General features: G+C 41.1%; 38 protein-coding genes and 1 pseudogene. 27 read left to right on the top strand and 12 right to left on the bottom strand.

What is annotated here, in order from left to right; all coding sequences use genetic code 11:
- Positions 1-41: 41 nt before the first annotated feature.
- The 9 genes from D0T87_RS18645 to D0T87_RS18600 all read left to right on the top strand — a co-directional run bounded on the left by D0T87_RS18645 (position 42) and on the right by D0T87_RS18600 (position 8,928).
- Positions 42-809: a thiazole synthase gene (locus D0T87_RS18645; protein WP_163176855.1), complete on the top strand. Its 768-nt coding sequence runs from the start codon at positions 42-44 to the stop codon at positions 807-809.
- Between the two features lie 34 nt (positions 810-843).
- Positions 844-2,631, top strand: coding sequence for a phosphomethylpyrimidine synthase ThiC (gene thiC / locus D0T87_RS18640; protein WP_163176853.1), 1,788 nt, complete (start codon positions 844-846; stop codon positions 2,629-2,631).
- Entirely contained in the window at positions 2,631-3,746 is a 1,116-nt protein-coding gene (thiH, locus tag D0T87_RS18635; RefSeq protein WP_163176851.1) for a 2-iminoacetate synthase ThiH, read from the top strand. Before thiC ends, thiH begins: the two co-directional genes overlap by 1 nt.
- Before the next feature lie 295 nt (positions 3,747-4,041).
- A complete protein-coding gene (locus tag D0T87_RS18630) occupies positions 4,042-4,749 on the top strand; it encodes a HesA/MoeB/ThiF family protein (protein ID WP_163176849.1) in 708 nt (235 codons plus the stop codon).
- A gap of 151 nt (positions 4,750-4,900) precedes the next feature.
- Positions 4,901-6,004 (top strand): metallophosphoesterase, encoded by a 1,104-nt coding sequence (locus D0T87_RS18625; protein WP_163176847.1) that lies wholly within the window; start codon positions 4,901-4,903, stop codon positions 6,002-6,004.
- Positions 6,005-6,090: 86 nt separating this feature from the next.
- Positions 6,091-6,735, top strand: coding sequence for a methylated-DNA--[protein]-cysteine S-methyltransferase (locus D0T87_RS18620; RefSeq protein WP_163176845.1), 645 nt, complete (start codon positions 6,091-6,093; stop codon positions 6,733-6,735).
- The gene (locus D0T87_RS18615; protein WP_163176843.1) at positions 6,719-7,363 is read left to right on the top strand and encodes a methylated-DNA--[protein]-cysteine S-methyltransferase; all 645 of its coding nucleotides are present in this window, start codon (positions 6,719-6,721) and stop codon (positions 7,361-7,363) included. Before D0T87_RS18620 ends, D0T87_RS18615 begins: the two co-directional genes overlap by 17 nt.
- Positions 7,360-8,199, top strand: coding sequence for a methylated-DNA--[protein]-cysteine S-methyltransferase (locus D0T87_RS18610; RefSeq protein ID WP_163176841.1), 840 nt, complete (start codon positions 7,360-7,362; stop codon positions 8,197-8,199). The genes D0T87_RS18615 and D0T87_RS18610 overlap by 4 nt, the downstream gene beginning before the upstream one ends.
- Before the next feature lie 129 nt (positions 8,200-8,328).
- On the top strand, positions 8,329-8,928 hold the full coding sequence (locus D0T87_RS18600) for a type 1 glutamine amidotransferase family protein (RefSeq protein ID WP_163176838.1): 600 nt from the start codon (positions 8,329-8,331) through the stop codon (positions 8,926-8,928).
- A gap of 135 nt (positions 8,929-9,063) precedes the next feature.
- Here the strand turns inward: D0T87_RS18600 and D0T87_RS18595 are convergent, their stop codons facing one another.
- The 9 genes from D0T87_RS18595 to D0T87_RS18555 form a co-directional block, all read right to left on the bottom strand.
- A complete protein-coding gene (locus D0T87_RS18595) occupies positions 9,064-12,021 on the bottom strand; it encodes a sugar-binding domain-containing protein (RefSeq protein ID WP_163176837.1) in 2,958 nt (985 codons plus the stop codon).
- Positions 12,022-12,058: 37 nt separating this feature from the next.
- A complete protein-coding gene (locus D0T87_RS18590) occupies positions 12,059-13,705 on the bottom strand; it encodes a RagB/SusD family nutrient uptake outer membrane protein (protein WP_163176835.1) in 1,647 nt (548 codons plus the stop codon).
- Between the two features lie 22 nt (positions 13,706-13,727).
- Positions 13,728-16,988, bottom strand: a complete 3,261-nt coding sequence (locus D0T87_RS18585) for a TonB-dependent receptor (RefSeq protein ID WP_163176831.1) — start codon at positions 16,986-16,988, stop codon at positions 13,728-13,730.
- Between the two features lie 159 nt (positions 16,989-17,147).
- The gene (locus D0T87_RS18580) at positions 17,148-18,137 is read right to left on the bottom strand and encodes a FecR family protein (RefSeq protein WP_163176829.1); all 990 of its coding nucleotides are present in this window, start codon (positions 18,135-18,137) and stop codon (positions 17,148-17,150) included.
- Between the two features lie 30 nt (positions 18,138-18,167).
- On the bottom strand, positions 18,168-18,749 hold the full coding sequence (locus D0T87_RS18575; protein ID WP_163176828.1) for an RNA polymerase sigma-70 factor: 582 nt from the start codon (positions 18,747-18,749) through the stop codon (positions 18,168-18,170).
- Positions 18,750-18,879: 130 nt separating this feature from the next.
- Positions 18,880-19,857, bottom strand: a complete 978-nt coding sequence (locus D0T87_RS18570) for an alpha/beta hydrolase (protein ID WP_370526922.1) — start codon at positions 19,855-19,857, stop codon at positions 18,880-18,882.
- 125 nt (positions 19,858-19,982) lie between these two features.
- Complete coding sequence (locus tag D0T87_RS18565) at positions 19,983-20,477, bottom strand: cyclophilin-like fold protein (RefSeq protein WP_163176824.1); 495 nt, start codon at positions 20,475-20,477, stop codon at positions 19,983-19,985.
- A gap of 11 nt (positions 20,478-20,488) precedes the next feature.
- Positions 20,489-21,049 carry a sugar O-acetyltransferase gene (locus D0T87_RS24905; protein WP_163176822.1) on the bottom strand — a complete coding sequence of 187 codons (561 nt, stop codon included), beginning with the start codon at positions 21,047-21,049 and terminating at the stop codon, positions 20,489-20,491.
- A gap of 77 nt (positions 21,050-21,126) precedes the next feature.
- A complete protein-coding gene (locus tag D0T87_RS18555) occupies positions 21,127-21,999 on the bottom strand; it encodes an AraC family transcriptional regulator (protein WP_163176820.1) in 873 nt (290 codons plus the stop codon).
- 1,294 nt (positions 22,000-23,293) lie between these two features.
- Between D0T87_RS18555 and D0T87_RS18550 the strand changes: the two genes are divergently transcribed.
- From D0T87_RS18550 to D0T87_RS18515, 8 genes are all read left to right on the top strand, one after another.
- Positions 23,294-24,970 (top strand): DUF6377 domain-containing protein, encoded by a 1,677-nt coding sequence (locus D0T87_RS18550; RefSeq protein WP_163176818.1) that lies wholly within the window; start codon positions 23,294-23,296, stop codon positions 24,968-24,970.
- 210 nt (positions 24,971-25,180) lie between these two features.
- Positions 25,181-28,186: a TonB-dependent receptor gene (locus D0T87_RS18545; RefSeq protein ID WP_163176815.1), complete on the top strand. Its 3,006-nt coding sequence runs from the start codon at positions 25,181-25,183 to the stop codon at positions 28,184-28,186.
- 20 nt (positions 28,187-28,206) lie between these two features.
- Positions 28,207-29,694, top strand: a complete 1,488-nt coding sequence (locus D0T87_RS18540; RefSeq protein ID WP_163176813.1) for a RagB/SusD family nutrient uptake outer membrane protein — start codon at positions 28,207-28,209, stop codon at positions 29,692-29,694.
- 252 nt (positions 29,695-29,946) lie between these two features.
- Entirely contained in the window at positions 29,947-31,389 is a 1,443-nt protein-coding gene (locus D0T87_RS18535; protein ID WP_163176811.1) for a SusF/SusE family outer membrane protein, read from the top strand.
- Positions 31,390-31,391: 2 nt separating this feature from the next.
- Positions 31,392-33,149 (top strand): glycoside hydrolase family 66 protein, encoded by a 1,758-nt coding sequence (locus tag D0T87_RS18530; protein WP_203558732.1) that lies wholly within the window; start codon positions 31,392-31,394, stop codon positions 33,147-33,149.
- Between the two features lie 18 nt (positions 33,150-33,167).
- A complete protein-coding gene (locus tag D0T87_RS18525) occupies positions 33,168-35,597 on the top strand; it encodes a glycoside hydrolase family 31 protein (RefSeq protein ID WP_163176809.1) in 2,430 nt (809 codons plus the stop codon).
- Between the two features lie 13 nt (positions 35,598-35,610).
- On the top strand, positions 35,611-37,755 hold the full coding sequence (locus D0T87_RS18520) for a glycoside hydrolase family 97 protein (RefSeq protein WP_163176807.1): 2,145 nt from the start codon (positions 35,611-35,613) through the stop codon (positions 37,753-37,755).
- Positions 37,756-37,854: 99 nt separating this feature from the next.
- On the top strand, positions 37,855-39,900 hold the full coding sequence (locus D0T87_RS18515; protein ID WP_163176805.1) for a glycoside hydrolase family 65 protein: 2,046 nt from the start codon (positions 37,855-37,857) through the stop codon (positions 39,898-39,900).
- Positions 39,901-40,132: 232 nt separating this feature from the next.
- Here the strand turns inward: D0T87_RS18515 and D0T87_RS18510 are convergent, their stop codons facing one another.
- Positions 40,133-41,356: a site-specific integrase gene (locus tag D0T87_RS18510; protein WP_163176803.1), complete on the bottom strand. Its 1,224-nt coding sequence runs from the start codon at positions 41,354-41,356 to the stop codon at positions 40,133-40,135.
- A 770-nt stretch (positions 41,357-42,126) separates the two neighbouring features.
- On the bottom strand, positions 42,127-43,050 hold the full coding sequence (locus tag D0T87_RS18505; RefSeq protein ID WP_163176801.1) for an AraC family transcriptional regulator: 924 nt from the start codon (positions 43,048-43,050) through the stop codon (positions 42,127-42,129).
- 192 nt (positions 43,051-43,242) lie between these two features.
- Between D0T87_RS18505 and D0T87_RS18500 the strand changes: the two genes are divergently transcribed.
- From D0T87_RS18500 to D0T87_RS18455, 10 genes are all read left to right on the top strand, one after another.
- The gene (locus D0T87_RS18500) at positions 43,243-43,833 is read left to right on the top strand and encodes a TetR/AcrR family transcriptional regulator (protein ID WP_163176799.1); all 591 of its coding nucleotides are present in this window, start codon (positions 43,243-43,245) and stop codon (positions 43,831-43,833) included.
- A 13-nt stretch (positions 43,834-43,846) separates the two neighbouring features.
- Positions 43,847-45,196, top strand: coding sequence for a TolC family protein (locus D0T87_RS18495; protein WP_163176797.1), 1,350 nt, complete (start codon positions 43,847-43,849; stop codon positions 45,194-45,196).
- A 22-nt stretch (positions 45,197-45,218) separates the two neighbouring features.
- The gene (locus D0T87_RS18490; RefSeq protein WP_163176794.1) at positions 45,219-46,277 is read left to right on the top strand and encodes an efflux RND transporter periplasmic adaptor subunit; all 1,059 of its coding nucleotides are present in this window, start codon (positions 45,219-45,221) and stop codon (positions 46,275-46,277) included.
- A gap of 25 nt (positions 46,278-46,302) precedes the next feature.
- A complete protein-coding gene (locus tag D0T87_RS18485; RefSeq protein ID WP_163176792.1) occupies positions 46,303-49,425 on the top strand; it encodes an efflux RND transporter permease subunit in 3,123 nt (1,040 codons plus the stop codon).
- A 139-nt stretch (positions 49,426-49,564) separates the two neighbouring features.
- Positions 49,565-50,392, top strand: a complete 828-nt coding sequence (locus D0T87_RS18480) for a nitroreductase family protein (RefSeq protein WP_163176790.1) — start codon at positions 49,565-49,567, stop codon at positions 50,390-50,392.
- Positions 50,382-51,266 (top strand): phospholipase A, encoded by an 885-nt coding sequence (locus D0T87_RS18475; RefSeq protein ID WP_163176788.1) that lies wholly within the window; start codon positions 50,382-50,384, stop codon positions 51,264-51,266. Before D0T87_RS18480 ends, D0T87_RS18475 begins: the two co-directional genes overlap by 11 nt.
- 29 nt (positions 51,267-51,295) lie before the next feature.
- A complete protein-coding gene (locus D0T87_RS18470) occupies positions 51,296-52,144 on the top strand; it encodes an RteC domain-containing protein (RefSeq protein WP_163176786.1) in 849 nt (282 codons plus the stop codon).
- 178 nt (positions 52,145-52,322) lie between these two features.
- On the top strand, positions 52,323-52,643 hold the full coding sequence (locus D0T87_RS18465) for a helix-turn-helix domain-containing protein (protein WP_163176784.1): 321 nt from the start codon (positions 52,323-52,325) through the stop codon (positions 52,641-52,643).
- Positions 52,633-54,675, top strand: a complete 2,043-nt coding sequence (locus D0T87_RS18460) for a bifunctional DNA primase/helicase (protein WP_163176782.1) — start codon at positions 52,633-52,635, stop codon at positions 54,673-54,675. Before D0T87_RS18465 ends, D0T87_RS18460 begins: the two co-directional genes overlap by 11 nt.
- 12 nt (positions 54,676-54,687) lie before the next feature.
- On the top strand, positions 54,688-55,035 hold the full coding sequence (locus D0T87_RS18455; RefSeq protein WP_163176780.1) for a helix-turn-helix domain-containing protein: 348 nt from the start codon (positions 54,688-54,690) through the stop codon (positions 55,033-55,035).
- Positions 55,036-55,129: 94 nt separating this feature from the next.
- On the opposite strand, the pseudogene D0T87_RS18450 reads toward D0T87_RS18455, so the two are convergent.
- Positions 55,130-57,577: pseudogene (locus D0T87_RS18450) on the bottom strand (helicase-related protein); the annotation flags it as partial.
- Between the last annotated feature and the right edge of the window lie 94 nt (positions 57,578-57,671).

Here is a 57,671-nt window from a genome sequence, read left to right as displayed (position 1 = left end):
GGCAGGGGGTGGATGGTGAAATAACGTAAAACCATAAAAATATGAAGAAACTAATCATCGCCGGAAAAGAATTCGATTCCCGGCTCTTTCTTGGAACAGGAAAATTCAGTTCCAACGCTGTAATGAGCGAAGCAATCATTACCTCCCAAACGCAAATGGTCACCGTCGCCATGAAACGTTTGGACATGGATAACAAAAACGACGACATGCTGGTACATATCAAAAAGCCCGGCATACAGTTATTACCCAACACATCGGGAGTGCGCAACGCCAAAGAAGCCGTATTTGCCGCACAACTGGCACGCGAGGCCTTTGAAACCAACTGGTTGAAACTCGAAATACACCCCGACCCCCGCTACTTGTTACCCGATCCGATAGAAACCCTGAAAGCAACCGAAGAACTGGCAAAACTGGGATTCGTAGTCTTACCCTACATCCAGGCCGACCCTGTACTGTGCAAACTTTTGGAATCGGCAGGGGCAGCAACCGTCATGCCACTCGGAGCACCCATCGGTACCAACCGTGGACTATTAACCCGCGACCTACTGGAAATCATCATCGAACAAAGCAACATCCCCGTTGTAGTAGACGCCGGAATCGGAGCACCATCGCACGCAGCCGAAGCCCTCGAAATGGGAGCCGATGCCGTACTGGTGAACACAGCGATAGCAGTTGCAGGCGACCCTGTAGCTATGGCACGCGCCTTCTGTCTGGCAGTAGAAAGCGGCCGCATGGCCTATGAAGCCCGTTTGGCTGGTAAAGCAATTGTAGCCGAAGCCAGTAGCCCGTTAACTTCGTTTCTGCGGTGAGAAAATGAGTGGTGAATAAAAACAATATAGAACAATGAAAAAGATTCAAAACATACATTATCCATCCTCTTCCAAGATCTACCTCAAAGGAAAGATGCATGATATTAAAGTTGGAATGCGTTCAGTAACCCAGCTAGATACCATCAAAATTACGAATGGAGTAAAACTGGTAGAACAAAACCCGGCAGTGACCCTTTATGACACCAGTGGCCCATATTCCGACTCCAATATAGAAATAGATATCACCAAAGGCTTGCCGCGGATTCGTGAAGAATGGGTAGCCGCTCGTGGCGACACGGAAAAGCTCCACGCTTTTACCTCTACCTACAGCAATGAACGCCTATTCAACACCTCATTGGATGAAATCCGCTTCTCATTAATCAATTTCCCGCGCCGGGCAAAAGCCGGACAGGTGGTTTCCCAAATGTACTATGCCCGCCAAGGCATCATCACCCCCGAAATGGAATACGTAGCTATCCGCGAGAACTTACAGAATGAAGAACTGGGCATCCAAACCCACATTACCCCAGAGTTTGTGCGCGAAGAAGTGGCAAGCGGACGGGCCATCATTCCTGCAAATATCAATCATCCGGAAGCAGAGCCAATGATCATCGGGACAAACTTTCTGGTGAAGATCAATACCAATATCGGTAATTCTGCTCTACTATCCGGCATTGACGAAGAAGTGGAGAAAGCACTTTGGAGTTGTAAATGGGGAGGAGATACGTTGATGGACCTCTCTACAGGCGATCATATCCATGAAACCCGTGAATGGATTATCCGCAATACCCCCGTCCCGGTAGGAACAGTTCCCCTATACCAAACACTAGAGAAAGTAAACGGAAAGATCGTCGATCTGAACTGGGAAATCTACCGCGACACTCTGATTGAACAATGCGAGCAGGGAGTAGATTATTTTACTATCCATGCCGGACTGTTACGTGCACATCTGCCATTAGTGAAAAACCGTGTAACCGGAATCGTATCCCGTGGAGGCTCTATCATAGCCAACTGGATGACCCAGCACAACGAAGAAAACCTGTTCTACACCCATTTTGAGGAAATATGCAAGATACTGAAACAATATGATGTAGCTGTTTCTTTGGGCGATGGATTACGCCCCGGGTCCATAGCCGATGCCAATGACGCGGCGCAATTTGCAGAGTTGTCTGTATTGGGCGAATTGACGGAAATCGCATGGAAACATCATGTACAAGTCCTCATAGAAGGCCCCGGACATGTGCCCATGCATAAAATCAAACCCAACATGGATGAACAGCTAAAACACTGTCACGGAGCGCCGTTCTATACTTTAGGCCCCTTAACCACAGACATTGCCCCCGGATATGACCATATAACCTCTGCCATCGGTGCCGCACAAATTGCCCGTTACGGAACAGCAATGATCTGTTATGTTACTCCTAAAGAACACCTTGCCCTACCGGAAAGAGAAGATGTACGCGTGGGAGTAGTAACCTACAAAATAGCTGCTCATGCTGCCGACCTTGCCAAAGGACATCCGGGCGCGCAGGTCAGAGACAATGCATTGAGCAAAGCACGCTTTGACTTCCGTTGGAAAGATCAGTTTAACCTATCACTCGACCCGGAAAGAGCACTCGAATATTATAAAGCCGGACGACTTGACGATGACAGTGGGCATTGTACCATGTGCGGACCTCACTTCTGTGCCATGAAACTAACTAAAGAAATGCCAAGCGAGGCGCTTGACCCAAGTTGCCATGCGGGTGCCGAGGCGGCACGCCCAGGTTGCCATGCGGGTGGATCAGACCAAGTTTCTACAGATAGTAATAAATTGAAATAATGGATTTTAAAGAACAAATCGAACAATATAAATGGGAAGAGATTAAAACCCAAATCTACTCCAAAACCGGTCAGGACGTAGAGCGTGCCTTGTCCAAAGCCAGACTGGATATAGACGATTTTATGTCGTTAATCTCTCCCGCAGCCGAACCCTATCTGGAACAAATGGCCGTACAAAGCCGTATGTACACCCAACAACGTTTCGGAAAGACCATACAATTCTATGTTCCACTTTACCTGACGAATTCCTGTGTCAATCACTGTGTATATTGCGGCTTCAACCATAATAATGATATCCACCGGATCATTCTGACCGATGAACAAATCTTGCAGGAAGTAGAAGCAATTAAAAAGATCGGCGATTTTCAACACATCCTGTTAGTAACCGGAGAGAACCCCCGTGATGCCGGAGCCGACTATATAAAGCATGCCATAGAATTAGTCAAACCCTATTTCTCGTCTATATCCATTGAAGTGCAACCATTGAAAGAAGCCGAATATGTCGGGTTGACCGAAGCGGGTATGAATGCAGTATACTGCTATCAGGAAACCTACAACAAAGAGCGGTATAAGTTATACCATCCCAAGGGCATGAAATCAAAATTCGATTGGCGCTTGGATACATTCGATCGTATGGGAAGAGCCGGTGTACACAAAATGGGCTTGGGTGTATTGATTGGCCTCGAAGATTGGCGTACAGATGCCACAATGATGGCTCTGCACTTACGTTATTTGCAAAAGAACTACTGGCAAACGAAATATTCAATCTCATTTCCCCGTATGCGTCCGCATGTTGGAAAAGGCTTTCAACCGAATGTGATCATGTCTGATAGGGAACTGGTACAAATCATTTTCGCTTACAGAATTTTTGAGCATGATGTAGAAATAGCCTTGTCCACTCGCGAGAACCAGTCATTCCGTGACAACATGACTACGCTTGGCATAACCTCACTGAGCGCCGGATCAAAAACCGACCCGGGAGGATATGCTGTATATAAGAAAGAGCTGGAACAGTTTGAAGTAAACGATGATCGTAGCCCCGCCGAAGTACTCAACGCAGTAAAAAGTCAGGGATATGAAGTTGTGTGGAAAGACTGGGATTTAAGTTTACAGTGATAAGTATGTAGGGAGGTGTGTCATAAATCAGTAAATCCACCTCGTCATTGCGAGTTGCCACTATATTAAAATATAGAACTATTTGATAATGACAATATCCACCCCCTGCCCCCGCCAGCGGGGGATACCTGCGGCATCGTATCCCCCGCTGGCGGGGGCAGGGGGTGGATATTGTCATTGGTAACGTAGTGAAGCAATCCAGTTTGCACGCTTTGTGAGCTGGATTGCTTCGGGTAACCCCTCGCAATGACGTGACAAAATCGACTTATGACACACCCTCAATACCCGGAATAATATGGAACGATATAACAGAAACATCCTAATAAAAGATTTTGGCGAAGAAGGCCAAGCCCGACTCAAAGCCGCCAAAGTGCTTGTGATAGGCAGTGGTGGACTAGGTTCGCCTGTACTCCTCTATCTAGTTGCCGCAGGTGTCGGCACACTTAGAATTGTCGATTTTGATGTAGTTGATGAGTCCAACCTCCAGCGCCAGATTCTTCACTTTACAGAAGATGTCGGTACAGATAAAGTCCTTTCAGCTTCCAATAAACTACATGCCCTCAATCCTGAGGTTGAGATTATCACCTATAATGAAAAGTTTACCCCTGATAATGCAGCTACACTCATATCCTCTTATGATTTCATTGTAGATTGTTGCGACAACTTCGCAACTAAATTCCTGATAGACGATACCTGCGTACAACTACAAAAACCATACTCACACGGCTCGGTAATTGCCATACAGGGTGAAGTCATGACATATACACCCGGAAACGCCTGTTACCGTGATATATTTAGTGGACAACCTGCCGACGAAAGCCGGGTAGTCTCTTCTCAGGTAGGCATACTTGGAGCTATGGCAGGCGTAGTCGGAAGCATCCAGGCTACCGAAGTGATTAAATATTTCACAGGAATAGGGGACTTGTTAACCAACCGCTTATTAATTATTGATGGACGTACAATGCTTTTCCAATGCTTGAAAGTCAACCCGTTAGTGCCATAAATAGTTATTTATTCTAAATAATAGGATTTTCCTATAAGCCTTCTTTGATAAATCTTTTGAATGGTTTACTTTTGTCTATTCAAATGCTTCTTCCCACCTTATTTTGGGGAAGTATTTATTGATGCATCATAAAATCCTATTATAACGCAATATGAAAGCAGTCTATTTTATCTTGATGATTCTCTTTTTCCTGGGAATCAACTTCTATGTCTTTTATCGTTTAGTTTATATGCTACCTCCTGTGGTAGCTCTTAGAGGTATTGTTATTGGCGTTGGTATTGCAGTAATACTTGGCTTCTTTGGCTATTTCTTCGGACGTGAGTTTCTACCCCAAGGTTTGGTGTCGATCATGTACACCGTTAGTTCATCGTGGATATTCATGTCGATCTACTTCTTGATCATATTCCTGATACTGGATATCTTACGTATCATTCCGGGTGTTCCTGTTGAAGCCATACTCTATAAAAACTGGATAAGTTTTGCTGTGATTGTAGGTGCTGTAGCTGTGGTATTTATTTATGGTTACAATAAATACCTGAATAAAGAAAGGGTGGAACTTGATATTACAGTAAGTAAAACCAATCATTTGAACACTCCACTGAAAATAGTAGCATTAAGCGATCTGCATTTAGGAAATAGTATCGGTAGGGATGAATTTGCCGGATGGGTTGAAATGATCAATAAAGAACAACCGGATATTGTATTGTTGGCAGGTGACGTAATTGATTTTGATGTACGTCCGCTATATGACCAAAACATGGCTGAGGTTTTTAAACAGATCAAGTCTAAATATGGTATATATGGTGTCATGGGAAATCATGAGTATATAGCTGGTGCGGATAAGAGTACGGAATTCTATGAAGAAGCAGGAATCCACTTACTAAGGGATGCCTCTCAACTAATTAATGGTCAATTCTATATTGTCGGACGTGATGACCATTCGTACTATGGTAGGAAGTCTATTTGGGAACTGACTGACTCGCTGGATAAATCGAAACCAATCATTGTATTAGATCATCAGCCTCATAAACTCGATGAAGTAGTTGCTCATGGAGTGGATCTACAAATCTCCGGACACACGCACCACGGGCAGGTATGGCCAATTTCATGGATTACAAATGCGATGTATGAAGTATCTCATGGCTATAAACAGAAAGAGAACACCCATTTTTATGTTAGCTCGGGCATGGGATTGTGGGGTGGTAAATATCGTATCGGTACACAATCGGAATATGTGGTGATCAGTCTTAAATAATAGAAGATTATTATATCAACCGGAAATTAGCAAGTTTCGGATTCTTTGTATGCTGGGATATAAGTATATTTGCATAATATGTAAATATGAAACATTCCCGACTGAACAAAAAAAACGTTCTCGATCATATGATTGAAGAGTTGCCGGCAATTCCTTGGGCAGACATTGAAATACTCGACTGGCTGTCCGGGGACGATACACTGCCTATTGAGTATTACTTCTCTGTCACTTCCTTTGGGCAGGTTCTTGCAGCAAATACATCCAAAGGTATATGTTATCTGGGTTTAGTACAAGGTAAACCGGAAGATGTATTTTCAGACTTCAATAAGAGGTTCAGACACGCTGTCCGGATAGAAAAACAAACACCTCTGCAACAACAGGTACTCCATTTTCTTAATGGAGAAAGAAATGAATATATAACATTTCATTTGCGGGGAACTCCCTATCAAACAGAGATATGGCGACGCTTAATCCGAATTCCCTACGGTAAAGTAATCTCCTATGCAACTCTCGGAGGAAGTGCTCAATATTCGCGGGCGGCAGGAACGGCAAACGGTAGAAATCCTATTTTCTGGATTATTCCCTGCCATCGGGCTGTCAAAACCGACGGTAGTTTTGACCGGTATTTTTGGGGAGAAGACGTGAAGAAGAAATTGCTTGCATGGGAGTTTGCCAACTATATTCCAGAAAATACATCTACTTTGCCTGATAATAATGAAAGCTATATTTAGTGAGATAAAGGAACAATTAGAAGATCCTTTCTTCGAGATACGAACACTCGGAAAGGAGGCTATCAGGCAACGTACCCTGCCGATGGATAAATACGGTGATGCTCCGGATAACCTTCTGTTTATTGATTGGATGCCGGATGATGATCATGAAACGATACAGTATTCCTTCCAGGATACAGAACTAGGCAGACTACTACTAGCCAATACCCCTAAAGGGTTATGCTTTTTAGGTATTGTTTGCAAGAATGAGGCAGAGATCAAAACTGATTTTACACGCAGATTCCCCCAACAACCTATGGTGGAGGAAGTTAGCGAGTTCCAAATGCTGGCAGTCGAATACTGTAACGGCAATCATGAACTTACTATTCCACTTCACATGAAAGGAACTACTTTCCAGATTGGTATATGGAAACAATTGTTACGTATCCCTGAAGGGCGATTATCAACCTATGGTTCCCTATCGGATGATCCCGGGGCGGCGCAAGCTGTTGGCTCGGCGGTGGGTGCAAATCCTGTGAGTTATATTGTTCCTTGCCATCGGATTGTTAAAAATGACGGGAGTATGCAAGGCTATCATTGGGGAACGGATATAAAGAAACAACTTTTAGCCTACGAGTTACAGCCATGAAAACACAACAGGAAATAGATAACGACAGAATAGCGTTAGCAATTGAGTTCCTGATAAAGAATTATCAGAAACAGCCGAAGCTGTGGGAGGTTGCAGAACATGTTCATCTCAGTCAATATCATTTTCAACGTATGTTTCATGAATGGGTTGGAATTACGCCCAAGCAATTCGCACAATATTTAAGTGTTGAACATGCAAAAAAAGTATTGAAGGAAACCCGTATTAAGTTGTTTGAAGTAGCCGATGAGGTGGGGTTGTCGACCACCAGTCGCCTGCATGACTTGTTTGTGAATATCGAAGGGATGACCCCTGGTGAATATAAGAATGGTGGCGAATCATTGACCATTAATTATTCTTTTGCCGACACTCCATTCGGAGCAGTGATTATAGGTTCCACGGAAAAAGGTGTATGCCACATGACATTCGCTGATGAAGGCGAGCAAGGTGCACTGGATAGAATGAAAATGGCTTTTCCTAACGCATCTTACAGACAGTTCCTTGACAGGAATCAACAGAATGCCTTGTTTGTGTTTACCCAGGATTGGAGCAAGCTTGATGAAATCAAGTTACATCTTAAAGGAACCGCCTTCCAATTGAAAGTCTGGGAAACCTTACTTCAAGTTCCAAGCGGTGGATTAACTACATACGCTGATCTGGCACTTAAATCCGGTCATGGGGGAGCACAAAGGGCTGTAGGAACTGCGCTGGGCAATAATCCGGTGGTATTCTTAATTCCCTGCCACCGTGTTATACAAGCCTCCGGCATAATTGGGAACTATCGTTACGGCGAAGAAAGGAAAAATGCAATTATTGGCTGGGAGGCTGCCAAACGGTAATCTGAGCTTTCCTGAGAAAATGATGAAAGCAACTGGGATAATTGAAATTACTCCAATAGAAACAACAGGTAAGTATTATAAATAATGCGAATCAACTATTACTACTAGAAAACTATCAATAATTTGATTATGAATAAGAAAGAAGTCATTTTTGTACTCTTAAATGAGTTTGCAGATTGGGAAGGGGCCTATATTGCTACTTGTCTGAATCTGGGAGTTAAACCCGGAAGCCCGGTAAAATATACTGTAAAAACGATGTCTATAACCAAAGATCCGATCACTTCAATAGGCGGATTCAGGATATTACCTGATTATGATCTGAGTGATATGCCGGAAGATCATGCCGGTTTGATATTGATTGGTGGCATGCGCTGGTTCTCGCCTGAAGCAGGACAAATTGTTCCACTTGTAGAAAAAGCAATCGAAGAGAATAAATTAGTTGCCGGAATATGTAACGCATCAGTATTCCTCGGTATGCATGGATATCTCAACAGTGTAAAGCATACAAGTAACGGTATTGATTATTTGAAGCAATATGCAGGTGATAAATACACCGGAGAGGATAATTATATTAATAAACAAGCTGTAAGGGATGGAAAGATCGTTACTGCCAACGGAACTTCGCCATTGGAATTTTGCCGTGAAGTCTTATATGTATTAGAAGCGGATACCCCGGAAATAATAGAGGAAAGTTACCTGTTTTACACAAATGGTCTTTCTCCGAAATAAAGATGTGTCAAGAGGGTTACTACCTGTGTCATAAATCAATTATGTTACGTCATTGCGAGGGGGGACCCGAAGCAATCCAGTCCACAAAACGTAGAATCTGGATTGCTTCACTGCGTTCGCAATGACGAAGTGAATCTATTCAAGAATATCTATCTCATAAATCGAAAGTGTACAGTTGTCCTTACTATAATCTTTCATGTCACGGTTTTCATCTCCGTATTCAATGATCTGTCCATATCCCTCGTTCGGGAATGAGGGTTCAAAGAGTTTTACGGTAAGTTGATCAGTAAACGCAGGAGGAAAAGTTAAGTGTACATATCCCAGACTTTTATCCGTAACAGTGCGGTGTATAACCTTGCCATTAGCTGATACTTCAAGCGGATAACTGATATTTCGGAAATCATGAAGTTTAAGTACTACCTCTGAGATATGAGCCTGCTCGGCCAATTGATAAGAAATATAAGCCGAATCAAGATCATTAATGCTAATCCATGCAGTATGTTCATTATCATCGAAAGAAGAATATGCACGCGAAGAATTAGACCCTGCTTTTGCGGAATTAATCTTAATTTGACGTTTCAAATCTGTATAGGAAGCAGTTGAAGGGGTTTCACCGCGAGTAAGAACACATCTTTGATAATCCCGTCCGGATTTCATCATCAATCCGTTTTTCATAACTACAGATTGTGAATTAAGGGTTATTGTATCTCCAATCACTCCGTCAGCCTTGCATATAAGCCTAATAGCACCAGGAGTAGTCGTGGAGCGAAGCAGTACACGATTCTGTCCGCAAACCAAAGGCAATGAAGTTGCCAAAGCATAATTTTCCGGTCCTTTCGCAATGCCGCCACGCCATTCCGCTTCTCCGGAAACAGTGAAAGAAAGCATGTTATCTGCAAGAAGGCATCGCCTTCCTTCCTTGTCCACCATATCAGCATGTATGATTGCCATATCAGCTCCATCGGCCATCAGTCCTTGAGGGCCTTCAATGGTAGATAGTTTGACACGATAAGGGGGGCCGGTTGTTTCAAGCTGTACTTTAGCCACTTCTTTACCATCATTATAGCCAATGGCTTCTAGTCTTCCGGGTGCAAAAGCAACCTTGTCAAAGGTAAATAAGAAATGATAGTCTTGGCGACTGTGCTCTATGGCCTTTCCATTCAAGAATAAAGCTACGCTATCTGTATTCGCCACTACATACACCGGTTTTACTACGTTATTATCATAATTCCAATGTCCCACAATGTGCAAACGGGGATTCTCCGTATCTACCCAACCGTCCCACATGACTTGATGGGCAAAATATGCATCTTTGGGAATACGTAGTGCGTCTACTACACCACTTCTCCGATAATTCTCGGCCCCACGACTATGTGTTTGCGTATCTGAAAATATAATTTTAGCACCTCCGGAAGAAACCCGTTTTCCCGTGCCCGGGCGTTCGCGCCAGTAATCATACCAACGGTTTACCAATTCTACTGTAAACCGATCCTGATTATGATTATAAGCATTGGGGGGTACCTTGCCATGTTGGGGGCCATCACCTTCTTTATGATAAGGATAACTATACTCATCCCAATAATTGCGCAATCCTTCATCGCGACAATATTCATGCGACCAAAGCGGTTTAGATGCACTCTTGTTAATATAAAGCATTTCGCCACCATACTCCGCTTCTCTAATGTCCAGCATCTCACGCGAACCAATTGCACGCCCTCCAAACGGGTCATAAGTATCACGTATAACCTTCATGTCATTCATGTGTGAAGCCGATATCTCGCGATTGCCCGATTCATAAAATAAGATACTTGGGCTATTGCGATTGTAGATAATAGCATCGCGCATTAATTCCAAACGTTGCTCCCATTCCCGTCCTTGCGTATCATATTCAGCATCGCCTGCGGGCATTATCTGGATCAAACCAACACGGTCACAAGATTCTACATCTTGTTTCCAGGGAGTAATATGCATCCAGCGTATCATATTTCCATTTCCATTCACAATCATCTCATTGCTATAATCGCTCATCCATGCCGGAACACATTGGCCTACTCCCGGCCATTCATTCGTAGAACGTTGTGCAAATCCGTGTAGCATAATGCAACGGTCATTGAGATAGATTTTTCCTTCTGAAAGATGGACTTTACGGAATCCGGTACGGGTAGTAACTTCATCTTTTATCTTATTGTCTGCAACAAGGCGTGTAGTTACATTATAAAGGTAACCATATCCCCAACTCCAGAAGTGAACATTGTCCATATCACCCTGGGCGCTCAGAACAGTTTTTGCAGATGGCTTTAAAAGCTGTTTGTATCCCTCAAAGCTGCCTACTACTTTTCCTTCCTGGTCGGATATAATCATTTGCAATGAAACGCTTACCTCTTTTTCCGATGAATTTTCAACTTCACTTTCAGCATAGATGGTTGCTATTCGGTTTTGTATGTCCATCCTATCCGCATAAATATAAGTACCAACCGTACCTAAAGAACTGTAAAGCGGAAGAGTTTGATGAACTTTATCAACTACATGGAGCCAAACATTTTTAGAGATCCCTCCATAATTTGCATTGAAGGCTCTACTCTGCCATTGAAAGGTTACTCCGGTTTTTCTCTCCTTATACGACCAATCATTATCGATCCGTACTGTTATAACATTATCCTGACCAAATTTAATATAAGGAGTAAGATCAAAGCCAAATGCCATAACACCGTTTTCATGCCGACCTATCCAGTATCCGTTTATCATAATTTCGGCAGCCTGACGGACACCTTCGAATTCAATAAACACGCGTTTGTCTTTATCATTCCCGGATAGAAAGAAGTGTTTACGATACCAGGCCACAGTATCCGTAAGATGGTGTATGGGTACCCTAAAAGCATCGTCCTCATTGAATGTATGTGGTAATGTGACGGGTTTCCACCCTGAATCGTCAAATTCAGGGTGGCCAAAAAAGGAATTTGCAGTTGTACTTCCGGGGGAATCGCCCAAATGTGTACGCCATGAACCGTTAAAATTATATGTGGTTCTGGCTGAAAGTGAAAGAGAGAACCCTAATAGAAGTACAACTAATAATACTGAAACATGTTTATACATAAAATATATATATTACCATTGAAAAACTGACTTTCTTTTAGTAACCCGGATTGTTTTCGATGATATTTTTATTCTGATCCATCTCGTATTGTGGGATTGGGAATAGAATATGATCTGTAGGATATTTAGATAATCCAGATACTGTCTTGTATTTATCACTGCTTGTTGCGGGAAGATAATCTGAGTAAAAGTGGAGTTTTACCTGTTTTCCATCACCAAAAGTCGTTTTGATTGCATTCCAACGAAGCAGATCAAAAATACGCTGACCCTCCATGCCTAGTTCTACTCTTCTTTCCTGGCGAACAATATCTATCAGAGAACCATCGGCGGTTGTTTTTGCAGGCATGTTGACAGAGGCTCTTGACCGGACTTTATTCACCCATACAAGCGCTTCTTCTTTTCCTTGCTCTGCTAGGGTCTCTGCCAGGAATAGATAAAGGTCGGCCATACGCATCAAAGGCCAATCGAGTCCGGCAAACCGCACATTAGTAAGCCCGTTAAGATCTTCTGTCAGTTTCTTTACATTCAATCCGGTTGGCGACCAGGTATAGTCGTATAAAACATCATCTCCTGTATTATAGGTTATGGGTGTGGTAATGGGAGTTCCATTGCTATCATAACTGTGGAAATCAAGGGTAAGGGGCTTAGAAGGTGTGTAAACTCCAAAAGTAGTTTCTTCCGAGAATAACGTATAGTCACGTCTTGGATCATTAGGTTCATAGGCGTCATAGAGACTGCGCGAGGGAAGACAATATCCCCAACCTTCGCCACCTTGTATATATTTTAGTTCGGTGGGGACATCGCGCGCATTACGCTCTACACAGAAATCCTGTTCCCATAGGCCGCTATTACGCTCGTAAGATAAATAAAACAGTAATTCGGGATTTTCCTCATTGTCAATGCTGAAGATAGAAGCATAATCATCTATCAGATAATAGCCATCTTCTTCGGCAATGCGAATAGCATCGCGTGCTTCAGTTTCTGCTTTAGCATAATCCTTTTGATACAAATATGCTTTTGCAAGATAAGCAGCACCGGCTGCGCGGGTTGGCATACCCGAGTATCCTGCTCCGTCTTTGCTGAGGTGTTCTTTAGCAAACTGAAAATCTTCGATGATTTGTGTATAGACTGTTGAGGTGGCAGAACGTGGCTGTGAATATTGGTCAAAAGAGGAGAGAGGTTCCAGAATCAGGGGTACATCTCCATAAAAAGTAACCAGAAACATATAGTTGAATGCACGCATAAAACGTGCCTCGGCAATGTAAACATTAAGGTCTGCATCTGTATACCCTTTATTCTTTAAAGTAGGGATGTTCTTAATAGCATAATTGGAAGCATTGATGCTTTGGTAAGAAAATTTCCACCAATCACCGACATAGCTCATGTCGGGAGTAATATTCCAATCTAATATTTGAACGAACTCGTTCCCGTTTATCCTAAGTCCACTGTCATCAGACAAGCCATCGCAAATAATACCAAAACGCTTTGCATACATTTGAACCTCGGTTACAAGGGGAGTAAAAGAAGCAACCACCAATTGTTGAGCAGACGATAGGTCCATCAGGAAATTATCATCACCTGGTTTGTCTTTGGGTTGTATATCCAGAAAACTGTCTGAACATGCTGCAAATAATATGGAGAAACAGCATGCAATAAGTGCTTTTTTAAATATATATCTGTTCATATTAATATTTATTTGATACGGATTAAAGTGTAATTTGAAGTCCGAATGTGCAAGTCCGTGCAAAAGGAATTGTTCTGGTATTGGTAATCTCTGAGTATTCATTTCCAAATGTCCAAAGGTTCTGTACGCCAACATAAGCATTAATTCCTACGGCTCCCATTCTGTTACAAAAACTCTTGGGGAAATTGTAACTTAGATTAAGATTGCGGATGCTTAAATAAGATGCATCTATCAGCCAGAAATCGGACATGTTTTGATTGCGCCCCGGATCACCTGCAATAACGCGAGGGTATTTTCCTTTTGGATTTTTATCACTATATCGATCCAAAATATAATCTGCTTCGGCATTTGGCATTCCACTAAACATGTCGGTAATCAGACCTCCTGCTAACATGCTTTTTTCTATTCCCTGAACACCTTGCAATTGTATTTGCAACGTCAGGTTTTTATAGCTCAGGCTCCCCGTTACACCATAACTTAAATCAGGAAATATTTTACCGAAAAGTGTACGGTCGGCTGTATCAACCTTGCCGTCAGGTTTGCCTGTCAGGTTTCCATTTTCGTCGTAACCATTGATGTCTGTGAACCAAATGTCACCGATTCCTTTGCCTGCAAAATGAGGATTATTATCAAGATCTTCCTGAGTGCGGATAATTCCATTAGAAACATATCCATAAAAACTTCCGATAGGATATCCTTCCTTTATACCCGATGTGTCTAAATCTCTTCCTTCAAGGTCAATCACTTCATTCTTTATATGTGAAGCATTGAAACTCACATCGAATTTCCAGTTGTTGATTGTTTGCCGATATCCAATTTCAAAATCTATACCTCTATTGCGCACATGCCCTGCGTTTATGTAAGGGCTGCCCATAAGTCCAACGGAACTTGCTATGGGCTGGTTGAAAAGTAAATTTTTAGTATCTTCTATATAGTAGTCAAATACCACATAGAGTCTGTTGTTAAGCATCGAAAGGTCAAATCCTATATCCTTTTTCTCGGTACTTTCCCATTTTAAATCCTGGTTCACTGCATTAGTAAACGAGTATCCGGAAACAACTTTCTGGTTAAATACCGCATTGCGTTGGTTTAGGTAAATAGAAGTTCCATAAGGGTCAATACTCAAAACATTACCAACCTTTCCCCAACTTAACCGGAGTTTTAACTCATTCATCCATTCTAATCCACTCATGAATTTTTCTTCCTTTATTCGCCATGCAGCCGAAACGGAAGGGAAAATTCCATATTTATCTTGGGCCAATCGTGAAGAGCCGTCCCTACGAATGACTCCATTAAAGTAATATCTGTCTTTATAGGAATAAGACAAGCGACCGAATTGGGATAGGAAACTCCATTCAGTCCATGAATTATCATTCAGAGCTGTACTTGGATCACCGGCATTAAGAAAGTGAATTTCATTGCTTGGAGTGTTTCCTCTACTGCCCATCAGGTCTTGGAAAGTTTGTTTCTCGGCCGAATATCCCAGCATTGCAGAAATTTCATGGTCTTGTTTAAATACTTTCTGATAGTCAATAATATAGTCAATAATCCAATGGAATGTTTCGGCGTTTTTCTTCATCACTCTATTTACATTACTGCCTTGCATACCATATTTCTTGTCCATTGCTCCAATAAAATCATCGGTAAATCGGTTTTTCCAATCACCACTGGCACGAGCTGTAAACTTTAAACCTTCCAGGATGTCAACTGATAAATAAAGATTGCCATCAATGCCTTTATCATGAATGGAAACTTCGGAATTATCAAGCATCCATGCCGGTGTTGGAGTATCGGATTGTAAAGAGCTGCTTGAGATGGTTGCATAATCACCATTCTCATCATACATTCCATTGAAAGGTGTCATACGGAATGCTACTGAATAGGTGTTCAAATAATCAAAGTCCCGTTGTGTTTTCTGCTTTGAAGAATATATGTTAATAGAATGGCCAAATTTAAGTCTTGATCCTATTTTATGGTCGCTATTTAAACGCAGATTTACGCGGTTATAACTTTGGTCTTTGATTATTCCGTCGTTATGTAAATAGTTCAAAGAGATAAAATAATTCGAGTTCTTGCTACCTCCTGTTATTGACAAATTGTTATTGGTCAGATATCCTGTGCGCTTCATTAGATCGGGCCAGCAATTATCAATGCCTTTTACTTTTTCAAGTTCTGCGGTGGTCCAAGGCACATTCTTTCCTGCATTGGTATATGATTCTGTTGCTATTTCCAGCCATTGATCGGCATTTAAGAATTTGAATTTCAGATTACTCTCTTGCTGGAAACTTTGTTCTGTTTTGAAGGTAATTGTCGTTCTGTCATCCTGTCTACCACGTTTTGTATTAATTACAATAACTCCATTAGCTGCACGCGAACCATAAATGGCTACGGTCGAGGCATCTTTCAATACAGTGAGCGTTTCAATATCTTGCGGATTGAGTCCATTGATATTCTCCGATATTGATCCGTCAATGACGTAAATAGGAGCATTGGTCCCGTTTATGGATTGCTTACCATGAATCAATACACTGCTTCCGTCTCCGGGTTGTCCAGAATTTTGAGTTATCTGTAAACCGGGTATACGCCCTTGTATTGATTGCAATATATTTGTGACTGGTGCTTTCTGGATTTGTTCGGCGTTGATTTGCGATACAGATCCCGTAAGATTGCGTTTACGTACTGTTCCATAGCCAATAACCACTAATTCTTCAAGAAGTGTAGAGTTTTCTTTGAGGATGACGGCTATCTTTTTTTCATTCTTCAGTTTTAGTTCCTGGTTGTCATATCCGATAAAGGATACTTCCAGAATAGCATCTTTGGGTACATTGATAAGAGAGAATTTACCCTCCAAATCAGATATTGCTCCGTTGCTAGTTTCTTTAACCAGGATGTTTGCACCAATAATGGGTTCGCCATTCTCATCGGATACGATACCGGATATCGTATTGGGCTCCGTGGGTGTTGAATCTTTCTGTTGCCTGGGAATGAAATATATCTTTTTGTTCTTTATCTCAAAGGCTACATTGCTGTTTTCAAAGAGATCGGTCAGCACATGGGGTAGTTCTTCTTTTTCGGCTTTTATCGTTATCTTCCTGTGCACATCCAGTACCTGATCACTGAATATAAGGCTATAGCCGGTTTGTTTCTTAATAGATAATAATACTTCCTCCAGATCAACATTATTATAGTTGAGGGAGACTTCTTGTGCAAAGGTGGTAATGGATAAACCAAATAGCAAAACGCCCAGAAGAAGTATTTTCTTTGTTCTGAATCGTGATTTCATAAAGCATTAAATATTAATTTATAGTTTAAATTGTTTCTTGAAGGCCTTCATATAAGCTAACACGCCATGTTGGGAAAGGTATGAGTAGGGGCGTACTTTTTTTCAAAAAAAATACGAGACTGTCTAAAAGCCCCGTATATGTGTCGATAGGAATGATACTTATTGTTTTATTCTGATTTCGAATGTATTCTCTTCTACTTCAACGAATTCTATCCGCGACACCATTTCCAGATCATGCAACACATCTGCTACATTAACTTTACTGGTCGATAGTGTATATTTGCTATCTAATAGGGTAGAGTCATTGATGATGAACCGGGTGTCGTACTGCCGTTCCATTACTTTAATAATATCCCTTAAAGGTGCCATATAGAAATTAAGGCTGTTTGTGCGCCATGCCTTTACGCTGTCTATATCTTCGGGACGATTGATTCCGCATTTGCCGGATTGCCAATCGTATACTGCCATTTCGCCGGGGATCAAATGGTATTCTTTATCTCCGGCTCCTTTCAGTAGCACACCGCCTTCATCCAAGGTTACAAATATGCGGCTATCCTCGGGGTAGGCTTTCACGTTGAATTGGGTGCCTGTTACGGCAATCTTCAGATGCTTTGTTTCTACCGAAAATGGTCGGGAGGTTTCTTTTTCTACTTTAAAATAGCCCTCACCATAAAGTTCTACTTTCCTGCTGAATAGTCCAAACTGTTTCGGATAGCGAAGTGTAGTAGCCGAATTGAGTTCTACGGTGGTGCCATCCTGTAATATCACTTGCATGCGCTCTCCATACGGTACTACAATTTCTACATATTGTGTTTCGGAGAATATGCCTGTTTTGTCGGCCAGGAAGCCTAAGGCTGTACTTAGCAGTAGGAAAGGGATGATGACTGCTACCGCTTTCCATATCTTCCATGACTGGTGGCGGGGTTTGATTTGTTCCAGAAAACGTTTCTGCATTCTGTCTGTGGGGATGCTTCCTTTTGTCCATTCATCAATTTCTTCTTCTCCTATTTCTGCTGATTCACTGGCAAGTCTATGCGAGAGGTAGGCTTGTCCTTCATCGGTGGCAAACCAATTGGCAATTTGTTTGGCTTCATCAGGGGAAGCTGTATTATTGAGTACTTTATCTATTATATTTTTATCTGGTTTCATTTTTTCTTAGAATTATATTAGTAAAACACCTCAGCAGAATAAAAGTATGAGTATCAATTTGTCAATAACCTGACGTAGCTGCTTAATGGCTTGGGTATAATGAGACTTTACGGTGGGTATGGTTATTTGCAGTTTATCGGCAATTTCCTGGTTAGATAGCCCTTCTTCTATTTTCAGAAGGCATATTTTTCTTTTCTGTACGGGTAGTTCGTTGATGGCAGCACGCAGGTGATTGCGTAATTCCGTATCTTCCAGTGCTTTTATTATATCTTCTGCTATTTCTTCATCTTTTTGCATCAACTCATAATGTTTTTCGAAAACGATTCGCCGGTGGCGCAATTCGTTCAGAATATAATTTTTCAGGATGGTGAACAGGAGGCTACGCAGACTAGTAGTGAAATGAAACACTTCCCGTTGTTCCCACAAGCGCATGAAGGTGTGTTGAATAGCGTCTTCGGCCTCTGCTCTTGATTTTAAATATCTGTAGGCCAGTGCATATAGCACTTTGTGGTAGGTGTTGAAAATGAGAAGAAAGGCTTTTTCATTTCCATCTCTTAACGCTTTGGAAAGTTGTTCATCAATGTTAGAAGTAAAGTCATCGGTGTTTTTCATATTTGGTATTAGAAAGGTTGCAATAGAACAAAGGTATAAAAAAATAGGGTAGTTATATACGACTTTACACAAGTTTATTTCTTTAATTATTTAAGTCGTGTAAAGTCGTACGTAACAACTCTTCGTGAAATTAGTCGTCCATTTTCAGATACTCTTTAAAGAAAGACTCCAGTTTGTCGAAGGGGATTACATCCATACGATCGTATAAATCTACGTGAACTGCCTCGGGAATAATAAATAGCTCTTTGTTATCTCCTTTTAGTTTTTTAAAAGCATCTTCACTGAAATAGCGGGAATGCGCTTTTTCACCATGAATAACGAGTACGGCATTGCGGATTTCATTACTATATGAAAGTTGTGGCATATTGATGAATGAAAGAGAGGATGTTACGTTCCATCCGTTATTCGAATTGAGCGAACGTTTGTGGTAGCCGCGTTCTGTTTTGTAATAACTATGATAATCTTTCACAAACCATGGTGCATTATCGGGTAGTGGGTCTACTACTCCGCCCGCCAATGCGTACGTGCCATTCTTTGCATCTACAGTTCGTTGAGCATTTAGCTGCCGGCGGAGTTCGTAGCGTTCGTCCGCATCCATTGAATCAAAATAACCGTTGGCGTTGACGCGACCCATGTCATACATTGTCGATGTGGCGGTTGCCTTAATCCGGGTGTCCATAGCAGCTGCATTTATGGCCAGACCTCCCCAGCCACAGATGCCAATGATTCCGATACGCTCAGGGTCTACATCATCTCGCGTAGAAAGGAAATCGACGGCGGCGCTAAAATCTTCTGTGTTGATGTCGGGAGAGGCCACATAACGGGGATGACCACCACTTTCGCCGGTATACGAGGGGTCGAAAGCGATGGTCAGGAAACCGCGTTCCGCCATTGTCTGTGCGTAGAGCCCCGACGACTGTTCTTTAACAGCGCCGAAAGGACCACTTACGGCAATAGCTGCTAACTTCTCATTGGCATTCTTGGGTATGTACATATCGGCGGCAAGGGTGATGCCATAGCGGTTGCGGAAAGTTACCTTACTATGATTGACTTTATCGCTTTTCGGGAATACTTTATCCCAGTCTTTTGTTAGTTCTAATTTATCCATATCTCTTTCGTTTATTTGATTTCTAGAGGTTGTTTTGTTGGTTGCTTCTGCTGTGGTGATTCCCATAATGAGCAGGGATAGTGTTATTATTCTTCGCATAATTTATTCGTTTTATATGATTTCTTTTATTCTAATTCAATAGTAATGGTTGCATTTTCTGAACCTAATGCAGAGGCTAAGCCTGTAGGATCATTTATTTTTCCTAACCGGGTGTAGCTATACGATGTGGAAAAGTTTTTGTAAAACAATACCAATGTTCGTGAAGCGTATAGCATTAAATCGCCGGTTTGTATTGTTCCCGGATTGGAGGAACTGGTAGGTAGGCTACCTGGCAGATCGTAATATTTTTCATTGTTGTTCAGCTCCTGCATCGTGATGGTTATGGGCAACAACTTCGCAAAGGCAGTTGCTGTTGCATTATTTTGAAGGGTGGCCATGAACGTGGCTGTACCTGTTGTTATCTTCATCTTCCTGTTTTCTTCTGGTTTATCGTCTTCATTATTGTTGCCAGGGTTCTCCGGTCGATAAGGTGGTTCGGGGGTTGGGATGTCGTCGGTGTCGCAGGCCGAAAGACCTGTTATTAGTATCAAGGAGAGTATTATTATCAGGAATCTTTTCATATGAGTTTTGTTTAAATTGTTTTTATAATTTTTGCGGGAATCCCACCGACAATCGCGTTGCCGGGAACATCTTTAGATACGACTGCTCCGGCGGCTACGATAGCGTTTTCGCCAATGGTTACCCCTTGCAGGATGGTTGCTCCGGCGCCGATCCAGGCATTCTTTTTGATATGAATGGATTTGGGTATGAGCGAATGCCGGTTTATGGGCAGGGTAGGATGTCCCTCGGACAGTATGCTGACGTTCGGACCTATCAATACATTATCTTCGATGGTGATGCCGCCTAAATCTAAAAGCGTGCAATTGAAATTGATGAATACGTTTTTTCCAATCTTTATATGTTTTCCGTAGTTGATGTACAGAGGGGTGAATATGGCAACGCTTTCATCAATCATGCTGTCTGTAATCCGGCTTAACAGGTTTCTTATTTCTGCTGCATCGGCAGAGTTGTTCATTTGCAACAGCAATATTTTAGTGTTGTAGGAGGCTTCCCGCATTTTATAGGCCTGTGGGTCGTCGGGTGGAATGGTTTCCCCATTTCTGAGGCGCTCAAAAACATCTACTTTATTCATCTTTGTATTTTTTGATACAAAGATCGGAGATTACTGGCTTCTCTTGTTAACGATATTCAAACCGATGATTAAGATATTCAAACCATTGCTTCGCGAAGCGACTTTGGATTGGTGCCTGTTAGCTTTTTGAAGAAGTTGTTGAAGTAGGTAGGGTACTCGAAACCAAGTGCATAGGCTACCTCTGCAATATTCCAGTCGGTATGCTGTAAAAGGGCTTTTGCTTCGGCAATAATCCGCTCGGTGATGTGTGCTGTGGTTGATTTTCCTGTAACTTCTTTGACTGCGCGATTCAAATAGTTGGTGTGAACATTCAGGTAACGGGCATAATCCTGTGCTGTTCGCAGTTGCAAAGGGTGGTCGGAGGTTTCAATGGGAAATTGTCTCTCCAGCAGTTCCAGAAATACGGAAGTGATACGTGCGGTTGCTTTTTTTGTCTGATGATAATGCTCTGAGGGTTGCAGCTTTAATGATTCGTGAATGATAAGGCTGATATAGTTGCGGATAAGTTCATCCTTAAATGTATAATCGTTTTCCTGTTCCTCGATCATTTTTAGAAAAAGGGTGTTGAGAAACAGTCGTTGTTCTTCGGATATTTCTAAAACGGGTGTTCCGTCAATCTTAAAGAACGGAGATTGGAGCAGGCTCTCTGAACGTTCGGATTGTTTCAGAAAATCTTCGGAGAAAAGACAGGTATACCCCTTGTAGGTCGTTGATATGGTTTCCCAGGAATAAGGAATGTGGGGATTGCCGAAAAACAAAATGGTGCCTTCTTGTTCAAAACTCCGGTCGGCGTAATGAATAATGCTTTTGCCGGTGGTGAGGCAGATTTTATAGAATTCTTTTCGACTGTATGTGCGCGTGGCATTGCTGTCGTCGTCAATTTGAAATGCTTTGAACCCTTTCAGTTTGAGCTCATTATTGAATTCTGAGAGTGTACGTTTTATCTGCATATGACAAAGATAAGAAATTCAAACCTAATCTGCTGATGCTCCAGCATGAAATATTCATTGTTTTCCTTAAAGTTTACTTTCAATGTGTTTTGGTGGAATGTCTAATTGATTTGTTTCTTTTTATTTTATTGTCAAGTTGCTTATGTTTTGCTTGTTTTGTTTTCTTTTTAATAATCTCCCAGTGCTTGTTTTTACTTGTTTAAAGTATAAGATGTGCCTTAGAAGCTGTATAGAGCTTATTTGTTTGTTATTAAAAAGAGGGATTTCTCTTAAAAAAGAGAAGATAAAGTGCGTTTTTTATCTAAATGGGCGAATTCGCTGATGAAAAACCATAATATTCAGACACTTCTTCCTTGTTTTCTTGTTTAACACGTTGGCTGGCGTGCGTAACAAGACAGCTGGCTTGAATAGCGCGGTGAGTAGTCACACTTAACACGACTGGTCGTGATGTTATGTCTCGAAGTTGATGTGTTAACGTAGATAGCCAGTGTGTTTAACAAGAAAGATAAAAAGGTTCTGATTCGATTTTTTGAACATGAAAAAATGAAAAAAGCAGGAAGAAGAGTCAACTTTGAAAGCTGTATTTTCTATTTCAATCGTTTTTATGGAAAAGATAGGATAAAAATATTGATGCGGAATTTTGTTTTTAAGTTGCTTTATCGAATGTATATGTGTTATTTTTCTTTCCATTTTTCATATAATTAGAAGATTTTCTGCCGATTTGTATTTTCCTAATAGAGAATACTGAATATTTTTCAATTACGGGCAATGGTAGGCAATTTCAAGCGATTTAAAGCTGAATTGACAAAATGTAAATTGAGAGTCTGCTTGATGAAAGTGAATAGTATCCTGTTTAAAAGGAATGTGCTTACCGGATTTTCCGAGGGGATATAAAAAAGCCTGTAAAATGTAATTTTACAGGCTTTTGTTTTCTTTTAATCGACTGATTATCAGTCTTTTAAGCGGTATGGACGGAACAAATAGTCTCCGTTTAAACGCCTTATATTCAGTTATTTACCAATCTCGAAAATCAAGTCCACCTTGTAGTCCTATAGACTCCAAAATGCTATTTATCAGACGATTAGCAAACAAATCAAAGTACGCTTTATTAATGCAAATATAAGAAAAATAATCCAGAACAACAATTTTTTAGTGGCTACCCTTTATTCAGCAAACACATCTACAAGCTAAATAAACTCAATGGGAAAGTAAAGCATAGACTATTTGTTTTTGAGCGCACCAATGTTTCTTATTTGCGATAAATAATGTATTTTTGTATTATAGATATAATACTATGAGACATTGCTTAATATTGTTTTCCATATTTCTCGCGTTATCTTGCTACTCGAAAACTAAAAGCGATACAGTTTATGTTAATTTCGAGAAAGCACTAGCGAATAAAGATTTCTATGCGCAGTTGAAATTCAATGAAATAGCTGAAATCCGGAAATTATTAAGCACACCCCATATCAATGACCAACAACGGTACGATATAAACCATCAGTTGTATGATGCTTACAAAATCTTTATTGCAGATTCGGCAATTGTATATACCAAAGAAAACGTAGAAATAGCACAAAGATTGAATGACGCTCATCGATTGATTGGTTCACAACTTGATTTAATAGGACTTTATACTGTTTCGGGACTGTATATTGAAGCTCTTAATGGAATTAGAGAGTTAGAGCATTTAGATAAGCGGAAATTACCGGATTGGTTTTCTTCTTACTATTATCAAATCAATAATCAACTATACAAATCCTACTCTTTATTAAACGATATTAATGGTAAAGAATATCTTGAAAAATCTATTCTATATAGAGATTCCCTTCTTGGAGTACTGGATACTAACTCCAATTTTTACAAAATAGTATATGCCGAGAAACTTCTGGATAATAAACAGATAGAACAGGCGCAGGTACTGCTCGAAGAGATGTTCGGGAAATCAACATCTGAAGATCACGAACATGCTGTATTAGCGCATGCTTTAGCAAATGTTTATAAAGCAAAAGGAAATATTGAAGAGCAGAAAAAATATCTGTTAATATCGGCAATGTCAGATATAAAGAATGCTATTAAAGAGAATGCGTCCATGCAAATGCTGGCTTCTGTTTTATACGAAGCGGGTGATATAGCAAACGCCTATAAATGTATCAGATCGTCGATGGAAGACGCTATGTTCTGCAACGCACGATTGAGGACATTTGAGGTTTCGAAAATATTTCCTATTATCGATAGCGCTTATAAGGACAGTGTCGACAAACAACAAAGAGTTCTTATTATATTCCTTGTTGCCGTTAGTATCCTTTCTTTTTTATTGATCATGGCAGTTATATATGTGTATAAACAAATGAAGAGGATTGCTCGTATCCGTAAAGAGTTGTACCATACGAATATAAAACTGAAAGACTTGAATGACAATCTCCAGAATTCGAATGAGAAATTGTCAAAATTAAATCTGAAGCTGTTCGATGTAAATTCTGAGTTATCTGAGGCCAACCAGATTAAAGAAGCATATATAGGTCATTTCCTCGATTTGTGCTCCACCTATATCGATAAGATTGAAAGTTATCAAAACACGCTGAGAAAGAAGGCGGCAGATAAAAAACTGGAAGAGCTTTATAAAATCTTGAAATCGCGTGAGATGATTGATAACGAACTAAAAGCGCTCTATGAGAATTTCGATAATATATTCCTCCATTTATATCCTAATTTTGTCGAAGATTTTAATTCCTTGCTATTGAACGAAGAACGGTTTCAGTTAAAAGCCAACGAACTGCTAAATGCCGAACTGCGTATATTTGCATTGATACGGTTGGGCATAACAGACAGCTCAAAAATTGCAAAATTCCTTCATTATTCCGCAAACACAATCTACAGCTATCGCACGAGAGTCCGGAATAAATCGGCTGTACCCCGCGAACAATTTGAAAATATGGTGATGAAAATAGGCATAATTAAGCCTGATTGACATATACCGTATCCATATATTACGAGGTTATAAAAGATGGTAATTCGCTGATTAAAAGCGATGTGCCATTCTTTCGCGTCTATATTTTGTCCATATGAGTTTTTCTTAGATATATGTTACTCATACTTTTGCATGTGAGGTCGTAAGTTCTACCTCATGTGTAAAAACAATGTTAACTATATATTATGAGAAACTAAAATCAATGAGACCATGAAAAAAAATCAGAAAATGAGTTGGGGCTACGTCAGTAAAATACTTCTGTTTATGCTGGCACTTACTTTCTCTGTCGGCCTGTCGAGTCAGAATCAAAGAAAAATCACAGGAACCATAACAGATGAAGAAGGAGAAAGTATTATCGGTGCATCCGTTACCGTGAAAGATACGGGAATCGGAACGATAACCGATATGGATGGAAGATTTTCATTAGATGTAAACAGTGATGCTGTTATCGTCGTATCTTATATCGGATATCTACCACAGGAAGTCCCTGTACAGGGAAAAACGGATATACGGATTATATTAAGAGAGAATTCCGAAATGCTTGACGAAGTAGTCGTTGTGGGCTATGGTGTAGTACGTAAAAAGGACTTGACCGGATCGCTTTCCTCTGTTGGTGCGAAAGCGATGCAGGACAAACCTGTTTTCAATATTGGTGAGGCGCTGCAAGGCCGGGCTGCCGGAGTACAAGTGATTAACTCAGGAACGCCGGGAGGCAATGTAAGCATTCGTGTTCGCGGATTAGGCTCTATTAATAATTCCGACCCTTTGTTGGTCATCGATGGAGTTCCTACCGATATGCCGTTGAATGCATTGAACCAAAACGATGTGGAGACCGTAGATATTCTGAAAGATGCTTCGGCTACAGCCATATACGGTTCTCGTGGTGCAAACGGAGTGGTGCTGATCACAACAAAAAAAGGAAAAGCGGGAGATGGTACCATATCAGTCAGCGCAAATTTCGGTATACAGGAAGCAACCAGTGTACCTAAAATGTTGAATGCTTCTCAGTTTGCATCGTTACACAACGAAATGATGGCCAATAATAATATGGGCCAACGTCCCGACTTTGCCGATCCTCTTTCCTGGGGAGAGGGTACGGATTGGATAGATGCACTGTTGGGTACCGCCAAGATGCAAAACTATTCTATATCCTATTCGGGTGGAAATGACAAAAGCAGCTATTATGTATCGGGTGGAGTACTTGATCAGGAGGGTATTGTTATAAATACATCCTATCGCCGTTATACTCTACAGTTTAACAACGAGTCGAGAGTCCGTTCATGGTTGAAATTCGGAAACAACATTACGTTGAGTCATGATGTTAAGAAAAACGGTTCGTATAGTGTGCTCAATACATTGGCCTCTTTACCAACTCAGCCGATTCTTAATGAAGATGGCACTTACTCGGGTCCGGGTACTGAGTCACAATTCTATGGTGATTTGCGCAATCCGATAGGTACAGCCCGCTTGGAGAAGAATACAACCAAGGGGTATAACATATTAGGTAATTTGTATGGTGAGATTTATCTTTTCGATAAGATTACCTATAAAATGACCGGAGGGATTGACTTTAAATTCTGGGACAGTGTAAATTTCTCACCCAAATACGACTGGAAGCCGATACCGGTGCCTAATTCCTACCGTGGTGAAAGTTCGAACAAGAGCCTGACGTACTTATGGGATAATACCCTGACATATATGGATACGTTTAAAGATAAGCACAACCTGAACGTCATGTTGGGTTCGAGTGCACAGAACAATGTCTATAATAACATGAGTGCCAGTGTAAAGGAGTTCTTGTCCGACAACTATAATCAGTTGAATAACGGTTTACTAGATCCTACTGTGGGAGGTAGTAAAAATGAGTGGGCATTACTTTCGTTCTTTGGACGTATAAACTATTCGTTCGATGATAAATATTTATTCACGGCTACGGTTCGTCGTGATGGTACTTCCCGTATAGCTAAAGGCAATCGCTGGGGGACGTTTCCTTCATTTTCTGCGGCATGGCGTTTGTCGGAAGAATCGTTTTATAAGAAGAATGATGTGTTGAGCGACCTCAAGCTGCGTGCGGGCTATGGTGTAACAGGTAATCAGGCCGTGTTGGATAATTACGCTGCTGTTACCCGCTTGAAAACAGCACAATATGTATTCAATGGTACTCCTGTATCTACGCTGTATCCGTTGGTAATGTCCAATCCGGACATCAAGTGGGAAACGGTAAAACAGGCCAACGTAGGGTTTGATGCAACCATGTTCAACCAGCGTATTAATATTACTTTCGATACGTATATTAAGAATACAACAGACATGCTTGTCAGCATGGTGGTGCCGATCACAACGGGATACTCGGATATTTATACACCGATGATTAATGCCGGCAAGGTTAGAAATAAAGGCTGGGAACTGACCATCTCTTCTCAAAACCTGAAAGGAACGGTAGAATGGAATACGGATGTAAATGTATCCTACAATAAGAACAAAGTAATCAAGCTAAATAATAGTGTGCCTATTTATTCAGGTTATCAGCATCATCAGGAAGGCCGTCCGGTGGGTTCATTCTACGGATGGGTAACGAATGGTTTGTTCCAGAACTGGGATGAGGTGAATAATTATGCTTACCAATACCAAGGTGCCGATGCTGCCAATGGAACTGCTCCCGGGGATATTAAATTCCTGGATATAAACAATGACGGAGTGGTGAACGACTATGATCGCACCTATATTGGTAACCCGACTCCTACATGGAATTTCTCTATGAACAACAGCTTGCTGTACAAGGGATTCGATTTAAATGTGTTCTTGCAAGGCGTAGCCGGAAATGATATTTACAATGCCAACAGAGTTACACTGGAAGGCATGTATACCGTCCGCAACCAAACCCGGAAGGTGTTGGATCGTTGGACAGGCGAAGGCACAAGCCATTCGATGCCCCGTGCCATCTATAGCGACCCGAATAAGAATACACGGACGTCCAACCGCTTTATTGAAGATGGAAAATATCTTCGTTTGAAGAATGTGACTTTGGGTTATACGCTTCCCGCTGCTGTGCTGAAAAAAGCCTATATCAGTAATTTGCGTATCTATATGTCGGCGCAAAACCTGTTGACGCTGACTGATTATTCCGGATTCGACCCGGAAGTGCAAGGGGGTGTGGACAACAGTAATTATCCGCTTACCCGGAACATTAGCTTCGGTATTGATATCAAATTCTAATCCCTAAAGAGAATATAACCATGAAAAAAATACTATACACAGGACTCTTCCTGTTTGCAACCCTGTTTACTTCCTGCTCTGATTTCTTAGATAAAGAGCCGTTTGAAGATCCCAGTGCGGAAACCATTAAAGATGAAGCATCGGCTATAGCCATGACCAATGCGGCATACCAACCCATGCAACGCCCCAAGCTGTATAACATGCGTATATGGGCACTCGATATTGTAGCCGGAAACAGTGAAGTCGGAGCCGGAGGTGGCGACGATGGCATTGAGACCATACAGTTGGCAAACTTTGTGGCTGGACCGGATAACTTTGCTGCCGTCGATCTTTGGCGCGGCCCTAACCCCGGTATTCTTTATTGCAATACGGTGTTGGCCAATGTGCCCGGCATGGATATCAATGAGAATATAAAAAACAGATGTATAGGCGAAGCTAAATTCCTTCGGGCTAGCTATTACTTCATCCTTGTCCAACTGTTCGGCGATGTGCCTATGAGCCTTACACCGACAAATCCGGGCGATAACCTTTTCTCGGAGCGGGTGAGTAAAGATAAGATATATAATGAAGTAATCATCCCCGATCTGCTCGAAGCCATAGAACTTCTTCCCCGTCGCGAAGATTATAGTAGCTCGGATTTAGGTCGCGCCAGCCGAGGAGCTGCTGCCGGTATGTTGGCAAAGGTATATCTTACCCTGGGGCAATATCAAAAATGTGTAGACATGTGCAATAGGGTCGAAAGTCTGGGTTATGTACTCAATCCGGATTATAGCGATTGCTTCGGAGGAGAAGAAAAGCATAAGAATACAGCCGAATCATTGTTCGAGATACAATACTTCGGTTTGACAAATGCTGATTTTTGGAGTGATGAGAACCAAGCTTGCTGGCTAAGCACGTATATGGGCCCCCGCAACGCTAACTGGGTTGGCGGTGGATATGGATGGAACCAGCCTACCCAGGAGTTTATGAATCAATATGAACCGGGAGATTTACGGAAGGATAAAACTGTTCTTTACGAAGGCTGCCCTTCTTTCGAAGGCAAGCCCTATAAAAGCACCATGTCGTACACCGGGCATAACGTGCGCAAGTTCCTCGTTCCTCTGACTATCTCTCCCGATTATAATACCAATTCGGCCAGCATCATCGTGTTGCGCTATGCCGATGTGTTGCTGATGAAAGCAGAAGCGTTGAATGAACTGGGTAGTACGACCGATGCTGAAGAACCTTTATATCAGGTTCGTAACCGTGCCGGACTCACAGACAAAAGCGACGTGGAAAACCTCTCACAGGAGGAAATGCGCAACAGAATCCGGAAAGAGCGTCGCATAGAATTGGCATTCGAAGGGCATCGTTGGTTTGATATGATTCGTTGGGATGGCGGACAGTATGCGCTGGATTTCCTTCATTCCATCGGGAAAGTAAATGCGCAGAAGAAGCATTTGCTATTGCCCATTCCTCAAAAGGAAATAGATGCGAATCCAAACCTAAAACAGAATCCCGGTTACTAACCAACAAGATGCAAGCCTCCCAAGTAGTTGGAAAGCATGAACTGAGGCCCGTTTGCCCCTCCCAAGTAGTTGGGAAGCATGAACTGGGCTCCGTTTGCCCCTCCGGAGTACTCGCGAAGCAAGAACTGGGCTCGGTTTGCCCTTCCGGAGTACTCGCGAGGCATGAACTTGGCTCAGTTTGCCCCTCGCGAGTAGTCGCGAACCATAAAACCTGATTATTTTAACTATTGATTCATATAAATACATATCAAAATGAAGAAACTATATAAATTGTTAAGCATCATATTAACTCTTCCATTGCTGTTCACTTCCTGTGACGACGATTATATGGAGACGAACCTGGGCAACCAGCCGCTCACGTTATCTATAAGCGAAAATACGCTCCTGTTGGACATCACCGCTCCACAAAGCAACGCCATTGATTTTGAATGGACTCCGGGCTCCAACTTTAATACAAATGCCGCCATTACCTATACGTTCGAACTTGGTTTGGGTAATACCGCCTTCGCGAAAAGCGTTCAAACAGAACTAAAGGAAGGCAAAACATCGGTTTCTTATAAGACGGAAGAACTGAATGCCATGCTCTTAAATGAATTTGAAGTAGCGCCCGGCAATGAAGTTGAACTGGAAGCCCGTGTAACGGCAAAAGTGCATCACGAAGGCATTCAGCCCCAGGTATCAGAGACGATGAAAATAAAAGTCACCGGATATAAACCGGTATCTTCAACCCTCTACCTGCTGGGTAGCGCTGCACCTAACGGATGGAGTGCAGATGATGCTACGAAAATGAATACCGTATCCGGTACTGCCGGCGGATTTGTATGGCAGGGAAAACTAAATGCAGGAGAATTGAAGTTCATTACCACCTTAGGCAGTTTCTTCCCTTCGTATAACAAAGGAGCCGATGACACCAAATTATTCTTCCGTGAATCCGATGACGAGCCGGACGATAAATTTACCATTCCTGCTGCCGGAATATATAAAATATCAGTCAACATTATCAATCTGACCATTCATATCGAAACGTTAGACGCACCCGAATATAGCGAACTTTGGCTTGTAGGTAACCCAACCGGTTGGAATTTTGAACCGATGACCCCCGACGCTTCCGATCCGTTTGTATTCTATTTCAACGCCGATCTTCCGGCAGGTGGAGAGTTCAAAATCGCTACGGTTAATGGAAGCTGGGATGGCGTATTCTTCCGTCCGGTGGTCGATCAAACGGGCGAAGGCACCGATCTGGATGTAGATAAGTGGGCCGGCGATCCGGACTACAAATGGAACATCCCGGGAGGCACCTACAAAATCAAACTCGACACCCGCGATATGAAAATTGATATCGTTCCGTTTACCCCCTATGCTACGGTCTATCTCGTAGGCGATGCCACTCCTAATGGCTGGAGCATAGATAACGCTACGCCAATGACAGCCGATGCTTCCGATCCTAATATACTTACCTGGACGGGCACACTCGCCGCAGGCGAAATGAAGTTTAGCTGCGATAAGCAGAGCGACTGGAATGGAGCATGGTTTCTGGCAAGTGAAAATGGAATGGAACCAACCGGCAATGTTGAGCAGGTATTGTTCAGCGCATCGGGCTCCAATCCGGATAATAAATGGAAAGTAAACAGCCCAGGCACCTATACCATTGAGCTAAACCAGTTGAAAGAAACAATTACCATTAAGAAACAATAGCCATGAAAAAGATAAATCTATTCATAACACTCTTCCTTGCACTGTCTGTCAGTAGTTGCGAAGACTATTACGATACTCATAACGATCCGGTAACCTACGGAGAAACCTATTTCAATGCCGATCTCAGCACAGACAAAGCGTGCTATAGTCCGGGAGAAGTCGTACATTTTACACTGAAAGAAAAGTTGGATGGCAACGCCAAAGTTCGCTATTCGCACCTGGGAAAGATTATTGCCGAAGAGGCCCTTACCTCCAACGCATGGAGTTGGACTGCCCCTGCCGAGGACTACAAAGGCTATATGGTTGACATTTACGAGGCGGTTGACGGAAAAGAAACCATCCACCAAAGCATTGCAGTCGATGTATCTTCCAGTTGGACCAAATTCCCGCGCTATGGTTTTCTTTCCTCCTACGGTGAACTGTCGGAAAGCATGATAGAGAATAACATCAATAACCTGAACAGGTATCACATCAACGGCATCCAGTTTTACGACTGGATGTACGATCATCACCGTCCGCTGGCCGGAACCGCCCAGCAGCCGGACGTTACATGGCCCGATTTGGTAGGGCGTACCAATTACCTGTCCACCGTGAAAGGTTATATAAATGCTGCCCATAACAAAGGAATGAAAGCGATGTTCTATAATCTTGCTTTCGGCGCGTTGAAGAATGCCGCGTCCGACGGCGTGAAAGAAGAATGGTATATCTTTAAAGATAAGAACCATTCCGAAAAAGACAATCACCACCTCGATCCTCCTTTCCGCAGCAGCATCTACCTCACCAATCCGGCAAATGCAGAATGGCAAAACTATCTGGCAGCCCGCAACAAAGACGTATACGAGGTTTTTGGATTTGATGGATTCCACATTGACCAGCTGGGCAACAGAGGAACGGTTTACGATTACAACGGAAATGTGGTAGAACTCGATAACACCTACAGCACTTTCATTACCGCTATGGCCAACGCCAACCCCGGCAAACATTTAGTGATGAATGCAGTGAGCCAGTACGGACAGCAAAAGAGTATCGCCAAATCGGAAGTCGACTTCCTCTATACCGAAGTATGGGACGAATCCAAGAGCTTTGAGCAGTTGGCTCATGTCATTACCGACAACTACGCCTATAGCGAAGGTAAAAAGCAAACCATTCTGGCGGCTTATATGAATTATGCCCGCTCCGGCAATAGCGGTTTTATCAATACTCCGGGAGTGCTTCTTGCCAATGCGGTCATATTCTCTTTTGGCGGAGCGCACCTTGAATTGGGCGAACACTATCTGGCCAATGAATATTTCCCCAACTCAAATCTGCAAATGAAGGCTGAGGTCAAAAAAGCGTTAATGCACTACTATGACTTCCTGGTTGCCTATCAGAATCTGCTTCGCGATGGCGGCGATTTCTTTGCAGCAAACGTAGCGTCCACAGATGGTAAACTATCGTTCGCCGGTTGGCCGGCTTCGCAAGGCAGCGTAGCTGTAACCGGAAAAAGATTCGCAAACAAAGAGGTGATCCACCTGATTAACTTCTCGAACGCCAATTCAATGGAATGGCGCGATACGAACGGCACACAAAAAGAACCGGAACTGGTATCAGACGTTGCTATAAAAATAACAACCGTAAAACCCGTAACCAAAGTGTGGCTGGCCTCTCCCGATATAAATGGAGGCGCGCACCGCGAACTGAGTTTCAATCAGTCCGGCAATGACGTAACCATTACGTTGCCGTCGTTGAAATACTGGGATATGGTTGTTCTGGAATACTAATCGCCGATAGTGAGTGTCATGATAAGAAAAATAGGATTATTACTTGTAGGTTTAATGTTCTCTTCGGTCGTCTTATCGGCCGGAGAGTGCATCTCCTACACCCAACAAGGGAACCGGGTGACGTTTAACAGCAAGGACGGATCAAAACTATCGCTAACCATTTGCAGCAGCTCGGTTGTGAAAGTCTGGTTTGACCAGGCCGGCACGTTCATTCGGAACAATGAATCATTTGCCGTGGTCAATGAGCAATTAGAAGAAATAGAAGGTATTAGTGTCAATGAAGAGCCGGCTTGCTATGAGATATTCACCTCGAAACTTCGGATCAGGGTGAATAAGAACCCCATGCAGCTGCAAATATTCGATAAATGGCAAAAACTTGTTTTCAGTGATTTCAAAGAGAGGGGGCATGTCGCTGATTCCACAGCCGTAAAGGCGTATAAGGTATTGCGTGGCGATGAAAACTTCTTTGGACTGGGAGAGAAAACCGGTCCGCTGAATCGTCGCGGGCGCTCTTATAAAATGTGGAACAGCGACCGGCCTTGCTACAGCGTGTCGGAAGACCCGTTGGCAAAGAGCATCCCTTTCTTTATGAGTAGCTACCGTTATGGAATATTCCTCGACAACACCTACAAAACCGAATTTAAATTCGGTACGGAGTCCGACGAATACTACTCATTCGAAGCACCCGACGGAGCATTTGTATACTATTTCATCTTTGGTAAAGATTATAAAGATATCCAGCAACAATACATCGCCCTGACCGGCAAGCCCATTATGCCCCCCAAGTGGGCGCTTGGCTTCGCCCAATGCCGTGGCTTATATACAAAAGAAGCACAAGCCCTTGACATTGCCGCAGAATTTCGTAAGCGACAAATACCCTGCGATATTATCTATCAGGATATTGGTTGGACACAAAACCTACAGGATTTTGAATGGCGCAAAGGAAACTATACCGACCCGAAGGGGATGCTCAGCAAGCTAGCCGATCAAGGCTTCAAGATGATCGTTTCCCAAGACCCCGTCGTCTCCCAACGCGATAACCCGCAATGGGTAGAGGCGGACAAACTGGGATATTTCGTAAAGGACGCTCGTACAGGAAAGTCTTATGATATGCCCTGGCCCTGGGGAGGAAACTGTGGCGTGGTCGACTTTACCATCCCCGAAGTGGCCGACTGGTGGGGCAGCTACCAGCAAAAGCCCGTAAACGACGGCATAAGCGGTTTCTGGACCGATATGGGCGAACCCGCCTGGAGCAACGAAGAAGATGTTGATCGACTGTATATGAAACACCATATCGGCATGCACAATGAAATACACAACGTGTATGGCCTCACCTGGGATAAAGTGGTCAAAGAACAATTCGAGAAGCATAACCCCAACAAGCGTATTTTCCAAATGACGCGCTCGGCATACGCAGGACTTCAGCGCTATACCTTTGGCTGGACAAACGATAGCGGTAATGGCAACAATGTACTCGAAGGTTGGCGGCAACTCGAAAACCAGGTGGCCGTCGGCATCTCCGCTGGCCTGGGAGGCATCCCGTTCTGGACAACAGATATTTCCGGATACTGCGGTGATATTACCGATTATGCTGCAATGGGCGAACTGTACACCCGCTGGATGCAGTTCGGTATCTTTTGTCCGCTGAGCCGTGCCCATCATGAAGGAGATAATGCCGTAGAACCCTGGATGTTTGGCGATGTTGTCGAGAAGAACAGCAAGCAGGCTATCGAATTGAAATATCAATTATTCCCTTATCTCTATACATACTCACGCAAAGCCCATGATTCCGGACTTCCCATTACCCGCGGATTGTTCATGGAATACCCTGATGACGAACAGGCAACCAAAGTAGATGATCAATTCCTTTTCGGTAGGGAACTCCTGATTGCTCCGGTTCTGAAAAAGGGCGAACGTGTGAAACGTGTTTATCTGCCGGATGGGGAATGGATTGACTTTAACGATAAAAAGACCGTGTATCTGGGCGGACAGACCATAGCCTACCGCGCACCGTTGGGCGTAACACCTATATTCGTGAAGAAAGCCTCCATCATTCCGATGATGCCTGTGATGCAATATATTCACGAGCAGAAAGATTATCCGCTGCTGGTACATATCTTCCCGAACTACGAAGACGAGAGTGCCTCTTTTGAACTGTACGAAGACGATGGAGAGAATCAGGATTATCTGAAAGATATCTATTCTAAAACCCGGTTCGTATGTACAACAGTAGCAGGCGGCTATACCACAACAATCACCCCCGAAGATAAGGGATTCAAACAGTCCGACAAACGGGAGATTGTTTTAATATATCATTTGGAAGAGAAACCGACGACCGTAATTGTCGACGGTAAAACCACCAGAAACATAACGTGGGATGATGCCACAAAAGAATGTAGGGTAAGCGTCTCCGACAAACGAACCCCCATAGAAATATCATTAAAATAAATAACTAAATATAATGAAGAAATTAGTACTTTTACTTAGTCTCTGCCTGATAGCCGGAGGGCTTTCCGCGCAGGAATTAAAATCTCCCAATGGTAAACTGGAACTTAACTTTTCCGTAAACCACGATGGGACACCGGTATATACCTTGAAGTATAAAGAGAAAACAGTGATCCGTCCAAGTAAATTAGGCTTGGAGTCTTTTGGAGATAAACCCTCATTTTACGATAAGTTCAGCGTTGCAAATGTAGATCATTCCACGTTCGACGAAACATGGGAACCGGTTTGGGGAGAAACTAAAACCATTCGTAACCACTATAACGAAATGGCTGTAACGTTGAAACAAAAAGAAACGGAGCGAATGATGATTCTAAAGTTCCGCTTGTTCGATGATGGTTTAGGTTTCCGCTATGAATTCCCATTGCAAAGTAAACTTACGTATTTTGCTGTGAAAGAAGAGTTAACCCAGTTTGCCATGACAGGCGATCATACAGCCTATTGGATACCGGGCGATTACGATACGCAAGAATATGACTATACAATTTCTAAACTATCTGAGATTCGTGCTCTTCAGGAATCGGCACGAACAGATAATCTATCGCAAACCGGATTCTCCGATACCGGTTTGCAAACTTCATTGCAATTGAAAACGGCCGATGGCATCTATATCAATCTGCACGAAGCTGCCTTGATTAATTATGCTTGCATGCACCTCAACCTGGATGATAAGAATTTCATCTTCCAATCGTGGTTAACCCCCGATGCCAACGGAACAAAAGGACATTTACAAGCACCTTGCCATACACCATGGCGTACGATCATCGTAAGCGATGATGCCCGCGACATACTAGCTTCCAACATAACATTGAACCTGAACGATCCGTGTAAGATAGAAGATACATCGTGGATCAAGCCCATGAAATATGTAGGAGTGTGGTGGGAAATGATCACCGGAAAAAGCGATTGGTCATATACAAACGAACTGCCGAGCGTTAAATTGGGCATTACCGATTACTCGAAAGTAAAACCACACGGACGGCATGGTGCTACTACTGCGAATGTGAAGAAGTATATTGATTTTGCCGCTCTTCACGGAATAGATGGCGTATTGGTTGAAGGCTGGAACATCGGTTGGGAAGACTGGTTCGGGCATTCAAAAGATTTTGTATTCGATTTCCTGACTCCTTATCCGGATTTTGATATAGCCGAAATACATCGTTATGCCAAAAGCAAGGGAGTAAAGATGGTGATGCATCATGAAACATCGGCTTCCGTCCGCAACTATGAACGATATATGGACGCGGCTTATCAACTTATGAATAAATACGAATATCCGGCAGTGAAGAGCGGATATGTTGGGGATATTATTCCCCGCGGCGAAAATCATTATAGCCAGTGGATAAACAATCACTACCAGTATGCCATAGAAAAAGCAGCCCAATATAAAATTATGGTAAATGCGCATGAGGCCGTACGCCCAACCGGTATTTGTCGTACATGGCCCAACCTGATTGGCAATGAGTCCGCTCGTGGCACGGAATACCAGGCATTTGGCGGAAGCAAACCCAATCATGTCACATTGCTACCGTTCACACGCCTTATCGGAGGGCCAATGGATTATACTCCCGGCATTTTTGAGATGGACATTGCAAAAGCTAATCCGAATAACACTTCACATTGCAATTCAACACTGGCAAATCAACTCGCCTTATATGTCACCATGAGTAGCCCTTTGCAAATGGCTGCCGATTTTCCTGAAAACTATAACCGCTTTTTGGATGCCTTTCAGTTCATCAAAGATGTAGCCTTGGATTGGGACGAAAGCAACTATCTGGAAGCCGAGCCGGGAGAATATATTACAGTGGCACGTAAGGCAAAAGGTACAGACAACTGGTTTGTGGGAAATACTTGTGGAGAGAAGGGTTTTACATCGAAAATTTCGTTTGATTTCCTTGATGCCGACAAACAATACATTGCAACAATATATGCCGATGCAAAAGATGCGCACTATAAAACAAATCCACAAGCCTATACAATCCGTAAAGTAGTGGTGACTAACAAATCTAAATTGACGCAATTTTCGGCTCCGGGCGGAGGGTATGCAATCAGTATTTATCCTGTAACTAACAAAGCTCAAATAAAAGGATTGAAGAAACTTTGATAATTTGAAATAAACTTAAATGTCTAAGTTTTTATTGAAGATCGTTGCTATTTAAGCAAATAGTAACGATCTTTTTTCTAAATAAATAAAGCTAGTAAAATGAATGTACGCATATTTTATTTCGTCTTCTCTTTTTTGATTTTATCCGTTAGTAATAATCTGTATAGTCAGGACCCATGGAAGCTCTCGGCAGATAACCCCGGACCTAATAACTATTATGGAGAAACAGTAGCTAATGGAGTAATTGGGATCATATCATCACCCGAACCATTAAAAGTAAAGGAAGTCGTGCTGGCCGGTGTTTACGACACCTATAAACGCGGAAGAGTCAGCAATTTTATTCCAAATTACAATTTGTTGAATATGAAACTAGACTTGAATGGTGAGTCTATTCATTCTTATAACATAAACAACTTTAGGCAAGAGTTGAATATGCGGAATGGAACATTTAGCGGATCGTTTCAATATAAAGATTTTGCATCTGTAACATATACATACTATGCACTGCGCCATCTTCCCCATTGTGTGATAATGATTGTCAATGTAGATGCACAAAAGGACGTGCACATTAACGTGGAGAATCTTTTGGAAACTCCGACCTCGCTCAATAATCAACAACATTATTTTCAGAACATAACTAACTCTCATGTTAATATCCCATTACTGACGTCTGTAGCCAATACGCCGACGGGGAAATCGAAAATAGCTGTATCAAACACCTTCCTTTTTGAAGAAGGAAAAGAAGAGCAGCCACAGATTTTGCATCGGATGAATGATACGGATATGCATGCTATGTCTTTCGGGAAGAATCTGAAAGCTGGTCAAAAATATTCTTTTGCATTGATAGGTAGCCTGATATCCTCCAATCACACTATAGACCCTTACAATGAAGCTGAGCGAATGACTATTTACGCTGCATTGGAAGGTAAGTCAAGGCTTTTAAACAGACATCTGAAAGAGTGGGAAAAGTTGTGGGAAAGTGATATTCTAATTGAAGGTGATGCTCAGGCACAGCAAGATGTGAGAAGTATGCTTTATCATCTTTATTCTTTTACACGCAAGAACACATCATTATCTCCATCACCTATGGGATTGAGTGGACTGGGGTATAATGGGCATGTGTTTTGGGATACCGAAATCTGGATGTTTCCTCCTATGTTGCTACTTCATCCCGAAATAGCAAAAAGTATGATTGAATATCGTTTTCAGAGACTCGATGCTGCTCGTAAAAAAGCGGCTCTATATGGATATGACGGAGCAATGTACCCGTGGGAAAGTGCCGAATCAGGATTCGAAGAAACGCCGGTCAATGCTTTGACAGGAGCATTTGAGCATCACATCACGGGCGATGTAGCTATTGCCGCCTGGCAATACTATCTTGTTACAGGAGATAAAGAATGGTTAAAAGAAAAAGGTTGGCCGATGCTAAAATCAACAGCCGAATTTTGGGTGAGTCGTGTAGAAAAGAACGATAAGGGAGAATACGATATTAAGAATGTTGTTGCAGCAGATGAATGGGCGGAAAATATTGATAATAATGCTTATACCAATGGCACTGCTATCCGAAATTTGCAATATGCTTCTAAATGTGCGTCTGTACTCGGAGTTACCGCACCGAAAGAATGGAATTTAATTGCAGGTAAAATCCCAATTTCGACGATGAACAATGGGGTTACAAGAGAGCACGATAGCTATACAGATCAGAATATTAAGCAAGCAGATGTTAATCTTCTGGCATATCCGCTGAAGATCATTACTGATAAAGAGCGAATCAAACGAGATTTGAAATTCTATGAAACGAAAGTGCCCCATTCCGATACTCCGGCTATGACGCAAGCTATATTTGCACTTTTGTATAGTCGCTTGGGGGATAGCGAGAAAGCCTATCATTGGTTTAAGGATGCTTATCAGCCCAACCTCAATCCTCCCTTCAGAATAATTGCAGAATGTAAAGGTGGTACAAATCCTTATTTTGCAACAGGAGCAGGAGGCGTTTTACAAGCTGTAATGATGGGCTTCGGAGGTTTGGATATTGACGAGGCAGGAAGCATTAAACAAGTGACATCTGTATTGCCTAAGCATTGGAAAAAGCTGATAATAACAGGAGTTGGGAGAGATAAAAAGACTTTTGTACGAACTCGGTAAGTTCTAAAAACACTATGCTATTCTTCCGAATAGTTGATTCTTTTAATGATTTTAGCGTGTCTTAAAAGGATATAAAAAGCCTATAAAACAGCATTTTATAGGCTTTTTATATTCAATCCATTATTTTTTTTAGTAATATTAATCTAATTTATTCAAATAAAAAGTTGTGAAAATTATTTGTAAAAATATCTAATACGCGATTGAAACCACATGTTTTTTTGTTGTAAATATCTTATATAATCATCTTTGAATAATTATCGATTTTGTTTTCTATAACTATCATTTCATTATAAACTCTTCTTTGAGTAATCTTGCCATATATTTGAGTGTTTTTAATGTTTCGATGTCCCATAACATTAGAAAGTGTTTCCATTGTTGATCCATTGTCCAACATAATTGTCACTGCAAAGGTATGTCGTGCTGTGTGGAATGTTAATTCTTTATCAATACCACATATCGCACCTATCTCTTTCAAATATTCATTTAGCTTCTGGTTGCTTGGTACGGGAAGAACTTTATTGTCAGATAATTGACCTTTGTATTTCTCGATAATTTGTTTGGGAGTTTCAAGTAACGGAATATTATAACTTGTACCTGTTTTTATACGTTTTCCCATTATCCACAACTTTTCATCAAAAGAATTACGGATGTTTTCTTCTGACAAGTTTTTCACATCTATATAAGAAAGACCAGTATAACAGCAAAAGACAAAAATATCCCGAACACGTTCTAAGCGTTCAGTAGAGAATTGCTTTTTCATTATTACCTCTATTTGTTCTTGCGTTAAATACCCTCTATCAACTTTCTTAAATTTGATTTTATAATTAGTAAATGGATCAACTGTTATCCAACCATTATTTTTTGCAAATAGAATAATAGTTCTGAAACGTTGCAGGAATTTTGCAGTAGTGTTTTCCTTGCATCCACAAGATGTCATTAAATACACCTCAAAATTGCGTAAAAATGAATGGGTAACTTCTTTTAATGATATATCGGAAACATTATAGTATTCTTTTATGAAACTTGCCATATGTTTACGAGCAACCTCATATTTCTGAAGTGTACTTTTAGACCTGCTTATACCAACCAACATAGCAATATCGTCAATATGGCGTTGATATAATTCAAGTACGGTTTGATTTTTGACTTCAAGACCGAGAAATATATTCTTTACTCTGTCAGGGGTTACATTATTTTCACGGATAAGTAAATCGTGATATACATTATAGATACTTGTTTTTATGGTATCTAAGAAGGTGTTGATTTCGGCAGCTTCTTTTGTCCTGCCCAATACTGCGGATGTGTTTACATCCCATAAATTAGGATTTACACTTAGTTTTGTACCAAAACGGCTCATCTGTCCGTCAATGGTAATCCGGCACATGATTGGCATCGTGCCGTCTGATTTCTTTTTGTCTCTTTTCAGGAAGAAAAGAACTTTGAATGTACTCTTCATAAACTCATTTTTTAATGTTACAAAATTAAAGTAAACTATCTGATAATGAGTTTTATGCGGATTGCCAAATCAAGACAACAAACTGCCTATTTCAGCCAAATCGTACCCCCTTTGTCTTTTTTCTCGTACCCCCCAGTGTCCTTTTTAAAAAGGGGTACGAATTAGGACACTAACTATGTCGTATCTTGACTATTGATTGGCTTTTACTCCCAGACATGGGATATAGAAAAAGCCCCTCAAATTCACTGAATTTGAAGGGCTTGTCTTGCTTTTGGCGACTCTTGTCTTTTCTAACTTGTTGACTTTCAGGCTTTTAAGCGGTATGGACGGAATGTGAACCTAATCGCATAACCCGTTATCTACCAGTATTTTAACTCTCCAAGCTTACCCATAGGTAATGGTTTGGTAACGAGGTTGTACTCTGCTTAAAAACGAAAAAAGTCTGTAATCAATGAATTACAGACTTTGTCTTCAAAATGTCGCCTAATGGCTTCATTCTCAGCGGAACGGACGGATTATGAACCTAACCGCATATTGTAATTCATTATTAGCACTTTATCGTCAAATCATACCATATAGGTAATGATTTAGTAACGCTTGTAAAAGAACGATTTTTGTCGTCAAAATGGGCAGATATGTCCGCATATGACTTGGGTTCAAAGTTACGACTTCTTTTTTAATAAACAACTATTCTGAATCATAATTGTTTAGCGTTAGTGCAAGGTGCAAGTATCTATATATAGATAGACTTGCACCTTGCACCTTGAAAATTATTCTAAGATGCTATTCCTATACTCAATCGGAGTAAACCCCGTATGTTTTTTAAAGAACTTCCCGAACGACGATTGGTCGCCAAAATGGAGTTCGTCCGCTATTTGTTGAATATTCAAATCAGCATTACGAAGAAGAATTTTTGCTTCGGCAATCAATGCCTCGCTAATCCATTTCATAGGAGGTTTACCGCTGGCATTAGTCATGATACGGGAAAGACTTCCCGGTGTCATAGATAACTTTTGAGCGTAAAACGAAACTTCGTGTTGTTCCTTGCAATTATTGAGAATCAAATTTATAAATTGATTTATAACCTCTTCTTTCCTGCTATTTTTGAGTTTATTTTCGTTGTTTTCAAGTTTTTTCAACCGAATATCCACAACCTCCAATAAAAAGTTAGTAGTCTCAGTTTTTACGATATTCCTTTGAAATGTATGGTCGGTAGCATTCAAATTTTTCTTTATCCGGTCAACAATAGCAACAAGCCTGTTTTGTTCATGCTCGTCGAAATTGATTAGAGGAGATGAATTAAAAGTTGAAGAGAATATTGAATTTTTCAATACGGGAACCCATTCAAAAATAGACATCAGAAAATCTTGCGAAAGAATAAGCGTGTATCCTTTATAATTATTGTGAATATTGATATTATCAATAATGTGCCGCCCATTCAAACTCAGCATTGATCCTTTTGTCAGTCGATATTGTTGATAATCCACATTAAAGCAAGCTTCCCCATATCTGCAAAAAAAGAATACAACTGCATTAATGCGCATTGGTGGATGTGTTTCGGAACTACGTATTTTTTTCGATATCAATACCTCGTTTTCATAAAAAATAATATCGCCGTCCATAGAACTTCTCACATTATCTCCACCCATATGGTGTTCTGATGCCTTCTTAAAATCCGAATTGATAATATCCATAGTGTATGTTTTCTGCAAAGATACATTTATAATTTGTATTCATGTTAGAAATGGACGAATAATTGTGTTTTTTGAACTACACCCATGAAAACAAATAGTGCGAATGCGAAATTTGGACGAATAGCGGATATGCTTCAACTACAAACAACCTCTCTTTACACCCCACCTTTGCAGTAGAATAAAAAAAACACAATGATTAGAATTCAAATTATCCAAGCAGCGGGAAGCCTTTTCGCAGAAAAAGGAATCAGCAAGCTAAATATGGAACAGATTGCCAAAGATGCAGGGGTTTCAAGAGAAGCTGTTGATATGGAATTTCCCAGTATATCAAACTTATTAGATGAATGCTTGAAGCAACGATTAGCAACAGTAGAAATTACTCTATCAGCAGTTCAATCTGTTTCTGAATCTGTATTGGAAGCATTAATACTTACTCTGCAAAAGGTTTTCAAAGAAAAATCCACTTTCTGCGACACTTTTTATAGCGATTTAAGCAAGTTCCCAACCGCTTGTAAACAGTTGGCGGTTTTCAATATGAGAACTCAAAACAAGTGCGTGAACTATTTTATGAAATGCATAGACGAAGGCTACTTCATAAATAACGGCAATCAGGAGCGTATGGCAATGATTTATATGGAAGAAATCAACGGGTTAGCCACAAAATACCAATATGCAATGATTAAAACGCTTTTGAAAGGAGTTTGCACACCGAAAGGGCTGATTGAAGCAAGACGGATACAAGAAGTCATTGAATCAAAGACAAGAAAAATAGAAACAATATAAAAATCTCAGCAAAATGAAAACAAAAGTTTTTACGGCAACGCTCATGTTGCTATTCAGTTCAACTCTTTTCGCTCAAGAACCTCTTACGCTTTCCTTGAAAGAGTGCGTAAGTCTGGCAACCGAAAAGAATATCAATGTTGCTCAATCTCAATTGGAGCAGGAAAAAAGTCACTACAAAAAACAAGAATCACTCTCTGTTCTTCTACCTCAAATTGAAATCAGTGGAACGTTTCAGGACAACAACCAACTATCAAGGACTATGTTACCCGGCGAAATACTTGGACAACCCGGCACAACAATTCCTGTGCAATTGGGTAGTCAGTTTAACACGTCGGCTGTAATTTCCGCTAATCAGATTTTGTACAATCAAACAGCATTAACCAGTCTGAAACTGTCGAAAAAAGCAGAATTTGTCGCAACGCTCGGCGTAGAGAAAGCAAAGGAAGAAATTGCTAAAGAGGTGGCTAAACTCTACTTTCTGATACAGACTTCCGCTGAACAAATCCAATTGGTACAAGATAATATCGAACGCACACAACGCATAACCGACATTGTGAGAAAACAAGTTGATAATGGTATCGGGAAAAAAGTGGATTACGACCGAATTATGGTTACGCTTCAAAATTTGCAAACCCAATTGGACAATAATCAGGCATTGTATGAACAACAAATCAATATGATGAAATATATGCTTGAAATTCCAAGCGACAGCAATATAATTTTAACGGATAGTGCCGATATGATTTTAGTAACAACATTTCCGAATGCAAATGCCAATTTTTCGAATCACATCGACATACAAATACTTGAAGCACAGAAAGATTTAGCCTTGCAAAATCAACGTGTTGTGAATGCGGGTTATGTGCCTTCGCTATCGTTCTTTGCACAATATGGCTATCAAGGATTACGAAATGATTTCAGCGATTATTTCAACAGCAGTTCCAATAACAAGTGGTACGCAAGTTCCTATTTTGGCGTGAGACTGAGCATTCCTATTTTCGACGGTTTGCAAAAACGCTCAAAATCTCGTCAGGCGAAAACTGATTTTCTAAAAGCCGACCTTTCGTTGGAGAACAAAAAAGAACGCTTTTCGGTGGATTACAAAAATGCCTTGAACAACTATATCAACAACAAAATGACCGTTGAACGTCAAGAAAACAATATTGCCTTAGCTCAAAATGTCTATCAGGAAACCGCCTTAAAATATCGCGAGGGAATGGCGACGATGAGCGATTTGTTGCAAGATGAAATGAGTTTGAGCAACGCACAGGCGGGTTATCTCAACGCATTGTACAAATTCAAGGAAGCAGAAATTGAAATAATGTCATTAAATGGCAAAATCACAGAGTTAATCAATCAGTAAAATAATTATAAAAATAAAGAAAATGAAAAAAGCAACAATCATAGTAACTGTAAGTGTTATAGTAGCTTGTGTCGGCTTAATGGCATGGAAATTATCCGCAAATAAGAAAGAAATCGACACAAAAAAAGAAGTAAACACAACCATTGAAAGCATTGCCGTAACAACGGTAAATGTTCAAAAGCAATCCACAAAAACCGATTTGAGTTTTACGGGAATTACCGAAGCCAATCAGAATGTCAAAGTAGCCTCAAAGGCTTCGGGTGAAATCAAGGAAATCAATTTTAAACTTGGCGACTATGTCTCAAAAGGACAGGTTCTTGCCTGCGTAGATGACGCTTATGCCAAATTCGCTTTGGAAAACGCGAAAATTAATTACCAAAAATACGAAGAAGACCTTAAACGCTACAAAACTTTGCGTGAAGGCGATGCCGTTTCAGAAACGCAGTTGAGAGATATTCAGGTAGCTTACGACAATGCGAAAGTACAAATGGAACAAGCACAACGCCAGTTGGAGGACACTTATATTCGAGCGCCTTTCAGTGGTTATATTACTTCTAAAGAAGTCGATTTAGGAAAATTTGTAGGCGTTTCAACTGCCGTTGCAGGCATTGCCGACATTTCGGAATTAAAAGTCGTGGTATCTGTCCCGGAAGCCAATGTATATCAGTTGAAAAACGGACAATCGGTAATGATAAATACACCAATTTATTCAGGTGTGAACTTTACAGGCAAAATTGCTCATATCAGTCCACAGGGCGACAATGCACATTTATACCCTATCGAAATCACGTTACCAAATAGCAAGCAAAATCCGTTGAAAGCAGGAACGTATGTAAATGTTTCGGTTGATATGGAGAAGTCAGAACCAACATTGCTTATTCCTCGTGATGCAATTGTCAGCAGTGTAAAAGCTCCTTCGGTTTACCGTGTGGAAAATGGTGTTGCTAAATTGATTCAGATTACGACAGGTCGTGATTATGAAGATAAAATTGAAGTGCTTGGCGGTTTAAATGAAGGCGATAAAGTTGTTGTCAGCGGGCAAATCAACCTAATGAGCGGTACTTCTGTAAAGGAAATTTAAGTATTAATTCTTAATTCACAAAGATATGGCTTCAATAGTAGAAACCTCGATAAAAAAACCCTTACTGATACTTGTAGTATTTACGGTATTAACCCTTGGCGGATTGTTCAGCTACACCATGCTCAATCTAAACTTATTGCCAAGTTTTGAAACACCAATGCTAACCGTTCAAACCGTTTATCCGGGTGCGGGAGCGGCAGAAGTGGAAACCTCTGTAACCAAAAAGTTAGAAGATGCGTTATCAACGCTCGAAAATCTCAAAAAAATCAGTTCAACCTCTATGGAAGGACTATCTATGATTTCCGTTGAATTGAGTGAAGGAGCAAACGCAGACCAAGCCGTTCAGAATGCCCAGCGGAAAATAAACGCCATAAAATCGGATTTACCAACAGAAGTGTTAGACCCTTCCATTGATAAATTTTCTTTCGATGAAATTCCGATTATGAACATTGCCGTTTCGGCTTCTTTGCCTGCAAGCGAATTTTATACCCTTGTCGAAAACCGAATTCAGCCACGTCTGGCAAAACTTCAAGGGGTCGGTTCTATTCAAATGACAGGTGGAAGCGAACGCGAAATCAAAGTAAACATTGATGCCGACAAACTGAAATCCTACAACTTGTCGGCGTTGCAAGTATTGCAAGCTATTCAAACTGCCAATATTGAAATTCCTGCGGGAAATGTAGAGGATGCTACAACTGTTTATTCAGTTCGTATGGCAGCGAAATTCTCCAATCTCAACGAGTTGAGGAATACTGTAATTACGACAACACCCACTGGTGGGAAAGTCAAAATAATGGACGTTGCCGAAATCGAAGACGGCATTGCAACACAAAAAATTATCAACCGCATAGACGGACGCGATGCTATCGGTATTTCCGTTAAAAAACAATCCGATGCCAATGCCGTGAAAGTAGCCGATTTGGTAAAAGCAGAAATGGCTTCCATTGAGAAAGAGTATGAAAGCAATCAGGTAAAATTTGACATTGCTACAGATGATTCCGTATTTACAAGAGCCTCTACCAATGCCATTGTGGTTGACCTTTTACTTGCCGTTTTAATTGTGTCAATCGTGTGCTTCCTTTTCCTTCACAACATACGAAGCGCCCTTATGGTAATGATTGCCGTTCCGCTATCACTTATTCCTACTTTTATTGTGATCTATATTATGGGGCTGTCGCTCAATATGATGTCTTTGATGGCGCTATCGTTGGTAGTCGGAATTGTAGTTGATGACTCTATTATCGTTATCGAAAACATGTTCAGCCACATGGAAAAAGGCAAACCCAAACGACAAGCCGCTCTCGAAGGAGCGAAACAAATTCTTTTTACCTGTATGGCAACCACGATGGTTCTTGTAGTTGTTTTCTTACCGCTTGCCGTTACCGGAGGCGTTATCGGCGGGTTATTAAAAGAATTTGCCATTCCAATTATCGTTTCCATTCTTTTCAGCTTATTGGTATCATATACCGTAACACCTTTACTGATGTCTATTTTCGGGAAATTACCCGATGATACACGCCCGACCCTGTCGGCTCGTTTTTCCCGTTGGATTGAGAATATTTTCAAATCCTTACAAACAGGCTATGCTAAGATTTTGGCAGTTGCTCTGAAACATAAAATAATGGTCGTATCTATTGCCATAATCTTACTAATCGGTTCAATAACATTAATCCCCGCAGGATTTATTGGGACTTCTTTTATGCCCGAAACCGATTTGAGTGAATTGACAGTAGAACTTGATATGAATCCGCAAGTAACCGTTTATCAGAATAATCAACTTACGTTGCAAGTTGAAGAAATAATCCGCAATCGTCCCGAAGTAGAGCGTATCTATACCAATGTCGGACAATCAAGTACAAGCACGAAAAACAATTTTACAACTATCGCAGTAAAATTGGTAGGGAAAGACAAGCGTAATGAAAGTATGGATGAGATGGCTTCGATAATCAAAGCGGATATTATGCAGGTTGCAGGAGTGCGTGCCAGAGTAACGCCAAAAAATCTCGCAGGCAACGATGCTCAGCCAATCCAGTTTATTGTGCAGGGAACCGATATGGACAAAGTACAAGAAACAGCCGATATGATTTTGGCTGTTGTCAGAAAAACGCCCGGCACAGTCGATGCCAAGTTTTCGATTGACGACCCGCGTCAGGAAGTGCAGGTCAATATTGACCGTGATAAAATGGCAACTTTAGGATTGAAAATATCCGACGTAGGCTCTACGCTTCGCGTGGCATTGAATGGTAATGATGATTCAAAATACAATGAAAACGATTTTGAATACAGAATACGTGTCGGGGTAGATAATTTCGACCGTACCAAAGCCGAAGATGTATCGAAATTGACATTTCTGAATAAAGAAGGAAAATTAATCCAATTGAGCCAGTTCGCCGACATTAGTTATGGTTTGGGAGCGACTGCATTGGAGCGTACCGACAGAATTCCGTCTATAATTGTGAAATCAAGCGTATCAGGTCGCCCGATGGGAACGGTTGGGAGTGAAATATCCGCAGCCATTGATGGCAACATTCCCGAAGGCGTTACCGTCAGCACAGGCGGACAATTATCGCAACAAAGCGATGCTTTTGGTAGTCTGGCAATCGCGTTTTTAGCAGCAATTCTATTGATATATTTCATTATGGTTGTCCTTTACGATTCCTTGCTAGACCCTATCATTATCATGCTTTCCATTCCATTGGCATTGATTGGGGCACTTTTGGCATTAGCATTAACAATGAGTTCGTTAGATATTTTTACCATTATCGGAATGATTGTCTTAATCGGGTTGGTCGCCAAAAACGCTATAATGTTGGTGGACTTTACCAATCAACTGAAACGTGAACAGCATTTAAGCACCTTAGACGCTTTGATTGAGGCAGGAAAGGAACGCTTCCGTCCAATTTTGATGACCGCATTCTCTACCATATTCGGAATGCTCCCAATAGCAATAGCTTCGGGCAACGGAGCCGAATTGAAAAACGGCATGGCTTGGGTAGTTATCGGCGGTATGGCAAGTTCAATGCTTCTAACTTTGGTTGTAGTTCCAGTCGTTTATTATGCCTTTGATAAAATGCGGGAGCGTTTCAGTAGAAGTCGAAAGGAAGAAACAACTATTGAAAATGCAGAACCATTGGCAATAAATCAATAATATAAAAATCCGGCGTAGCTCAATTGGTTAGAGCAACTGTTATAAGCCTTATTAAAAAAGCGAACAGAAAGGTTGCAGGTTCGATTCCTTCCGTCGGTACAAAATGAAGAATATTAACGAGTAATAAAAATGATAAGATATGAAAATAGTAGAGACAATTCAAAAAAGACATTCAGTTCGTACCTATACAGGCGAAGCATTGCGGGATGAACATATTGCTCAAATCGAAGAGCATATCAGCCGGTTAAAAACACCATTTGGTATGAAAGCACGAGTAGTATTGGCAAGTATTAATTCCGGTGGAACAGCAGTAAAATTAGGCACGTATGGATTAGTCAAAGGAGCAAGTAATTATTTAGTGCTGATTTGCGAAAAAGATCCCTTTTCCGAAACCGCTGGGGCATATTTGTTTGAGCAAATTATATTGTTTTGTACGAGTTTAGATTTAGGAACATGTTGGATTGGTGGCACTTTCAACCGGAGTGATTTCAAAAAACAGATAAGTATTGAAGCGAATGAACAGATAAGAGTTATATCGCCAGTTGGATATGCAAGTACTCAAAAGCGGTTTGTCGAAAAATATATAGTTCAGTCAGATAAAAAACACGCATCTCGTAAAGGTTTCGGAGAACTATTTTTCGATAATAATTTCAAGAACCCGTTGACAAAAGGCACTTCTGGTCGATTTTTGACACCACTTGAAATGGTACGTTTAGCGCCTTCAGCTAACAATAAACAAGAATGGCGTGTCTTACTTGATGAAGGCTACCTACATTTTTATAAAAAGCCTTATCCTATGTTTGACACCATTGATATGGGAATTGCTCTTTGCCACTTTGAACTTACATGTAAAGAACTCGGAATGGCAGGACAATATGAGCGATTAGCAAACTATCCAGAAAATGATAAACTAAAGTATGTTATTTCATGGGTTATTGATAATGAAAAAGAGGCTTATGGAATTTAGAAGAATCATACTCTTAGGACTATTTGTTTTAGCAATACAAATATCTGCTGTCGCTCAAACCGATGATTCCAAACAAAGATGGCATGCACAAATCGACACAAACTGTGTTAATATTTTAAAACCTGACTATTTACAGGTCGAACAGGATATAGTATTAGAACAATTCAATAAACAACCGAATTTCGGGATGTACCGTGATAATTATTTCATTACGGGTATTCCAACAAATAAAAAGATAACGAATCATACAGCCGATGCTAAGTTTCAGATAAGTATACGTCAACGACTGTTGAAAGGCGTTCTGCCTTTCAACTCATTTCTGATGTTGTCATATACCCAAAAATCGTTCTGGAATATCTATGAGGAATCAGCCCCTTTTGGAGACAATAACTATAACCCCGGTCTTATGCTTGTGAACCCTATTGTCCGAGATAATAAGTTGTGGGGAATAGGGACATTTGGTTTTGAACATGAGTCAAACGGCAGAGATAGTCTTGATTCACGCAGTTGGAATTACTTCACACTATCGGGCGTTTATTTCTATAATGTCTGCTTCTCAATTCAAGCCAAAATATGGTATGGATGGATTGACGGAGAAAACCGTGATTTATTTGAATACAAAGGCTACGGCCTACTTGCTCTGAATTATAAAAGTTTGGATGACAAGTTCGGTGCTTCAATTGTTGTTAATCCTTGTAAGAAGGCAATAAATACCCAATTGGAACTTACTTTTCAACCCAATAAAAGAGCAAATCAATATCTATTTGTGCAATGGTATCAGGGATATGGCGAAAGCCTACTGGATTATAATCAGTACACATCAATGATACGATTTGGTATATGTATCAGACCGTCGATGAGAAACTTATATTAATGTGTATAAAAGCCCAAATCACAATAGTCATGAAAGAATATTTAGAGCAAAAATTGAAAGAAATTCATCTTGAATTGGAAACGATAGATATGGACGGAGAAATCTCCATTGAAATTGCAGTATCAATGATAGAGTATCTGGAAAAATGTTTGACTGCTATGCGGGAAAAATTCCTTTCTCTGAAAAATGTAAAAGAAGAAGATGAAATTGTTTTTTTCAAAGAAATTAAACCTGAAATACTTGGATTTATATTGTATTTCAATAAAATACATACTATTGAACTAAAATGCCCAAATGGCAGCAATATCACATTCGCAGAGTATTATCAAAAAGAGTTAGACAGCTTAACATATTTCTTTGAACGTAATCTTGATTTTTACCAGTATTATAGGTCAAAATCAACACACATGGATGGACACTACTTTATCAGAAATAAGCGTTCTCATCTTCTGTGCTTAGATAGTGTCCATTATATCATCGATTCTGAATTTTCAACAGGATACGATTACAAAGTAGCTAAAATCCTTTGTAACGAGATGTTGCGAATTTATCTGAATAAAAAAATGCACACATTGGATAAGCAAACGCTCATAAGTAAAAACAGAGCTTCGCTCCCGCTCAGCGATCTAAAGTGGACGGGCCCGAAGACTGCCTTGATTGAAATAGGTTATAGCTTTGAATCAAGTAAATTTATGAATAGAGGAACTGCCAACATTAAGGAAATCATGATTGCTTTTGAAATTATGTTCAATATAGATTTAGGCGATTATTACAGAGAATATGTTTCCATTCGAGGACGAAAAATAGACCGTACTAAGTATTTGAACATCCTTATAGAGCGACTGCTAAAGCGAATGGATGAAGACGACTCTCTGTAAAAATAAAACCCACAAAAACTACCAACTTGGTAGTTTTTTTTTGCTCCTTTTTCACCCTTCTGAAACCCGCTAAAATCGTTGGTTTTTCATCAAAAATCACTCAAAAAAACTTTTACCAAGTTGGCAGAAAAGTATTTTTCGACTTCCGAACTTTGCAGCGAATCAAATAGTTATAGATATGGAAGTCATAACAATAGAAGCAAAGGCTTACAAAGAAATTGTAGGTAAGTTAGATGAAATTGCACGCTATGTGAAAAAACACTCTGAAAGCCAACACGAGGGTTGGATAGATAATCACGATGTTTGTAAATACTTAAATGTAAGCACCCGTACATTACAACGCTTACGTTCACAAAAACTTATCTCTTTCTCAATAATACGAGGGAAAACCTATTATCAGTTAAGTGAGATTGAACGGATGCTTAATGAAAATCTCATCAAGAGCAATCCTAATGGTTTTCAAGAATTATTAGATAATTATTACAAGAATGATAAGTAAGCAGGCTCTATTAGATAGAACAAATAACGGCTTTGAGATATTCCGTTTTTATATTTCCACAAAATGGCAATTAGGGAAAAACTTTCTTAACCCATTATATGAAGATAAAAAAGCATCATGCAATATCTATTTCGACCGGAACAGCCGTATATATAAAATAAAAGATTTCGGGAATGATGCTTATAATGGCGACTGTTTTTTCTATGTCGGTAAGTTGAAAGGTCTGGATTGTGGTAACGGAACGGATTTCGTTGAAATTTTGAAAATCATAAATAGGGATATGTCTTTAGGATTAGATAATCCGGACTATTCACCTTATGTTCCGCAATCAATACCACAGAAGAGTAATCCGGTAAATATTGAAGCACCCAAAAGCAAGCCATATAATGTTTTTCAACAAAAATTCACACAGAATGAATTGGATTTTTGGATGCAATCAGGTATTACGTCCGAAATACTGAAATTCTACAAAACCGTATCCCTGAAAGAATTTAGGAGCGAAAATAAGGATAATAAACCATTTTACTATACTTCGTCCGAAAGCGAACCGATTTTCGGATATATGGGTAAACGGTATGTGAAGATCTACCGACCGTTTTCTGAAGTTCGCTTTCTGTATGGTGGAAATATCGGCGAAAACTATTGCTTCGGATTGGAACAATTACCCGCCAAAGGAGATACATTATTCATTACTGGCGGAGAAAAAGACGTGATGACATTGGCTGCTCATGGTTTTCATGCTATCTGCTTCAACAGCGAAACTTCCACTATTCCGACGGGAATAATTTATAAACTCACTTTCCGATTCAAACATATTGTACTGCTTTACGATGCAGATAAAACAGGAATAGAAGCTGCAATCAGGCACGAAAAAGCATTAGCTGAATACGGCGTTAAACGGCTCTTGCTGCCGCTTTCAGGAGAGAAAAAAGACAAAGATATAACGGACTATTTCAGCAAAGGAAATAGCCGGAAAGAGTTTCGCCAACTATTCATTGATTTTCTGGATAATCTATATAACGAAACAATGACCATGCTAAAATCCTGTGAAATTGATTTCAATAACCCTCCGGCGAAAGCCGAAGAAGTTATTTCAGCCGGAGATGTACCACTCGGTACGCAAGGTAACATCCTTTGTATTACTGGCGGAGAGGGTACAGGGAAAAGCAACTATGTTGCTGCGCTGATTGCAGGTTCGATAATCAAAGACAATCGTACCATTGATACATTGGGTGTAAATGTTCGGGATAATTCCGATAACAAAGCAGTTCTACTCTATGATACGGAACAATCCGAAGTACAACTTTTCAAGAATGTTTCCAACCTCCTGAAACGTGCCAAACTAAACGAAAAGCCAGAAGAATTGCGGGCGTTCTCTCTTACAGGAATGTCTCGAAAAGAAAGACTGCAAGCCATAGTTCAGAGCATGGACAAATATCATTATGAGTATGAGGGTATTCGTTTAGTCGTGATTGACGGTATTGCAGATTTGGTACTATCTGCCAACGACGAAGCTGAAAGTATCAGGATTGTAGATGAACTATACCGTTTAGCGGGAATATACCGCACCTGCATAGTTTGTGTACTTCATTATGTGCCGAATGGTTTGAAACTGCGTGGACATCTTGGCTCGGAGCTGCAACGTAAAGCGGCAGCAATTATGAGTATAGAACTCGACAGCGAACCGTCGGTATCAGTTGTTAAGGCTCTCAAAGTAAGGGACGGCAGTCCTCTCGATGTACCTCTAATGCAGTTCTCATGGGATAAAGAACTGGGAATGCACATCTATATAGGCGAAAAGCCACGAGAGGAAAAAGAAAAACGGAAAGAAAAAGAACTGGCGGTAGTTGCCCGTGAGATATTCGATGTGCAAAAGCATCTGACTTATATCGACCTGTGCGACCGTATTCAACAGATAATGGATGTAAAGGAACGTACAGCCAAAAGCTATATCAAATTTATGCGAGAGAAAGAAATAATCATAAAAGATCCGTCCAATCAGAATTATTTCATGATAGGGCATATCATCTAAAACCCAACAGCCATGTATATAGACAAAAATAATTTTGAAGCGTGGATGGAACGAATCATGAATCGCTTCGACAAACAAGATAAAACACTTGATAAAATGAGTAAACGCAGAAATATGTTAGATGGAGAATTATTGCTTGACAATCAGGATTTGTGTCAACTCCTCCACGTAAGTAAACGAACGTTGCAACGCTATCGTAGTACAGGCGAACTGCCTTTTCAGACAGTCTATAAAAAAACGTATTACAAAGAAAGCGATGTCCATAAGTTCATCAGAGAGAATTTTAACAAAGGAAAAGACGATAAACCATCAGAAAACCATGAAGACAATGAAACACCTGAAGATATTGATAACCCGTGAGGGTGGTTTGTTTTTATTTCGCTAAAGTTCATAGTGCTGATTTAATGTTAGTACAAAGCCCATACCGTCGTGATGACAGGCATGGGCTTTAACTTTACAACTTAATTCCTCTTGAAACATCTTTCTTCTCCACTTTTTGGGGACTATCTACCGATGCAATAACGAGCCTGTCGCCCATGATTTCCTTTACTCCCTGCAAAGTGTTTGGAGGTGGAGTGTCCTGGACAAATGAAGTTTCGGGCTTCCCTTGTGATTGGCTTTGATTGCTTGCCGAAACGCTATTGTCCTGCACGCTCTCCTGCCCCTCACTTTCTTCGATTGGTTTAAGCGAGAGTTGGATTTCACGGTCTAACTTAACCAAATCGTCTTTCAGGGCTTTCAGTTCCGGTTCCTTTCGCCAAGTTCCTTCGACTACTTCTTTAAGAACGGGAATATCCTTTTGCAATTTCTCGTTATCTGCCTGATACCTTTCCAAAAGTTTCGGCATGGTATCAAGAGCATTCAGGAAATTTTGTGCTGCCGTCTTTGGATCAGTTGCCATTACCCCATGATTGTAGTTGTAGAGAATGTCGCCTTCGCCTTTAATAAAAAAGCGGTTTTGTATTACATCGAAACCGTCCTTAGCTGTGGTTTCTGACTTTACCATTAAATCAAAACCGTAAAGCGTACCGATTTTCTCATGCGCTCCATGTGTACGGGCTTTGTCGGCTATTTCATTCAGCTTCAGCCCGACTTCTTTTGGATTACTGCCCTGCAATCCGTCCAACTGAACAGGATTCAGGCGGGTTACTCCGTCCGGCTGATATTGGACACGGGAACTAAACGCTTCAATATCCTTAGATATACGGTTAATAAAACCATTGTTCTTTTCTACATCAGCCACAATACCCTCTAACTTGTAACGGGATGAAGATTTTCCACGCATAAATGCCTGCCGTTCTGATTCAAGGGAAGCGATTTTCTTTTCCAACCGTGCTTTTTCCAATAATTCGGTATTACCGGACAGAATAGCAACATACTCGGAAAAGTTCATACCGCCTTTTTCGTCCATGCTGCCCTCGTCGATGGTACGGCTGCCCAGTGAATTGTTCTTCAACTGGCGAATAAAAAGCTGCTTATTGTGGAGCAAGCCGAATTTATAAGCATCCAGTGATTTTTCAACGGCATAGATAAGTACATCGACCTTGTTATCGGCATATAGTTTGGCTATATCGTTCCCTTTGCGAATACCCCTACCGTCGCGCTGTTCAAGGTCTGACGGTCGCCAAGGGGCATCTAAATGATGAATGGCGACACATCGTTTCTGGGCGTTCACGCCTGTACCCAACATTTCAGTAGAGCCAAACAATACACGGATTTTACCCTCGTTCATATCCTTAATCATGGTTTTTCGAGCCTTATCCGTTTTGGCTTCCTGAATAAAGCGTATTTCGTGAGCGGGGATTCCGTGGTCATCCACCAGTTTACGCTTTATCTCGGAGCATGGGTTCCATTCTCCGGGCTTGTAAGTGCCTAAATCAGAGAAAATAAATTGTGTAGCCTTGTGTTGGTCGAACTTTGTGTAGTAATCCGATACCATTTTAGCAACGTGCGAAGCCTTATTATCCACATGGTCGCCGTACTTAACGGGATCTATCAGCCGCATATCGAGCGACATTTTTCGGGCGTAGTCCGTAGCAATCAACATTTTGGCTTTTTCCTCTTTTTCGGATAGTGGGGCACGTCCCAATATTTCGCCTTTACCTGTTTTGGCGAACTCGACTAACTTCTGAATAAACTCCTGTTGGTCGGGTGTAGGCGGAATATTGTGTAGGATTTCGTTTTTAACAGGTCTGTCGATACCAATATCTTCAGCAGAACGATAGTCCGTTATTTCGGCATAAAAAGCTGCCAATTCGGGTACTTTGATGAAATACCGGAAGCGTTCTTTCTGCACAATCTCGTTTGTTACCGAAAATTCATAGTCTATTGACTTCTTGGCGAAGATTGCCGCCCACGCATCAAATGTATTAATGCCTTGCCGTTCCAGTTCGTTTGGCCGGAGATACTTGAAAAGTAAATATAACTCTGTCAAACTGTTGGAAATGGTTGTACCCGAAAGGAAAGTAGCCCCCAAATCCTTGCCCGTCTTATCCTGAATGGTACGCAAGGCGAAAAGCATATTCAGGGCACGTTGCGAACCTTCGGCATTCCCCAGACCTGCAACCCTGTCGTGCCGGGTGGTAAAGGTCAGGTTCTTGAAACGGTGGCTCTCATCAACGTACAGGTGGTCGATACCCATTAAACGGAAATCTACCGTATCATCTTTGCGGTTTTCAATCTGATAGGCGATATTACTTAACTTGGCTTCAAGATTAAGCTGCCGTTTGACTAAGCCTTTCTCCATAGCACGGGAAATTTCCTTGCCTTGTGCCCGTAATACTTCCAGATTTTCTTCCACCGAATCGAGTTCCGCCTGTAATATCCGTTGCTGTATTTCGGGAGACTGGGGTATCATGCCGAATTGTTCGTGTGTTAAAATGATAGCATCCCAATGATTATCAAAACGTTTTGATAACAACTGTTATCCAAAACTTTTCATTATCCCAACTTTTTATTAGAACGCCTTATAATGAGTTGCTTTCAGGAAAAAGTTG

Origin of the sequence: Bacteroides sp. 51 (assembly GCF_010500965.1) — a bacterium.
In the GTDB taxonomy this organism is placed as follows: Bacteria; Bacteroidota; Bacteroidia; order Bacteroidales; family Bacteroidaceae; genus Bacteroides.
This window is presented reverse-complemented; position numbering and strand designations above follow the sequence as displayed.

What these genes read in the sequence shown, in the direction of transcription:
- D0T87_RS18645 (WP_163176855.1), top strand. Translation starts at nt 42, where the DNA reads ATGAAGAAACTAATCATCGCCGGAAAAGAATTCGATTCCCGGCTCTTT.
- thiC (WP_163176853.1), top strand. Translation starts at nt 844, where the DNA reads ATGAAAAAGATTCAAAACATACATTATCCATCCTCTTCCAAGATCTAC.
- thiH (WP_163176851.1), top strand. Translation starts at nt 2,631, where the DNA reads ATGGATTTTAAAGAACAAATCGAACAATATAAATGGGAAGAGATTAAA.
- D0T87_RS18630 (WP_163176849.1), top strand. Translation starts at nt 4,042, where the DNA reads ATGGAACGATATAACAGAAACATCCTAATAAAAGATTTTGGCGAAGAA.
- D0T87_RS18625 (WP_163176847.1), top strand. Translation starts at nt 4,901, where the DNA reads ATGAAAGCAGTCTATTTTATCTTGATGATTCTCTTTTTCCTGGGAATC.
- D0T87_RS18620 (WP_163176845.1), top strand. Translation starts at nt 6,091, where the DNA reads ATGAAACATTCCCGACTGAACAAAAAAAACGTTCTCGATCATATGATT.
- D0T87_RS18615 (WP_163176843.1), top strand. Translation starts at nt 6,719, where the DNA reads ATGAAAGCTATATTTAGTGAGATAAAGGAACAATTAGAAGATCCTTTC.
- D0T87_RS18610 (WP_163176841.1), top strand. Translation starts at nt 7,360, where the DNA reads ATGAAAACACAACAGGAAATAGATAACGACAGAATAGCGTTAGCAATT.
- D0T87_RS18600 (WP_163176838.1), top strand. Translation starts at nt 8,329, where the DNA reads ATGAATAAGAAAGAAGTCATTTTTGTACTCTTAAATGAGTTTGCAGAT.
- D0T87_RS18595 (WP_163176837.1), bottom strand. Translation starts at nt 12,021, where the DNA reads ATGTATAAACATGTTTCAGTATTATTAGTTGTACTTCTATTAGGGTTC.
- D0T87_RS18590 (WP_163176835.1), bottom strand. Translation starts at nt 13,705, where the DNA reads ATGAACAGATATATATTTAAAAAAGCACTTATTGCATGCTGTTTCTCC.
- D0T87_RS18585 (WP_163176831.1), bottom strand. Translation starts at nt 16,988, where the DNA reads ATGAAATCACGATTCAGAACAAAGAAAATACTTCTTCTGGGCGTTTTG.
- D0T87_RS18580 (WP_163176829.1), bottom strand. Translation starts at nt 18,137, where the DNA reads ATGAAACCAGATAAAAATATAATAGATAAAGTACTCAATAATACAGCT.
- D0T87_RS18575 (WP_163176828.1), bottom strand. Translation starts at nt 18,749, where the DNA reads ATGAAAAACACCGATGACTTTACTTCTAACATTGATGAACAACTTTCC.
- D0T87_RS18570 (WP_370526922.1), bottom strand. Translation starts at nt 19,857, where the DNA reads ATGGATAAATTAGAACTAACAAAAGACTGGGATAAAGTATTCCCGAAA.
- D0T87_RS18565 (WP_163176824.1), bottom strand. Translation starts at nt 20,477, where the DNA reads ATGAAAAGATTCCTGATAATAATACTCTCCTTGATACTAATAACAGGT.
- D0T87_RS24905 (WP_163176822.1), bottom strand. Translation starts at nt 21,049, where the DNA reads ATGAATAAAGTAGATGTTTTTGAGCGCCTCAGAAATGGGGAAACCATT.
- D0T87_RS18555 (WP_163176820.1), bottom strand. Translation starts at nt 21,999, where the DNA reads ATGCAGATAAAACGTACACTCTCAGAATTCAATAATGAGCTCAAACTG.
- D0T87_RS18550 (WP_163176818.1), top strand. Translation starts at nt 23,294, where the DNA reads ATGAGACATTGCTTAATATTGTTTTCCATATTTCTCGCGTTATCTTGC.
- D0T87_RS18545 (WP_163176815.1), top strand. Translation starts at nt 25,181, where the DNA reads ATGAAAAAAAATCAGAAAATGAGTTGGGGCTACGTCAGTAAAATACTT.
- D0T87_RS18540 (WP_163176813.1), top strand. Translation starts at nt 28,207, where the DNA reads ATGAAAAAAATACTATACACAGGACTCTTCCTGTTTGCAACCCTGTTT.
- D0T87_RS18535 (WP_163176811.1), top strand. Translation starts at nt 29,947, where the DNA reads ATGAAGAAACTATATAAATTGTTAAGCATCATATTAACTCTTCCATTG.
- D0T87_RS18530 (WP_203558732.1), top strand. Translation starts at nt 31,392, where the DNA reads ATGAAAAAGATAAATCTATTCATAACACTCTTCCTTGCACTGTCTGTC.
- D0T87_RS18525 (WP_163176809.1), top strand. Translation starts at nt 33,168, where the DNA reads ATGATAAGAAAAATAGGATTATTACTTGTAGGTTTAATGTTCTCTTCG.
- D0T87_RS18520 (WP_163176807.1), top strand. Translation starts at nt 35,611, where the DNA reads ATGAAGAAATTAGTACTTTTACTTAGTCTCTGCCTGATAGCCGGAGGG.
- D0T87_RS18515 (WP_163176805.1), top strand. Translation starts at nt 37,855, where the DNA reads ATGAATGTACGCATATTTTATTTCGTCTTCTCTTTTTTGATTTTATCC.
- D0T87_RS18510 (WP_163176803.1), bottom strand. Translation starts at nt 41,356, where the DNA reads ATGAAGAGTACATTCAAAGTTCTTTTCTTCCTGAAAAGAGACAAAAAG.
- D0T87_RS18505 (WP_163176801.1), bottom strand. Translation starts at nt 43,050, where the DNA reads ATGGATATTATCAATTCGGATTTTAAGAAGGCATCAGAACACCATATG.
- D0T87_RS18500 (WP_163176799.1), top strand. Translation starts at nt 43,243, where the DNA reads ATGATTAGAATTCAAATTATCCAAGCAGCGGGAAGCCTTTTCGCAGAA.
- D0T87_RS18495 (WP_163176797.1), top strand. Translation starts at nt 43,847, where the DNA reads ATGAAAACAAAAGTTTTTACGGCAACGCTCATGTTGCTATTCAGTTCA.
- D0T87_RS18490 (WP_163176794.1), top strand. Translation starts at nt 45,219, where the DNA reads ATGAAAAAAGCAACAATCATAGTAACTGTAAGTGTTATAGTAGCTTGT.
- D0T87_RS18485 (WP_163176792.1), top strand. Translation starts at nt 46,303, where the DNA reads ATGGCTTCAATAGTAGAAACCTCGATAAAAAAACCCTTACTGATACTT.
- D0T87_RS18480 (WP_163176790.1), top strand. Translation starts at nt 49,565, where the DNA reads ATGAAAATAGTAGAGACAATTCAAAAAAGACATTCAGTTCGTACCTAT.
- D0T87_RS18475 (WP_163176788.1), top strand. Translation starts at nt 50,382, where the DNA reads ATGGAATTTAGAAGAATCATACTCTTAGGACTATTTGTTTTAGCAATA.
- D0T87_RS18470 (WP_163176786.1), top strand. Translation starts at nt 51,296, where the DNA reads ATGAAAGAATATTTAGAGCAAAAATTGAAAGAAATTCATCTTGAATTG.
- D0T87_RS18465 (WP_163176784.1), top strand. Translation starts at nt 52,323, where the DNA reads ATGGAAGTCATAACAATAGAAGCAAAGGCTTACAAAGAAATTGTAGGT.
- D0T87_RS18460 (WP_163176782.1), top strand. Translation starts at nt 52,633, where the DNA reads ATGATAAGTAAGCAGGCTCTATTAGATAGAACAAATAACGGCTTTGAG.
- D0T87_RS18455 (WP_163176780.1), top strand. Translation starts at nt 54,688, where the DNA reads ATGTATATAGACAAAAATAATTTTGAAGCGTGGATGGAACGAATCATG.